This is a genomic window from Leifsonia sp. 10N434 (assembly GCF_056394405.1).
This window is the reverse complement of sequence record NZ_JBFTHV010000001.1, coordinates 565,052-619,982: the sequence shown is the minus strand read 5'-3', so window position 1 is coordinate 619,982 and position 54,931 is coordinate 565,052. Positions and strand designations below refer to the sequence as shown.

Sequence of the window (54,931 nt, the reverse complement as noted above, 5' to 3'; positions counted from 1 at the left end):
AGGCGGTGCGCCTCCGCCGCACGCTCGAGCGGCATGATCGCGTGGACGACGGGGTGGAGTTCGCGGCGCGCGGTCGCCTCGAACAGTTGGGTGCGAGCGGACGATCGCGTGGACGGGGCGATGGAGGCGAGGCTGAAGGTGGCGACGGATCGTGACTCCTGGAAGCTCTGTAGGAGGCGCATCCCGAAGTCCGCGGGCGGGAAGCCCGCCACAGCGCCGACGAGCACCATGCGGCCATTGGGTGCGAGCCGGTCGATGAAGGTCGGCACGGCGTCGCCTCCGACGATGTCCACGATCACGTCGAACCGCCGGACGATACCGCCGCTGCCGTTGCCGGATCGGTCGAGCACGTCGGTGGCTCCGAGTGCCGCGAGCCGCCGCCCGCGCTCCGCGGATGACGTGGTCACGGCGACCACGGACGCTCCTCCGCGTGCGGCGAGCTCCACCGCGGCAATGCCGATACTGCCCGCCGCGCCGCGGATCAGGACCGACTCGCCGGAAGCGAAGGGTGCTCGGGCAAGGGCGAACCTGGCGACGGTGGCGGCGCTGCCGATCGTCACGGCGTCCACCGGCGACAGGCCGGCGGAGAGCGGGGTCACGTCGACCGCCTCCGCGACGACGAGCTCACCGTAACCGCCCGCCGTGCCCGTGAACGCCCAGACGTGCTGACCGATCCATGAGGGAGCAACGCCGGCACCCACGCCGATGATCGTGCCGGCGACCTCGCTGCCAGGGATCATCCCACGCGGGTAGCCGGAGCCGAGCGTTCCCCGCCGGATGACCGCGTCGACGCCGCCTACCCCGATCGCCTCCGTCTCGATCAGCACCTGCCCGGCGCCAGGTTCTGGTGCGGGGAGATCAACCACCGCCATCCCGCCCGGGTCGCCGAATTCCTGGATCGCAATCGCACGCACGTGTTCTCCTTCTCGCTGCGGTATTCTCTTCACGGTAGTGGACGCCCCCGTCCGCTTGGCCGAAGTGAGAACGACAAGAGGGTGCATGACTCAGATGCTCCGCGCAGATGCGCAGGACAACCGGGACCGCATCCTCACGACAGCGCGCACGCTCTTCTCGGAACGCGGCCTCGACGTCGGGATGCGCGAGGTCGCCCGCCGCGCTGAGGTCGGCCCCGCCACGTTGTACCGTCGGTTCCCGACGAAACAGGCACTGATCGACGAGGCATTCGACATCGAGCTGGCAGCGTGCCGCACGATCGTCGAAGAAGGCTGCGCCGATCCCGATCCGTGGCACGGCTTCACCACGGTCATCGAGCGCCTGACCGCCCTCAACGTCCGCAACCACGGCTTCGTCGACGCCTTCCTCTCCGTCGGCCCCGGCGCAGCTGTGTTCGCCCAGCATCGACGCGAACTGCTTGGGATGCTGGGCGGCCTCGCCGCGAGGGCGAAGAGGCGAGGACGACTGCGGCCCGACTTCACGATCGACGACCTGGTGCTCCTACTGCTCGCCGGCCGCGGGCTGGCATCCGTGTCCGCGCCTAGCCGGGATGCGGCAGCGCGTCGGTTCGCCACGCTCGCCGTCGACGCCTTGCGGGCAGAACGCGACGCGACCCCCTGAGGATGAGCCTGCTGGCGGGCTTGCGGGTCGGCTGCCGGCTGAGTCGACCGGCAGCCGACGGGTTCACACCCCGACCGAGCGACGCTTGTTGTACACGTCGAACGCGACGGCCGCGAGCAGTACGAGCCCCTTGATGAGCAGCTGATAGTCGCTGTCGACGCCCAGGATGGACATACCGTTGTTCAGCACGCCGATGATCAGGCCACCGATGATCGCGCCTGGCACCGTGCCGATGCCGCCGGTGACCGCGGCGCCACCGATGAACACCGCCGAGATCGCGTCGAGCTCGAACCCTGTTCCTGCGCTCGGACTCGCCAGATTGAGGCCCGCAGTGAACACCAGGCCGGCGATCGCCGAGATCACCCCCATGTTCACGAAGAGCAGGAAGGTCACCCGCTTCGTCTTGACGCCGGAGAGCTGCGCGGCCGCCAAGTTGCCACCTATCGCGTAGATGTGCCGTCCGAATACCGACCGGTTCATGATCGCCGTATAGCCGACGACCAGCGCGCCCAGGATGATCAGCACGATCGGCGTGCCGTTGTAGCTCGCGAGCAGGAGCGTGACGATCATCACGAGCAGCACAAGGAAGACGACCTTGAGGAGGAACCACCAGATCGGTTCGTCCTCGAGATCGTATTTGCGGCGCACCAGGCGTTGACGGACGGCCCCGGCAACGATCGCGATGGATGCCAGGAGGCCGATGATCAGTGTGAGCGGTTCGTAGCCCGACGTGCCGAACGTGGGGAGGAAGCCTGAGCCGATCGCGCGGAACTCTTTCGGGAAGAAGGAGATCTGCTGGTTGCCGAGAGCGATCTGGGCCGCGCCGCGGAAGACGAGCATGCCCGCCAGCGTCACGATGAAGGCCGGGATTCCGAAGTAGGCGATCCAATATCCCTGCCAGGCGCCGACCAGAGCCCCGAGCACGAGGCAGAGCACGACGGCGAGCGGCCACGGAAGGTGCCAGGTCGAGATCATGACGCCGGCCATGGCGCCGATGAATGCGACGACGCTACCGACGGAGAGGTCGATGTGCCCCGCGATGATCACCATCACCATGCCGACCGCCAGAATCAGGATGTAGCTGTTCTGGACGATGAGGTTGGAGACGTTGATCGGCGCGAGCGTGATGCCGTTGGTCGTGATCTGGAAGAACAGCACGATCACGATCAGTGCGATGAACAGGCCGATCTGGCGGAGCTGGCTGGTCAGGTAGTTGAGGGCGGTGGTGAGCGCTTTCATGCTGTGGTCTTCTCGCGTTCCTGGGTCATGAGTTGCATGAGGTATTCGGCGGTTGCCTTCTCGCGGGGGACATCCGCCGTGATGCGCCCCTCGCTCAGGGTGTAGATGCGGTCGCAGATCCCGAGGAGTTCCGGCAGTTCGGACGAGATGACGATGATCCCCTTGCCCGCATCGGCGAGCCGGTCGATGATCGTGTAGATCTCGTACTTGGCGCCGACGTCGATGCCGCGGGTGGGCTCGTCGAGGATGAGCACGTCGGGGTCGGCGTACATCCATTTGGACAGCACGACCTTCTGCTGGTTGCCGCCGGAGAGCTTGCCGGTCAGCGTGGAGACGCTCGGCGTCTTGATGTTCATGCTCTTGCGGTAGCCCTCGGCGACGGTGCGCTCTTTGAGTTCGTTGACGAACTTGAGCCAATCGACGAGCTTGTCGAGGGCGGCGATCGAGATGTTCCGCTGGATGTTGTCGATCAGATTGAGTCCGTAGCGCTTGCGGTCTTCGGTGGAGTAGGCGATGCCGTTCGCGATCGCCTTCGAGACGGTGCTCACCGAGATCGGTTCGCCGCGTTTGTAGACCTGGCCGCTGATGTTGACGCCGTAGCTGCGCCCGAAGACGCTCATCGCGAGTTCTGTGCGCCCGGCGCCCATCAGCCCGGCGATCCCCACGATCTCCCCGGCGTGCACCGTGAGATTCGCTCCGTCGACGACCTTGCGCGTGCGGTCGAGCGGGTGGTGCACGGTCCAGTCCTCGATACGCAGGAGTTCCTCGCCGATGTGCGGCACGTGATCCGGGAAGCGGCTCGCGACATCCCGGCCGACCATCCCCTTGATGATCCGGTTCTCACTGGTGTCGTCGCCGCGCATCTCGAGCGTCTCGATCGTCTTGCCGTCGCGGATGATCGTCACCCGGTCGGCGATCGCTTTGATCTCGTTGAGCTTGTGGCTGATGATGATCGACGTGATCCCGTGCTCCTGGAGCTGGCGGATCAGCTCGAGGAGATGCGCCGAGTCGTCGTCGTTGAGGGCGGCGGTCGGCTCATCCAGGATGAGGATGCGCACTTCTTTCGAGAGCGCTTTCGCGATCTCGACGAGTTGCTGCTTGCCGACGCCGATGTCTTTGATCTTCGTGATCGGGTTGTCGCGCAGCCCGACCCGTCGCAACAGTTTGCCGGCCTCGAGGTTCGTCTCGTTCCAGTCGATGAACCCGCCGTGCTGCCGCTCATTGCCGAGGTAGATGTTCTCGGCGATCGAGAGGTAGGGCGACAGCGCGAGCTCCTGGTGGATGATCACGATGCCGGCTGATTCAGAGTCATTGATCGACTTGAACTCGACGGGTTCGCCGTTGAGGAGGATCTCGCCGTCGAACGTGCCGTGCGGGTACACCCCGGACAGGACCTTCATGAGCGTCGACTTGCCTGCGCCGTTCTCGCCGCAGATGGCATGCACGGAACCCTCTTCGATCGAGATCGAGACATCTTGCAGGGCCTTGACGCCGGGGAAGGTCTTCGAGATGTTTCGCATCTCGAGAATCGTGGTGGACATGGTCTCCCTTGCTTCGTCGCGTGCGGGTGGGCGTGGCCGATGACCACGCCCACCCGTCTGATGCCCGGCGGGGCTACTTCAGGTCGGATTCCTTGTAGTAGCCGCTGTCGATCAGCACCTTCTGGTAGTTGTCCTTGGTGACGACGACCGGCTGGAAGAGGTAGCTCGGCACGATCTTGGTCTTGTTGTCGTAGCTCTTCGTGTCGTTCACCTCGGGCTTCGTGCCGGTGAGGATGTCGTTGGCCATCTTGGCGGCCTCATTGGCGAGCTGGCGGGTGTCCTTGTAGATCGTCGAGTACTGCGTGCCGGCGATGATCTGCTTCACGCTGGCGACCTCGGCGTCCTGGCCGGTGATGATCGGGAGCTTCTTCCCGCCCGACCCGTAGCCTGCGCCCTCGAGTGCGCTCAGGATGCCGTCGGAGAGTCCGTCGTACGGTGAGAGCACGCCCTGCACGGCTGCTCCGCCGGAGTACGACTTGGCGACCAGGTCCTGCATGCGCGCCTTGGCGGTCGCCGGGTCCCAACGCAGGATGGCCACCTGGTTGAACGCGGTCTGCCCGCTTTTCACCACGAGAGTGCCGTCGGCGATGTACGGCTTCAGCGTGTCCATCGCCCCGTTGAAGAAGAACGTCGCGTTGTTGTCGTCGGGGCTACCGGCGAAGACCTCGATGTTGAACGGACCCTTGGCTCCGGTCTTGTTGCCGGAAGCGTCGAGAACGCCGAGACCGGTCAACAGGGAGTTGGCCTGGTAGACGCCGACTTTGTAGTTGTCGAACGACACGTAGTAGTCGACATTCTTGTCGCCCGTCAGCAAGCGGTCGTACGAGATGACCTTGATGCCCGCCTTCGCTGCCGCGTCGAGCTGGTCGGTCAGAGAACCGCCGTCGATGGAGGCGACGATGAGGACCTTCGCGCCCTTGGTGATCATCGTGTTGACCTGCTGCACCTGCGTGGGGATGTCGTTGTTCGCGTACTCCAGATCGACTTTGTAGCCGTTCTTCTCGAGGTCGCTCTTGACGGCGTTGCCGTCGGCGATCCAGCGCTCGGACACCTTGGTCGGCATCGCGACGCCGACCAGCGCGCCCTTGTTGTCCGTGCTTCCTTCGCCGGATCCCGTCGCCGGGCGACCGCCGGAACATGCAGCGAGCATGATGGCCACGCTGATAGCAGCGGCCCCGATCGCGATTCTCTTGAACTTCACTGTGATTCCCTTCCAGAGAGGTAGTGGGCCGCGCGCAGATCGCGCGCGGATTCCAGTGATCGGGAAACGGTCCTTCGCGGTGCGGGCAGTACCTCGGCGGCGTCGTGGAGCGAATCGCTTCCTTGCAACTCGTGGTCCATCGTGTGTGCGACTCCCTCGTCGTCCGCTAGGTTTGTCCCAAATCTGTGACCGGTCCCAGAACGGTAAGACGTTATGCCCCATCTCACCCACGCGTCAAGCAGCACGCCGCAAGTCGTCTCCGACGGGCGCCCATCGGCTGTGGGCCGCGCGCCATCCGTCGGCTCTAAGATCAGCACATCACCGCGAGTGCCGGCGTCGCCGCCGCACCGCCCGGAACCGGAGCAGGTATGACGGACAAGGTCGAAGACGGGTCCTCCCGCCCGCTGTCGATCCGCGACATCGCCCGGCTCGCCGGCGTCTCGCGCCAGACGGTCTCCCGCGTGCTCAACGGGGAGCGATACATCAAGCCGTCGACCGAGGCGCAGGTGCGCAAGGTCATCGACGAGCTCGCGTGGCGCCCCAACAGCGCCGCGCGCGCTCTGGCCACGTCCCGGTTCAAGACGATCGGGGTCGTCGTCACGGCGCGATCCCACTATGGGCCCTTCAGTGCTGCGGCGGCCGTCGACCAAGCGGCACGAGCGCGTGGGTACGCGATCGTGTCGGCGACACTCGCCCGTGAAGACGAGGCGAGTCTCGCCGCGGCGCTGGACACGTTTCTTGCGCACGGCGTCGACGGAGTGGTGATGATCGCTCCGCAGCAGCGGGCTCACGAGGCGCTGCAGCGTGTCTCGATCCGGGTGCCGTTCATCAGCCTCCAATGGCGGGATGCGCCCGGTGAGCGGGTCGTCGCGTTCGACCAGCGGGAAGGAGCGAGGCTCGCCACCCGACATCTCCTCGAGCTCGGCCATTCGCGCATCCTGCACCTAGCGGGTCCCCAGGACTGGAACGAGGCGGAGGAGCGGATGCACGGATTCCTCGAGGAGATGTCGTCATGGGACATCGCCCCTCCGCCGCCCGCGCTCGGGGACTGGACGTCCGATCTCGGCTACGACGTCGGGCTCAAGCTCCTTCGTCCGCGCGACTTCACCGCGGTGTTCGCCTCCAATGATCAGATGGCTCTCGGCATCATGCACGCCGCGGCGGATCTCGGGCTCTCGGTCCCCGGCGACATCAGCGTCGTCGGCTTCGACGACATCCCCGAGGCGAAGCATTTCTCGCCCCCGTTGACGACGGTGCGTCAGGACTTCAGCCTGCTCGGCATCGGTGCGATCGACCTGCTCATCGCCGAGATCGAAGGCTCGACCCCGCCCGAGCCGGCCCACTTTCCGGTGCCGGAATTGATCGTGCGCACGAGCACCGCTGCGCTCATGCCTTGATAACCCGCGCGAGCTTGCGCGCAGAATTCCGTGGGCTGACGCGCCGCGACGCCCCCGTCTGAGCCTGAGCCCTGATCCACCGCCACGACTGCAAGCGTCCGGGCTGGCGGCAGCCCGTCAGCGAGGGCTAGATACGGCCCTGCGTAGCGTGCGAGTACATGCGCCGGACCGCTAACGGAACACTGCTCTGGCCGAGACCGCGACCGCTATGTCCGCCTCCATCAGCAGCAGGTGCAGCGCGACGGTCCAGTCCTCCCGGTCCGCCCCGCCGATGGACTCATCCCCGGGGCACCGTGCCTGGTAGCCGTTGCCCCATTCCCTGACGATACCCGCGTACCGGCCGTTCACGGTGACCGACCACCTGGCGTGACCCAGGTACCCGAGCGCGACCTCGACGTGGCCATCGAGCACGGCCACTTCGAGGCCCACATCCCCACGAGGCAGACGGGCGTTCATTGTCTGATGAGTGAACCGCCGGCCCGACGCCGCGACAGCGCATCGACGGTCGCGGCGAGAATGAGGACGCCGCCCGTGACCAAGAAGTTCACGCCGCCGGGGAGGTTGAGCAGGCCGAGACCGTTCGTGATGACGGCGATCACCAGGGCGCCGATCGCGGCGTGGATGAGCCGTCCGCGTCCGCCGAAGAGGCTGACGCCGCCGACCACCGCGGCCGCGATACCGCTGAGTACGATGTCGCGGCCGAACGCCGCATCCACCGACCCGACCTTGCTCGCACTGAACACGCCGGAGACGACGGCGAGGGTGGAGCACACCGCGAAGGCGGCCCACTTGATCGCGATCACCTTCACGCCCGCACGGCGGGCGGCCTCCGCGTTGCCACCGATCGCGTATATGTAGCGGCCGAACCGGGTTCGATCGAGCACGAACGTGCCGAGCCAGAGGATCGCGAGAGTGATCGGAACCACGATGGGCACGCCGGACACGGCGAGGAAGCCCGTGCCGCGGTCCTGATTGAGGAGGGCCACGACAACTCCGCCGGCGACGGCGATCGCTATGAGACGAGCCCACACCAGGGCGATCGTGCGATTCGGCACACCCGCTCGCGTGCGTCGACGGCGATCGAAGTAGGACGTGCCCGCGGAGACCAGAAGCATGATGGCCAGCATCACCCACCCGCCCCAGGTGGGGAGGTTGCTGTTCTGGATCGCCAGGATCTCGGCCTGCTGGATGCGATAGAGGCCGCCATTGCCGATGATGATGAGCTGCACCCCTTGAAAGCCGAGGAACAGACCGAGGGTCACCACGAACGAGGGGATCCCGACGCGGGCGACGAAGAACCCGATGAACAGGCCGATGATGACGCCGGCGACGAGGGCGACGATGAGCGCCACGATCCAGTTCATGGCGAGGCCACCTGGGTCGGAGAGCACGACGAACAGAGACATCGCTACGCCCGAGGTGACACCGGCGGAGAGGTCGATCTCTCCGAGCAGGATCACGAACACCAAGGCCATCGCCAGCATCACGAGCGTTGCCGCCTGGGTCAGGAGGTTCGCGAAGTTGCGCTCCGTCAGGAAGTACGGGCTGAGCAGAGTGAACAGGATGCTCAGCACAATGAACCCGGCGATGGCGGGGAGCGCGCCCATGTCGCCATTGCGGAGTCGCTGCAGGTAGGCAGTCACCTGATCGCGGAGGTTGCCCTCCTGGCCGCTTCCGATGAGGTCGGGCGGCGACGTCTCCGGCGCGGGGGTCACTGATTCTTCGAGTGCGCTCATCTCTCTGCTCCCGTGTAGGTCTTGCTGCCGGTGATGTATCCGACGACATCGTCGCTGGTCGTCTTGGATCTCTCGACGGAGGCCACCATCTGGCCGAGGTAGAGAACGTTGATGTGGTCGGCGACTTGGAAGACGTCGACCAGATTGTGGCTGATCATCAAGACGCCGACGCCGCGTTCGGCAAGTCGTTTGACGAGCGAGAGCACCTGTTCGGTCTGTGCGACACCGAGTGCGGCCGTCGGCTCGTCGAGGATGACGACTCTGGCGGATTTGAGCACGGAACGCGCGATGGCGACCGTCTGTCGTTGCCCGCCGGAGAGCGACGACACCTTCTGCCGCACCGACTTGACCGTCCGCACGGACAGCGAGCGCAGGGTCTCGGATGCCTCGCGTTCCATCCGGCCCTCGTCGAAGGTGCCGGCGGCGAGTTCCTCGCGGCCGAGGAACATGTTCTGGACGATATCCAGGTTGTCGCAGAGCGCGAGGTCCTGGTATACGACTTCGATGCCCAGCCGTGCGGCCTCGCGAGGGTTGTGCAATGCGACGAGCTCGCCGTCGACCCTCACCTCGCCCTCATCGTAGGGTTGCACCCCGGCGAGGCCCTTGATCAGCGTCGACTTTCCGGCGCCGTTGTCGCCGACGAGTGCCGTGACCTTTCCGGGATAGATGCTGAGCGAGACGCCCTTGAGGACGCTCACTGGACCGAAGCTCTTCTTGACGTCGGTCAGTTCGATGATGGGCGAGTTCATGCCTGATTCCTTGATCTCGGACGCCCCAATCGCTCAGGCGTCGCGGTCCTCGTGAGGGAGAGACGTCCGCGGGGTCGCCCGGGCCGTCCACGAGAAGACTCCGCGTCGCATCCTCTGGGACGACGCGGAGCCTTCTCGTCTGGCTATCTGTCTACTTGACGCCGTACTTGGCGCACGCTGCGGCGACCTCAGCCGTGCAGATGTCGGATGCCTTCGCGTCGCCGGCGGTGACGACCGTCTCGACCTTCTCCGGGGTGATCAGGATCGGGGTGGTGGCGATGAACGGCTTTCCGTACAGCTGGGTATCCGTTGACGGCTTGTTGCCCTTCAGCAACTGGATCGCCAGTTTGGATGCCGCGTCGGCCTCGAGCTTGAACGGCTTGTAGACCGTGGCGGTCTGCTTGCCGAGAAGCACGTTCTGCAGTCCGGCGGTCGAGGCGTCCTGTCCGGAGACGGGAACCTTCAGTCCGTTCTTGTCGAGAACCGTGATGATGCCAGCTGCGTTGGTGTCGTTGGCAGCCCAGACGGCGTCGACCTTGCCGCCGAGCGAGGTCAGGGCCTGCTCGAAGTTGGTCGCCGACTTCTGGCCGTCCCAGACACCGGTCGGCTCAGCGGCCGGCTTGATTCCAGCGGCGCTCATCACTTCGACGGCACCATCGTGGAAGAGCTTGGCATTGCCGTCGGTCGGGTCTCCACCCATGTACACGACCTTCGCTGTCGCGGGGTCCTTGCCTGCGGCCTTGAGACCGTCGACGACGGACTGGCCTTCCAGTGCGCCGACCTTCTTGTTGTCGAAGGACACGTAGTAGTCGGCGAGCATCGACGGGTTGGCCGCGGTGCCTGTGGTGATCGGACGGTCGTATGCGATGACCGGGATGCCCTGCTTCTGGGCCTTCTCGGTCACGGCGACGGCCGCACCGTTGTAGTCGACCAGGATCATGACGCCACAGCCCTTGGTGAGCTGCTGGTCGGCGATCGTGGCGTACTTGTTCGGGTCGCCTTGCGCGTTCTGGATGTCGGCGGTGAAGCCGGCATCGGTGAACGCCTTGTCGAGGGCGGGGCGGTCGCCGTTCTCCCATCGTGGGGATGATGACGAGTCGGGAAGGATGACGCACGCCCGGGTGGCCGTGGCGGCGCCTGTGCTGGTACCGGAGCCGCCGCTGCCTGATCCGGAACAAGCGCTGAGCAGCAGCGCGGACGCTGCAACAACCAGTGTGACGGGGATCAATGAAGACTTCTTCATGTCTCTCCCTTTCTCATGCGAGGAGGGCACTCTCCTGGGTGGCCAGGCTCGACGGTGAGCGATGGCTCCTAAAGTGTGTGCCTATTCGGTGTGTGTGGCAACATATTCCGGTAACAGTTCGGTAAACACGCAATGCCTAGGCAAACACTCGGATGGGAGCGGTTTCACGCTCGGCACGGCACGTGCATGTCCGACGCGTATGTGCTGCTAACGCGAGCGACGACCCAGGATCGCGGCCCTCCGCGCCTACTGTCTGGCCATCGTGATGCGGAAGCGTTCCTCCGGGTCGATGTAGTGGTCGTTGTCGTCGTCACCGATGTCGATCTGGACCCAGTTGATCTTGCCGGTGAATCTGCTGGTCTGCGGCGTGTAGTCGGCTGCGACCGCCGTGCCGGATTCGTAGCCGACGTCTGTGGTCTCGTCGGCTGAGAAGATCATCGCCTGCGTGGCCTCGACTCGTCCGCTGCCGATGGCGTCGCCGTCGCAGTAGATGGTCACGTCTCCGCCCTTACCCAGACCGCCGCCGTCGTAGGCGAATTCTGTCCGAATCTGATGCGTCCCTGCGGGTACCGGCTGTGCGCCTTCGATGACGAACTCCTGGATGCCGAGCACGTTGTAGGCGAACTTGGGTATCCCTTGCTTCACATAGAAGCTCCATCCGCCGAAGCGGCCGCCCTGGGCGACGATCACACCATCGACTCCGGACTCCGGCACGACGATTTCGGCGGTGATCGAGAACGACTTGTTCTTGATGTTGATGACGCTGTTCTCGGAGAGCCGGCCCATGCCCGCGAATAGGAGTTGGGTGTTGCCGTGAACTAGAGTCGGCCGACCTGCGGTGTCGGGGGAGAAGCGCTCAGCACCACGATCGTCGAGGGGCAGCACGTTGTACTTCGTCGCTTCGATGAGCCAGAGTCGTTGGTACGTGGCGAGCAGCTCGGGATGCTCTGCGACAAGGTTGTGGGCCTGGCTGAAGTCGTTGCTGCCGTCGTAGAGTTCCCAGTTGTCGTCGTCGAATGCCGGGATCTTCTCACCCGTCATGATCCAGGGAGTGCGGTGTTTGGTGACGGCGCTCCAACCCTTGTAGTACAGGCCACGGTTGCCGAACATCTCGAAGTACTGGAGGTCATGGCGTTCGGGCGCGGCGGGTTCGTCGAAGGTGTAGAGCATGCTGGTGCCCTCCATCGGGGACTGCTGCACACCGTTGACGACGGTCGGCTCGGGTAGACCGGCTGCCTCGAGGACGGTCGGCGCGACATCGATCACGTGAGCGAACTGGGAGCGCTGGCCGCCCTTCTCCTCGATGCCGTTCGGCCAATGCACGATCGTGCCGTTGCGCGTGCCGCCCCAGTGCGAAGCGACCTGCTTCGTCCACTGAAACGGGGTGTCCATCGCCCAGGCCCACCCGACGGCGTAGTGGTTGTACGAAGTGGGGCCGCCGAACTCGTCCATCTTGGATGCCATGAACTCGGGCGTCTCGAGGCCGGCCATCCCGTTGAAATTCGCCATTTCGTTGAAGGCGCCGTTGAGGGTTCCTTCAGCGGAGGCCCCGTTGTCGCCGATGATGTAGTAGATCAACGTGTCGTCGAGGATGCCGAGGTCTTCGATGGCGTCGAGCACCCGGCCGACGTGGAAGTCGGTGTGCTCCATGAACCCGGCGTACACCTCCATCTCACGTTCGAGCACCGGTTTGAGCGCGGCGGGCATGTCGTCCCAGGCCGGGATCTCGGCGTGGCGGGCCGTGAGTTCAGCATCCGCCGGAATCACGCCCAGCTCCTTCTGGCGCGCGAACGTCCGCTCGCGCTGGGCGTCCCACCCGTCCGAGAATTGGCCCTTGTATTTGTCGGCCCACTCCTTCGGGACGTGGTGCGGTGCGTGCGTCGCACCGGGCGCGAAGTAGACGAAGAACGGCTTATCCGGCATCAGGGCCTTCTGGCTCCGGATCCAGCTGATCGCGTGATCGGCGAGATCCTCGGTGAGGTGATACCCCTCCTCCGGTGTCGCAGGCGGCTCCACCGCGGTCGTCCCGTCGTAGAGAGCGGGATCCCACTGGTTGCTCTCCCCGCCGATGAAGCCGTAGAAGGTCTCGAACCCGCCCCCACCCGACGGCCACGCGTCGAACGGACCCATCGGGGAGGACTGCCACACCGGCACCTCGTGACACTTGCCGAACTGCGCCGTCGAATACCCGTTCAACTTCAAAGTCATCGCCAGCGGGGCTTTGGTGTTCGGCCGCACCGAGCTGTTGCCGGGCGCCGACGTCGCGGTCTCGGTGACGCTCCCCATCCCGACGGAGTGATGATTGCGGCCGGTGAGCAGCGCCTGCCGCGTCGGCGCACAGAGTGCCGTCGTGTGAAACCGGTTGTACTTCAGACCGCCCGCCGCGAGCCTTTCAGCGTTCGGGGTCGCACACGGACCGCCGAACGCGCTCGTCGCCCCGAACCCGGCGTCGTCGATCAGGACGATCAGCACATTCGGTGCGCCTTCAGGCGGCATCAGAGGCTCGATGGGTGGATACGCCGTGTCGGGATCCCTGGCGTCATAGGTGGTCAAACCGGGTGCCGGGCGGTCAGGAATCGGCAGCAGTGCGCGAGCGTGGCGATCGGGTTTCATGAGCTTCCTCCAGCTGGAACGGCAGCGGCGACGTGATGCGAAGGTATGGGAGACGGAACGGAAGTCACATCACCCGTCGGGGATGATGTCCCGATCGCACGCCCAAGAACCAGACGCTCGTCTACGAAGACGAGCGCCTGGCGGGGTTGTGACACGGCGCCACGTCGGATCTCCTCAAACCGTTGCGGTCGGGTCGTGGGGGGGAGCACACTAGGACCCGCGACCGCCGGTTTCGACCGTTACGCAGGCTCGAGCCGATTGCGTGAACACGCTCGACGGGACGGGATTCCCGTCTGGACGGACCAGAGGGGGCCGTTGTCGTGGATCTGGTAGACCTGGCTCGACTGCAGTTCGCGTCGACGAGCATCTACCACTTCTTCTTCGTTCCGGTGACGATCGGGCTCGCGTTCCTCGTGGCGCTCCTCCACACCGCGTGGTTCCGCTCCCACGATCCGCGGCACAAGGGCCTCACGAAATTCTTCGGCACTCTCCTGTTGATCAACGTCGCGATCGGCGTGGTGACCGGGCTCGTGCAGGAGTTCCAATTCGGGATGAACTGGTCGAAGTACTCGGTGTTCGTCGGCGATGTCTTCGGTGCTCCTCTGGCGATGGAGGGGCTCGCTGCATTCTTCCTGGAGTCGACGTTCCTCGGCCTCTGGGTGTTCGGCTGGAACGTGCTGTCACGGGGCGTGCACCTGCTCTCGGTCTGGCTGGTGGCGGCGGGCGCCGTGCTGTCGGCGGCGTTCATCATGGCCGCCAACTCGTGGATGCAGCATCCGGTGGGGTACGCCACCGATTCGGCGACCGGGCGCCCCGTCCTCAATTCGATCGGCGACCTCTTCACCAACCCCGTGTTCGTCTGGGGATACCTCCATGTGATCCTCGCCTCGCTCGTGACCGGGGCGATGGTGATGCTCGCGGTGTCGGCGTGGCAGCTGCGCAGAGGGCGGAGGCTCTTCAAGACATCCGCGGTGCTGTCGCTCGTGGTCCTGCTGCCGGCCTCCGCTCTGGCCCTCGGCGTCGGGAGCCACCTCGGCGTGATCGAGACCGGCTATCAGCCGATGAAGATCGCTGCCGCGGAAGCGCAATGGACGACGTGCCAGCCCTGCTCGTTCTCGCTGTTCCAGATCGGCGGGGGAAACAACGACGAGACGCCGACGAAGATCATCGAAGTCCCGCACCTTCTCTCGATACTGGCGACCGGCACCTGGGACGGCAAAGTCGTCGGGCTCAATGAACTGCAGCAACAATCGGTCGAGCAATACGGAGCCGGCAATTACGTGCCGAATGTGTTCGTGCAGTACTGGGGGATGCGCGTCATGGCGTATCTCGGAACGCTCGTGTTCCTCTTCGCTCTGTGGGGCGCGTGGCTGGCATTGCGGCGCAAACTTCCCACGTCCCGAGCGTTCCTGTTCATCGCGACGTGGGCTGTGCCCGTGCCGTTCATCATCAACACGGCCGGCTGGTTCCTCACCGAGAACGGGCGTCAACCGTGGATCGTGCAGGGCCTGATGAAGACCTCTGACGGGGCCAGCACGACGGTCTCCGCCACGGAGCTGATCATCAGCCTCGTGGCCTTCTTCCTGGTCTACATCGTGCTCGCCATCCTCGATCTGGTGCTGATGCTGCGCTTCGGCCGGCGCGATCTGGAAGAGATCGATGAGAGCTCCGACGACGACGCCCGCACCGACACCCCTGTCCTGACCTACTGACCGATAGAGCCGAGGAGGAGCGCGCGCCGTGAATCTTGCCGATCTGTGGTTCATCATCATCGCCGTGTTCTGGACCGGGTTCTTCGTGCTCGAGGGCTTCGACTTCGGCGTCGGCGCCATCCACTCCGTCATCGGCCGCTCCGACACCGAACGGCGCGTCGCCATCAACACCGTCGGTCCGTTCTGGGACGGCAACGAAGTGTGGCTGGTCGTGGGAGCTGCGGCCATCTTCGCGGCCTTTCCGGCCTGGTACGCCACCTGGATCTCGGCGTCGTACCTGGCCATCGTGCTTCTGCTCGTGGCCCTGATCGTGCGCGGGATCTCGTTCGAATGGCGCGGCCGGGGTCGAGGCGACGGCTGGCGCTGGGGCTGGAGTCTGTGCCTCACTCTCGGCAGCATCGTCGCGCCGACCGTGCTGGGGATCGCGCTCGGCGACCTGGTGGCCGGTCTCCCGATCGACAGCGATGGCAACTTCACCGGCGACTTCGCGAGTCTGTTCACGGGTCTCGGCGTCTGGACCGGTCTCACCATGCTGGCGCTCTGCCTTCTGCAGGGCTCCACCTTCCTCGCATTGCGCACGACCGACGCGGTGCGGGGGCGCGCCCGTCGGTTCGGTCACGTGATCGGTTTCGTCGACCTGGCCATGGTCGCGGTCTTCGGATTGTGGATGGCTCTGGTCGCGCATCCGGGGCCGGGCGGCTACGCGGTGCTCGCCGTGGCGCTGCTCGCGGTGCTGGCTTCGCTCATCGCCCAGTTCCGCGCACGGGACGTACTCGCGTTCTCGGCGAGCTCGATCGCGATCGCGGCCGTGGTCGCCTCCCTGTTCGTCAGCCTCTACCCGAATGTGCTCGTGTCGAGCACGAGCGCTTCGAACAGCCTGACCGTCGCGGGAAGCGCATCAGGGGACTACGCATTGAGCGTGATGAGCATCGTCGCGCTGGTCTGCTTCCCCATCGTCCTGCTGTACCAGGCGTACTCGTACGTCGTGTTCCGCCGCCGCGTCGCCGGACCACCACCGACGGCCGAACCGTCAACCACAGAGTCTGCAGCGGCTGCCGCGGACTGATCAAAGTATGGAGACAGCGATGACAAGCTCAACCGCGCCGACGACATCCTCAGCCCAGGACCAGTGGTCGGCCGTCGCCGACGTGCTGGTGATCTTCGGGATAACCGGCGACCTCGCCCGGGTGATGACCTTCCGTTCCCTGTATCGACTCGAACGCCGCGGGCTCCTCGACTGCCCGATCGTCGGCGTGGCCGTCGACGACTGGACGCTTGAACAATTGGTGCAGCGCGCGCGGGACTCGATCGCCGCCACCGGCGAACAACTCGACGAGGATGTGTTCCAACGCTTCGCCGGACGGTTGGCCTATGTGCAGGGCGACTTCGGCGACGCGGCGACGTACGAGAGGGTCGGTGCGGCGATCAGCGGAGCCAAGCATCCGGTGTTCTACCTCGAGATTCCCCCGTTCCTGTTCGGCAGAGTCGCACAGGGACTCTCGGAGGCCGGCCTCACCGCTGCCGGGCGCGTCGTGGTGGAGAAGCCGTTCGGTCACGACCTCGAGTCCGCGAAGGAACTGGCATCCGAACTGCACAAATACCTCGATGAAGCGCAGCTGTACCGGATCGATCACTACCTCGGGAAGATGGGCTACGAGGAGATCCTCTACCTCCGGTTCGCCAACACCGTGCTGGAGCCGTTGTGGAATCGCAGCTACGTGGAGTGCGTGGAGATCACGATGGCCGAGGATTTCGGCGTCGAAGACCGTGGCCACTTCTACGACCCGGTCGGTGCTCTGCGGGATGTGGTCGTCAACCACCTGATGCAGGTGGTGGCCGCGGCTGCGATGGAGCCGCCGTCCGGCGACGATCCTGACGCACTCCGCGACGCGGTGGTCACGCTGTTCCGGGCCGTGAAGGCAGCCGATCCCGCGCACTACGTGAGGGGTCAGTACGACGGCTATCAACGGATCAAGGGAGTCGCCGAGGGGTCGACGACCGAGACCTACGCGGCTCTGCGGCTCGAGATCGACAACTGGCGGTGGGCGGGCGTGCCGTTCTACATCCGCACCGGAAAGAAGCTCCCTGTCACGCAGACGGAACTGCGCGTCGTCTTCCGTGCGCCGCCTCCCGTGCACCTCGGGCTGGGTGCCGGCGAGGATCGCAAGCCCGTCCGTGACGAATTCGTCGTCAAGCTGGATCCTTCTACCGGTGCTCGCCTCGTCGTGGATGCGCACCGCGCCGATGGCAAGGGGCCCCAGGCGATAACACTGGACGCGGAGTTCGCGGACGAGGGCGGTGAGGGAGCCACCCCCTACGAGGTGCTGTTGCACGCTGCCATCGTCGGAGACTCCGGCCGTTTCAAGCGCCAGGATGTGGTGGAGGAGAACTGGCGGATCATGCAGCCGCTGATCGACAACCCGCCGGCCGTGCATCCGTACGCGCCGGGAACCTGGGGACCCGCGATCGCGTCGACCCTCGTGGCGGATCACGGTGGCTGGCAGGGCCCGTGGATCGTGGAGTCCGAGGGAGACGCGAAATGAGCCTCACGTCGCCCTTCCCGCCCATTGCCGACTACGCGTTCCTGTCGAACTGTCACACCGGGGCGCTCGTCGCTCCGGACGGCTCGGTCGACTGGTTATGCGTACCCGCGTTCGACTCGCCGAGCGCATTCGGCAACCTGCTCGACAGGGGAGCCGGCTCATTCCGGTTCGGCCCGTACGGCATCAACGTGCCGACCCAGCGGTCCTACGTGCCAGGGACGAACGTGCTGACGACGACCTGGCACACGCCGGGTGGATGGCTGCTGGTGCACGACGCCCTGACGATGGGCCCGCGTACTGGTCCCGACCGCATCACGCCGCACACGAGACCGCCCGCTGACGACGATGCAGACCATATGTTGGTGCGATTGGTGGAGTGTCTCGAGGGCTCCGTCGAAGTCGAACTGAACTGCGAGCCGGCGTTCGACTACGGCCGCCAGCCCGCGGGCTGGTCGCTCGTCGACGACGACCTGCATGCGGCCGACGCCACGGGTGCTGGGCAGCAGTTCCGGCTGAGCACGAACATGGCCATCGGTTTGGAGGGCAGTTCTGCCCGCGCGCGGCATACCCTCGCGGCGGGCCAGAAGGCGTACTGCGCGCTGTCCTGGGCCGAGGAGTTCGCGTCCCCGCGCGACGTGGACGATGCCGCAGACCGGATCGAACGCACCGTGCTGTTCTGGCGCCGCTGGCTGGCCCGAGCGCGCATCCCCGACCACCCTCTTCGACACCCACTTGAGCGGTCCGCCCTGACGATCAAGGGCCTCACCTACATGCCGACCGGTGCAACGGTCGCCGCACTGACGACCTCGCTTCCCGAGACGCCGGGCGGCGAGCGGAACTGGGATTACCGGTACACCTGGATGCGGGACACCACCTTCACCCTGCAGGCGCTGCACTTCCTCAATCTGGACTGGGAAGCCGATGAGTTCATGCAGTTCGTGGCCGATCTGGAACCGAACGAGGACGGCGGCCTGCAGATCATGTACGGCATCGATGGCCGTCGCGACCTGACCGAGTCGACCAGGGATGACCTATCCGGGTACGAGGGCGCTCGACCGGTCAGGATCGGGAATGGAGCCTTCAACCAGAGACAGAACGATGTCTACGGTGCGGTTCTCGACTCGCTCCTCCTGCACACGCGACGCAACCAGCACCTGCCCCGGCGACTCTGGCCGCTTGTGAAAGCGCAAGCCGAGTCCGCGCTGGCCTCATGGCGAGAACCCGACCAGGGCATCTGGGAAGCACGCGGAGCGCCGCAACACTACGTGTCGTCGAAACTGATGGGGTGGGTGGCGTTGGATCGTGCCGCGAAGCTCGCCGAGATCAGGGGAGACCTCGAGCTCGAAAAGTCCTGGAGCGAGGCCGCGGACGAGATTCGCGCCGACATTCTCGAACACGGCGTGAGCGAACGCGGTGTGCTGCGTCAGCACTATGACACCGACGCGCTGGACGCTTCAACGCTGCTCGCAGCGATCTTCGGATTCCTGCCCGGTGATGACGAGCGGATGAGGAAGACCGTCGACGCCATCGCGACGGAGCTCACGGAGCATGGCTTCGTGCTGCGCTACGTCACGGGCGAGACCGACGACGGGCTGTCGGGCAAGGAGGGCACGTTCCTGATCTGCTCGTTCTGGCTCGTCTCGGCCTTCTCGATCGTCGGGGAAGGCGAACAGGCCGCCGACCTGCTCGAGCGCCTCTTGAGGATCGCGTCGCCGCTCGGCCTGTACGCCGAGGAGTTCGAGGTCGGCCGCTCTCGGCACCTGGGGAACTTCCCGCAGGCGTTCTCCCATTTGGCGCTCATCGAAGCGGGGGCCCGAATCATCCTCGCCGATCGACTCGCAGAGTTGTCGCTGTAATCCTGGAGGAGAGAAGTCATGGCTGATGAATACGACGTGATCATCGTTGGGTCGGGTGCCGGGGGAGGCACGCTCGCCCACCGGCTCGCGACCTCCGGCAAGCGGATACTGATCCTCGAACGCGGTGACTGGCTTCCCCGAGAACCCGAGAACTGGGATGCGACGGCCGTCTTCGTCGACAACCGCTACATCTCGAAGGACACCTGGTACGACCAACACGGGAAGGCATTCCAGCCTCAGGTGCACTACTTCGTGGGCGGCGCAACGAAGTTCTACGGGGCTGCTCTGTACCGGTTGCGTGAGGCAGATTTCGGTGAGCTGAAGCACCACGGGGGCATCTCGCCGGCATGGCCGATCAGCTACACCGACCTCGCGCCCTACTACGAGCAAGCCGAAGACCTCTATCAGGTGCACGGCATCCGTGGTGAGGATCCCACCGACCCGCCCGGCGGACCATACCCGTACCCGCCGGTGTCTCACGAGCCGCGCATCCAGGAGTTGTTCGACGACCTGAGCCGGGTGGGGTTGCATCCCTTCCACTCCCCGAACGGTGTCATGCTCGACGAGGCGAATCCCGCGTTCAGCCCCTGCATCCGCTCGGCGACCTGCGACGGGTTCCCCTGTCTCTTGCATGCGAAATCGGACGCCGAGGTGATCGCCGTTCGTCCCGCGATCACGCACGACAACGTCACCCTGGTGCGCAATGCGGAGGTCCGACGGCTCGAGACCGACGCATCCGGCCGCGCCGTGACCTCCATCGTCGCGGATGTCGACGGTGAAGAACAGCGGTTCACCGGTTCGATCGTCGTGGTCTCCGCTGGTGCCGCGAATTCCGCGAAGCTTCTGCTCGCCAGCGCGAACGACCGTCACCCGAGCGGGCTCGCCAATGGGTCCGATCAGGTCGGCCGCAACTACGTCTTCCACAACAGCCGGGCATTCCTGGCGATCTCGATGGAGAAGAACGACACCCGATTCCAGAAGACACTCGGACTCAACGACTGGTATCTCGGCGACGACGACTTCGAGTTCCCCATGGGCAACGTGCAGATGGTCGGCAAATCATCGCCGCCGATGTACCGGGGCGAGAAGCACATCGCGAAGCTCGCGCCAGAGTTCACCCTGCAGGAGATGGCCGAGCACGCGGTCGATTTCTGGCTCTCGGCAGAAGATCTGCCGGTTCCCGACAACAGGGTCACGCTGAACAAAGACGGCGATGTTGTGCTGAGTTACACCCAGAACAACCGGGAGCCGCTCGAGCAGCTCTATCGCCGGGTGAAGGGTCACCTCAGCCATCTGGGCATGCACCCGCATCACTTGATTCCACGCGACGCCTACATGAAGAACGACATCCCCGTCGCCGGCTGTGCGCACCAAGCCGGGACGGTGCGCTTCGGCCGCGATCCGTCGACATCGGTGCTGGACTCCGACTGCAAAGCGCACGAGGTGGACAACCTCTATGTCGTCGACACCAGCTTCTTTCCCAGCATCGGAGCGGTGAACCCGGCCCTCACCGCGATGGCGAACGCTCTCCGTGTGGGCGATCACCTGCTCGACCGGCTGCGCTGATCATCGGCGGGTAGCCACTATCCGACGATCACGCCGAGCACTTCGTTCAGTGCCTCGGTCGAGCTCGGGTGGGTATAGATCGCGTTCTTCAGAGTCGTCGCGGTGACGCGCTGGCGCATGGCGAGAGCGACCGTGTTGATGATCTCCTGCGCGTCGATGCTGAGGATCGCTGCGCCCAGGATGAGGTCGGTGTCGGCGTCGAGGATGAATTTCATCACTCCGCGGGTCTCCTCCACCGTGTACGCGCGGGGCATCGCGACGATGTCCGCCACATTCTCGCGTGCCACCCGGATGTTCAGTCCCTGTTCGCGCGCCTCGCGCTCGGTCAGCCCGACGGTGGCCAGCGGCGGGGTGATGAACAGGGTTCTCGGGACCGCGACGCGGTCGCTGGTAGCACGCGTACCGTCTCCCAGCAACTGGTCGATGACGATACGGGCGTCGTCGAGGGAGACATAGGTGAACTGCGGTCCGCCGTTCACATCGCCGAGGGCGAAGATGTGCGGCCGGCTCGTCCTCAGGTGCTCGTCGACGATCACGGCGCCGCGTGCGGTGGTTTCGACCCCCGCGGCCGGGAGGTCCAGCGAGTCCGTGGCGGGCCGGCGGCCCGTCGCAGCGAGGAACGCGTCCGCCTCGACCGTGTGGCTCTCGCCGTCCTTCACGTACGTGATGACCGCGTTCGACGCGGTGTCGGTGATTCCCGTGACGGTGGCACCGGTGATGATCCGGATGCCGTCGCCAGCGAGAATGCCGGTGGCGACCTCGGCGACGTCCGTGTCTTCCTTCGCCAGGAGCCGGTCCGCCTCCTCCAGAACGGTGACCTGCGCGCCGAACTGCCGATAGATCGACGCGAACTCCAGGCCCAGGTATCCGCCTCCGATGATCGCAAGGTGGCGGGGGAGCCGCTCCGCGTGGATCAGATCCGTGCTGCTCACCTGGAAGGCGCTCGCGCCGGCACCCTCGATGTCGGGCACGATCGGCTCCGAGCCGGTGTTGATCAGAATCGTCGGGGCGGCGACCGTGATGCGGTCGTCCCCTTCGCCGATCGAGACGGTGTGCTCGTCGACGAACCGCGCGGCACCCGTGATGACGGTGGCGGTGTCCTTGCCGTCCAAGGAGGCGAAGTTCCCGGCCCGGAACGCGCTCGTCAGAGCGCGGACGCCCTCGATCGAGTTGGCGAAGAACTGCTGGGCCTCGTCCTCCAGCCGCTTGGAGTTGGAGTAGTGCACGAGCATCTTCGTCGGCACGCAGCCGACGTTCGGGCAGGTGCCGCCGTACATCTGATCGGACTGCTCGACGAGGATGACGCGCTTGCCGGCGTCGGTGAGTGCGTGCGCTGCTGTCTTGCCGCCCTTGCCGAAACCGATCACGAGGACGTCGGCGGTGAGTGCTGTTGTTGTGTCCATGCCTTGAGTCTGTATCGCTCGGTGTGATACGAATAGTCCGTTTCGTCGCAACAAATAGCCCGAAAGTCTCACATGGACGACATCAGCCGGTTGCTGAGGATGGCGCGCCTCGACGCCACCCTCGACAAGCGCTGCCTGTTGGCAGCCTCCACCCGGATGGAAGTCGACAGCATGGGGGAACGCGAGGTGCCGTTCCACGTGCTGCTGGAGGGGGAATGCCGGCTCGAGGTGGAGGGCACGCTGATCACGATGCGCGCCGGAGACGTGGTGGTGATCCCCGCCGGCAGCAGTCATCGCGTCGTCACCGAGGGCGCCGGCGTGCTGCGGCCGACTACGGAGCGCCAGGGTCGGACTTTCGCGCTGACGAGCAGCGAGGGCGGCGGGCATCCGGTGATCGACCTGTTCTGCGGTCACTACACGGTCGGCGCCGGAGCCGGGGCCATCCTCTTCGGTTCCCTTCCGACCCCGACCCATGTGTCGCTGTTTCGTTCCGAGGGCGGACGGGACCTGCTGACCGGCCTCAGCTCGCTGATGCGATCGGAAGCCTCCCACGACGGCGCCGGATCTGCCGCGATCATGTCCGCCTTCTGCACGGTGCTGATGGCGCTCGTGCTGCGCACGCCGGCCAGCAGCGGGGCGAACTCGCTCCTCTGGACCGCCGTCAGCGAACCGAGGATGAGCGAGATCGTGCGCCTCGTGCTCGACGATCCGGGCGGGGACTGGTCGATCGACCGGTTGAGGCGGCGATCGTCAATGTCGCGCGCGACATTCATCCGGCACTTTCAGGCGGCCACTGGCATGACCTTCGGCCGCTTTCTAGCCCGTGCGCGCCTCATGACGGCGGCGGATCAGCTGGTGGGGACGGATCTATCCGTCGCCGCGATCGCCGCCGCCGTGGGATTTCGTTCGGAGTCGGCTTTCGCCCGCGCCTTCCGCGCAGAGCTCGGTGACACCCCTGCCCGGTTTCGCCGGTCTCAGGCGGAGTGAGAAGAACGAGCGGCCATACAGCCGGCTAGCCCTCGCCGGGGCGGTAGCTTCCGAAGGTCCACTCACGCCCTCCCGGGTCGAGCACCCGCGCACGCCGTGCGCCCCACGCGGTTTCCTCCGGGGCGAACACGCCCTGGCCTCCCCGGGCTACGGCAGTGGCATAGAGCTCGTCGACCTCCATCGGTTCGACAACCAGGTAGGCTCCGACGCCAGTTGAGGCCCCCAGCAGCGGGGGACGGGTGTATTGCTCATCGTCGACTGCCAACATCACTGCTGCGTCGCCGCGGCGCATTTCGCAATGGACGACTCGACCGCCCTCGTCATTCCGGACGATGATGCGAAAGCCGAGAATCTGAAGCCAATCGATGACCGGGGCTGGTTCCGGGTAGCTCAGATAGATCGCGAGATCAGCCATGAACTCAGAATAGGAGCGATCTGCTAGCCAGGCTAGGGGCCTCGCACAGGCCGAGTTCGTGCCGCAGGAGGCGCCGGTCGCGTTCGCCTCGGCCGTACAGGAACTCATCGACGGGAGCTGACCCGTTCATCAGCCAGCCACGCCTTTTTGCCACGGCGATTGAGGGTTGTGAAAAGCAGCAGGCCCATACCGAGCGCCAGTAAGAGTGAGGCACACGCGATCGCTGGGATCTGGTTCGTTCCGGAGTCGGCCAGTTCTGCACCGGTATCCGCAGGTGAGGGGGGACCAGCAGGAGTCGGAGAGGCGCTCTGCCGGAACGTTGTCGAGACCGGGCTCGGTGAGAGAAGGCCTACGAGTGAATAATCGGCCGGATCGATGGTGTACGCACCGCCAGTAGTGGAAGTGACGTCTACTGCGAGGGTGCAGGCAATGTCCGCTGCGCGCAGGTCACCACCTGCTCGTATCGTCGTCCGGGCTGTCGACACGGTCGCGTTTGCGCAGTCTGTCGTGGCGCGCGGTTCCGGGGCGAGAATCAAGCCTTCGGGCAAACTCAGGTCGAGACTCCAGCCTGGCTTGGCGCCGCTGGTCAGCGCAGGCGCGCCCGCCAGATGGGTGTTGGTGACAGACAGAGTGAGCCTGACCGGTTGGCCGGCGGGGTAGGCGAGTCCGTCGGGTGACGCGGCGATGCTTGCCCTCAGCTGCGGGGTGGTATCGATGATGGCGACGTTGTCGAATGCGTTGTCGTCCCCTCCGCCACCACCGAGATTGTTGACGACGGAGACGCTCACGGTCGACGCTTTCGCCAACAGTGTGCCCAGACCGACGAATGTGCCGACGTTGTCGCCTTGGATCTGGTGGACAGGAAGTGTGCACGCGGATATCGGGCCCGGGAAGACCGAAACCGGTGGGGAGACTGCGTCGCTGAGCAGAATCGAGATGTCCACGGGGTTGGTTGCCCAGCAGTTCGCCTGCGCGACGTCAATCGACGCGGTGTAGTAATGGCCGGCGGTAGCCGCCGCAGTGGTCGATGCCATCACTCCGGGAGGGGAGTCGCCTTGGGTGTACGCGGTCACTGCATGGTTGGCGTCCGGGTCGGTGCCCGGCAGGGCAGGGTACGGGTAATCCTGATCGGCGCGCCACAATCCGAGGGTCTCCGCCAGTTGCTTGGATTGATTCCAGCCGGCCTGCAAGCAGTCGGCGGCTTGGGATGCCACCGGCACCGTGCCTGGATCGTTTCCGCTGATGATCAGTCCATTGCAGAAGCGCCCGTTCCACGCCGAGTCGGCAGAGTAGATCTGCCCGCCGCGGCCGACGTAGCCCGGAACGGGAGCATCGACGCCGTTGTCATACTCAGAGATCGTCTGCACAAAGTTCGCCGATGCAGGCGGCACGTCATTTTCAAAGCCCTCGTAGAGGAGGAGCGTCGGCGCAGCCATGGGGGCGGATGGTGCCCCCTCGGCGGGCTTCGTCGCCGAGACGAGCGCGAAGCAGCATGCGCTCGCGACTACTACCGAGGTGACCACGGCGCGCACAGATCGAACGTGAGTCGAATTCGACACACTGCGACGCTACCCCTGGCGAGGGAGGAAATGCAGGATGAATCCCGGTTACACGGGCCACCCCACTCGGGTGCTCGCTCCAGGGCAACGGGTCACAAAACCCTCGCCCGATCGGTCTTAGTTGTAGCGGCGCTGAGAGCAGGCCGGATGGAGGCGATCGAAATGTCCGAGATCACACGAGGGGCGACGGCGACGGGACGGATGCTCGGTCCTGCGATCGCTCGCTGCGGCTGGTCCGTCTGGGAGTGGCTCGCGCGTCCGCTTCACTATCGAGCTGTCCACCACTTGCATGTGGCCGCCGAGACGCACGACAGAGACAGGCTGCGCACTCTCGTGGCGCCGACTGTCTCAGTCGTTGTCGACTCCGGCCACGGCGGCCCCTCGGGCATTCGTGTCGTTCAGGGCTTCGAGGACGCCTCGGTCGTGCTCGAGCACGGGTTCGCGCGGACGGCGGATGTCCTCGTCGACGAACGATCGGTGAACAATCAGGCCGGACTGATCATCACTCGTGCCGGAGCGCCGATCGCGTCGGTGGTCGTGGACTTCACGGGCCGACTCATCACCCTGATCTGGGTTCGCCTCGAACCGGCTGGGCTCCGGCACTGGAACACCGTCTAAGGTCTGCGTTCGGAGGCCACGGGCGTGAGCACGATTCGGCCGACCGCCTCGCGGCTCTCCAATCGGCGGTGAGCTTCGGCGGCTTGTTCCAGCGGAAGGCTTTCGACCGGCACGATCACCGCGCCTGCGCGCACGAGGTCGATGGCCCGCGCGGCCAAAGATCGCACCCGTTGCGGACGGGCCTCCAGAAGCGCGGCGATGTTCAACCCGACCACCCCCGTGTTGCTGAGCCAGAGATCGTTGGTGCCGACGAGCACTTGTTCGGCATCCGACGCGTTGCCGACGGCGACCAAGCGCCCGAGGGGCTGCAACAGACCGAGGGCCGCGACCCTCGAGGCGCCACCGACCGGGTCCACGATCACGTCGAACCGTGCCGCCGTGTGGGGCAACTCGTCGGTGAGCAGAACGTCGTCGTATCCCAGGGCGAGCGCCCGCTCGACACTGCCGGCCCGGCTGACGGCGCCGGTCACCCTGCCGGCGCCGAGCGCCTTCGCAACCGACGGGAACACGCTTGCAAGGCCGCCCGTGGCACCGAGGACCAGGACCTCGTCCTCCGCCCGGAGTCGCGCCGCGTCGTCGAGAGCCGCAAGTGCCGTGACGACGTTGGGGATGCCGGCCACGGCGGTGTTCGGCGCTATCGGCCCTGAATCGTCATCGAGCGGGAGGACCACGCTCGCCGGCACGACGACGATCTCGGCGTAGCCGGAGGTGCCCGGACGGCTGAGGGTGACCACTGGCTGCCCTGGCGTCAGCCCTTCCACATCGTCGCCCACCTCGAGTATCCGGCCGGCGACCTCGATGCCGGGGATGAATGGAACGGAGACCAGCCCGCCCAGCCCGTCGCGGCGGAACAGGACGTCGATGAGACCCACTGCCGCGGCCTGCACCGCGATGCTCACCTGGTCGCCGCCCGGCGTCGGCGCCGTCACGTCTGTGAGGCGCAGTGCTTCTGGTCCGCCGTACTGCTCGACAACGATCGCGCGCATCCGGATAAGTCCCCTTCTCTCATGATCGGCACTCCACTATCGCATCCGCCGTCGCCGCCAGCCCAGAATTCACTCGAACAAATGTTCGAATGTTAATGGTTCAATAGGACCATCCCCGACCCCTTTGGAGGCCCTCATGAGCATGACGCACGCGACCGACATCGTCTCTGTCTGGACCGACAACGGACGCCCCACCCGGATCGTCTGGCGTGGCACCCGCTACGTCGTCACCGATCAGCCGACACCGCTGCTGCGGGACACCTGGCACGACGCCCTGACGCACCCGGCCGGCCGGATCTTCGGCTGGCGATTCCAGGGCTGCTCGGTCGCCGACGGAGACGTGCGGATGTTCGACGTCCGCCCGGCCGCCGACGGCGGTTGGGAACTGCTACGCACCTACGTGTGAATTCGGGGATGGGAGCGCTATACGCCTCGCAGCGCTTCCGCCACCCGCGGGCAGCGATGGCCCGGCCTAGACGGCGGCGAAAAACGAGGTGACGGTGTCGAGCGCCCCGGGGGCGAGCCGATAATACGCCCAGGTCCCGCGCTTGCTGCGGGTCAGAAAGCCGGCGTCGGTCAGAATCTTCAAATGGTGCGACACGGTCGGCTGCGACAGTGCCAGTGGTTCGGTGAGGTCGCACACACACGCCTCCCCATCCGCATGCGCGGCGATCATCGACAGCAGCCGCAACCGTGCCGGGTCGGCGAGCGCCTTCAAGGCGCGGGACAACGAGATCGCATTCTCCTCGCTGATCACCTCCCCGGTGATCGGCGCACAGCAGGCCTGCAGATCGCGCAAGGGGAGGAGCTCGATGGTCGACATGCATCGATTCTCATCGATACATTGACAAACGTCAATGTATTCGTTCACCCTGGGTTCATCGACAACCGTCGATGAAGAAGGGAGAATCATCATGGGATGTTGCGACGACTGCCAGACGCTGCCCGACGGTTCGTGCGCGCCTGACTGCTGCTGACACGTCACGGGCCGTCGCCCTTCCCGGGTGGCGGCCCACCCCAACGAATTCACGGAGACACCTATGACCGACATCACGCCGACCGTCCTCTTCGTCTGCGTCCACAACGCAGGCCGTTCCCAGATCGCCGCCGGTTACCTGCGCGAACTCGGCGGCGACCGCGTCCGAGTCCTCTCCGGCGGATCCGAACCGGGCACAGCATTGAACCCGGTCGCGGTTGCGGCGATGGCCGAAGAGGGAATCGACATCTCCGAGCAGGTCCCTTCGATTCTGGAGACCGAGCAGGTCCGCGAGTCGGACGTCGTGATCACCATGGGCTGCGGCGACGCCTGCCCGATCTTCCCCGGCAAACGCTACGAGGACTGGGAACTCGAGGACCCCGCGGGCAAGGACATCGACACCGTCCGTCGCATCCGCGACGACATCCGGAGCCGCGTCGACGGACTGATCGCCTCCCTGTCGATCTGAGGTCAGGCCCGTCCGCGCCAGGGGTCGTATTCGGCGAGGAGGGGGCCCTGTGCGGGTCGGTCGCCCTCGGGCACGTGCTGGAGGTTGACCCGGACGCGGTACCAGAGCGAGCTCGCGCCGCGCATCCCGTCCACGAGCTCGTCGGCGGGATGCAGCTGACCGGCGGCGACCGGGTTCTGCGCCCGCCACTGTTCCAGCGCTGCGAGCGCCTCGGGCTTCGTCTTCGTGCGTGCGATTTCGATGAGGGGCATCTGCGAGACGCGGCGGCCTCCGCCGTCGGCGGTCCGCGGCGGCTTCTCCGACGGCCCGAGTCGTTCGGCGAGAGCGAGCAGGGCGTCCAGCGAACCGACCGCGTCGTCGATGCCGGCGTGCGGATCGCCGCGCTCGGCGAACCGCTGCAGCACGGTCGGCACGGTGAACTCCTCGGGGCGCCGCGAGCGCACCTCGTCCCAGTCGAGCGGCGTCGAGACCCGGGCATCCGGCAGCGGCCGGATGGAGTAGGCGGACGCCACGGTACGGTCCTTGGCGTTCTGGTTGAAGTCGACGAAGACGCTCTCGCCGCGCTCCTCCTTCCACCAGCGCGCCGTGGCCAGCCCGGGCGCGCGGTTCTCGACCTCCCTGGCGAGCGTTTCAGCGGCGAGGCGCACGTCGGCGAACCCCCAGTTCGGTGCGATGCGAACGAGGATGTGGAGACCGCGTGAGCCGCTCGTCTTCGGCCAGCCGACGAGACCGTGATCCTCGAGGACCTCACGTGCCGTGAACGCGACGTCGACGATCTGCGACCAGTCGACGCCGGGCATCGGGTCGAGGTCCACCCGCAGTTCGTCGGGATGGTCGAGATCATCGGCGCGCACGGCGTGCGGGTTGAGGTCGAGGCAGCCGAGGTTCGACACCCAGACGAGTCCGGCGGCGTTCCGGAGGACTGCCTCTTCGGCCGAGGTACCGCGCGCGTAGTGGAGCGTCGCCGTCTCGATGTAGCCGGGGTGATCATCCGGGACGCGCTTCTGGAAGAACGGCTCCTGCGCGATGCCTTTGACGAAGCGCTTGAGCACCATCGGGCGCCCGCCCGCGCCGCGGAGGGCGCCGTCGGCGACGGCGACGTAATAGCGCGCCAGGTCGAGCTTGGTCAGGCCGGGCTCAGCGAAGACGACCTTGTCGGGATGCGAGACGCGCACCTTCTCACCGGCGACCTCTAGGAACGTCTCGGATCTCGACGACGGGCTCATGCCACCACGGTAACCGCGCCAGCCACCGCCGACCAGGGCCGGACTGCTGACCTCGACCCGCCGGTTTCACGCCAGCGGGCACGAAAGGGACTCGGTCTTCGGCACCAGTTCTCCGAGGCGATCGACTACCCCGGCTACGGGTCATACGTGCCCTGACCGCTCGTAGGGTGATCGGCTAGGGTCGCCCCTATGGCTATGCACGTCGACGAGCTCCACATCGAGGATGCGCTTGTCCAGCAGTTGATCGTCGAGCAGTTCCCGACGTGGCGGCACGAGCCGATCCGCCGCGTAGCGAGCACCGGAACCGTCAACGCGATCTACCGGATCGGGTCTGAGTTCACCGCACGGTTCCCGCTCCGAGACATCGACCCGGCGGACGTTGCGGCCGACATCGCCCGGGAAGCCGATGCGATGCGGGAGCTGGCTGCATGCTGCCCGTTCCCGACGCCCGTCCACGTCGCGATGGGTGAACCCGGCCACGGCTATCCGCTGCCGTGGTCCGTGCAGACGTGGCTGACCGGGGACGTTGCGACACCCGATGGTTTGGCCGGGTCCACGCGATTCGCACGAGATCTCGCTGCCCTGCTGAAAGCGTTCCGTGGCGCGGATACCAGAGGGCGCGGGTTCATGAGTACGGGGCGCGGCGGTCGGTTGCAGGATTCCGACGAATGGATGGACGTCTGTTTTCGCGAGAGCGAAGGTCTGCTCCCGGTCGAGCGGCTCCGTGCCCTCTGGAACGGGTTCCGCTCCCTTCCGCCGGCCGCCGAAGTCGTCATGAGCCATCGCGACCTCATCCCGGCCAATGTCTTGGTCGATGGTGAGCGACTCGCCGGGGTCCTCGACGGCGGCGATTTCGCGCCGGCCGACCCGGCGCTCGACCTCGTCGCCGCCTGGCACATGCTCGACGCCGATGCCCGTGCGACCTTTCGGTCCGAGCTGGGATGCGACGACGTCGAGTGGCAGCGTGGTGCGGCCTGGGCGTTCCAGCAGGCGATGGGCCTCCCGTGGTACTACCGGGAATCGAACCCCGAAATGAGCGCTCTCGGCCGCAGCACACTGACCCGGATACTCACCGACCCCGACGTAGCCGGCTGAGCACCGAGTACAAAGAGACCAGCGAGGGCGGCCTCGCCCTGGTGGTGTCCCCTGATCGGGTTACGCAACGGTCAGCCAGTGGTCGATCGCGGTTCACTCGTGCGTCGTTTTCTCGACGATGCGGTCGGAGACTGTCGAAGCATGGACTCTCGTGCAGACAGTGTGACATCTGGCCCCCGTGAAGCGGGCCTCTCGCGGCGCTCTCTTCTCGCTGCGATCGGAGCCGGTGCTGGTGTGGCGCTTCTTCCGATGGTCTTCTCCGAGGTGTCTGCACAGGCGGCTACCACTGCTGGGACGCAGACCAAGGCGATCACGGGGCACCTCGTTCCTGGTTCTCCGGACTTTGTCTACCTGCCGGTGGTCGTCCCGGCGGGTATAGCTCAGATCTCGGTTTCGTACACATACTCGAAGCCCGCCGTCCCGGCAGGAACACCCGGAAACGCGTGCGACATCGGCATATTCGACGCGCGCGGTATCGATGTCGGCGGCGAAGGGTTTCGCGGTTGGTCCGGCGGATTCCGCACAGAGTTCTCCATCAGCCGCTCGGACGCGACACCCGGTTATCTGCCCGGCGACGTGATGCCCGGCACGTGGCACGTGGTGCTCGGCCCTTACCAGGTCGCACCTCAGGGCATGGACTACCAGGTCCAGGTCACCCTGGTCTCTGGCGCGCGCGGCGCTGCATTCAAGCCGTCCTACCCCGCCACGACTGCCTCGGGGCGCGGCCGCGCTTGGTACCGCGGCGACTGTCACCTGCACACGGTGTACTCCGACGGACGTAATACGCCTGACCAGGTCGCAGCCGGCGCCCGCGCCCGCGGACTCGACTTCATGGTCTCCACTGATCACAACACGACCTCATCGCATGGTGTCTGGGGTCCGCTCGCGGGGCCGGATCTCTTGATCATCACCGGCGAAGAGGTCACGACTAGAAACGGTCACTGGCTCGCACTTGGAACTCGACCTGGTGACTTCATCGATTGGCGCTACCGGGCGCGGGACGGCGTGTTCCCGAAGTTCCAGGAACGGGTTGAAGCCGACGGGGGCCTCAATGTGTCGGCACATATGTACTGCCCGTGGATTGCGAGCGAGTGGAAGTACGGCTGGGACGGTCTCGACGGCACCGAGGTTTGGACCGGTCCCTGGGGCTGGGACGATGACGCTGCGGTCTCGACCTGGGACAACCTGCTCGCGGAGTCCGCACGCACAGGCAAGAAGTGGTTGCCCGCGTTTGGGAACAGCGACGCGCACAACCCGACCGATGTGATCGGGCTGCCTCACAATGTCGTGCTGGCGGACGATCTCTCCCGGACTGCGATCCTGGCGGGGCTGAAAGCCGGGCGGTCATGGCTCGCGGAGTCAGCCGATGTCGATCTGACCTTCGTCGCCGCGACGTCACGCGGTGTCGTGGCCGGCATCGGCGAGACGTTGCGGGCCGCGCGCGACGAAGACATCACTGTCACCGTCGACGTTTCCGGTGTGCCCAATGGCACGGTTCGCCTCTTCACCGACGAGGGTCAAATGCTTCAGTCGACCCTGCCCGCGTCCGGCGCCGCAACCATCACTTGGCTCACGCGACCGGAGATCGCCGCCTATGTGCGGGCTGAAGTCCGCCACCCCATGGCCGACGGATCAGCCGGTGCAACATCCATGGGGCCAAAGCTCAATTTCGGGTCGATGGCAGCGATGACCAACCCGATCTGGCTGCACACAACGAGTTCCCGTGGCGGCCACCCCGGCCCGAAATGACCACCTGAACAAGCTTGAATCGCACACCGAGGACGGCGTGGTCGTGCCTCAGGCAGTGAGCTGAACCGCTAGCTCGGAGAGTCGGTCCTCGAGCGACTCCTCGTGCGCCGTGATCGTGACAACGGCGTCGCCGTGCACAACGACGAACTGGCCGTATCGTCCCTCGAGTCGCCAGGCCTCGTCCGGTCCCGCCCAGGTCGCCAATCCGTATCGGTCCATCGGTGACGGGCGCCCCGTTGCAACCCAGGAGGTGTGCATGGCGTCCACCCAGCCCGGTGATACGAGAACGTCGCCCTTCCAGCTCCCGCGATCGATGAGTACATCGCCGATGCGCGCCAGTTCGTCGGTGCGAAGTTCAAGGCCGGTGCCGCCGATGATGAAGCCGAGCGGGCAACGATGCCACTGCGGGTTGTCGATCTCCAACGGCTCGAACAGGCGTGGCATCAGCCAGTCGCGAACATCACCCACCCGCTCGGCCAGCATCCGCATCGCCACATACGTGCTCACGTCGGAGTACTGGAACCGACGACCGGCAGAGGGACGGCGCAGCATTTCCGCCGCCAAGTCGGGCCACGGGATCGGCTCGTGGCCGAACCACAGGAAGTCGATTCCGCTGGTCATTGTGAGCAGTTGTCTGAGGGTGACGTCACCGACTCTCTCCCCGAGAGCGAAGTCCCCGAAAACATCGATGACGCGCAGGTCCAGGTCGAGCAGGCCCTCATCGATGGCCATGCCAGTGGCCAACGCGCACACACCCTTGGACACCGAGTACAGGTTTTCGCGATCATCGCTGCGCCAACGGTGCGACGCCGTCTCCCGGCCCAACCGGATGTGGACACCGTAAACGCCCAGCCCCTCCGAATCGACCGCCGCCGTGAACTGCGCCAACACCGCTTCAGCAGAGGTCGCCCCCATAAACGTTCATCCACTTCTTCTTCGTTGCACGGAAATCACGGCCCATTGGTCCGCGAAAAGATCCCGCCGGCCATCGCACTCGATCCGCATGATGCCAGGCAACCTGCGGCCATGACCGGAGCACTCCAGGCGAGTCACGGTTTGCCATCGACCCAGAGGATAAGAGACCCGTTCAGCGCAGGCTGTCTCGTCGCCCTCATCGTCGCCCTCGAGCTCTGGGCCTACATCGCTCTCAAGAAGAGGCACTGGTTCTAGAGCATCCGGCGTCCTGGAACCGTGGGAGCTACTGTATTCCGTGAGGATGAAACGTTTCCACTCGAGGGGGATCGATGTCGACGATCAAGGATGTCGCCGAGCGCGCCGGAGTCGCATTGGGCACGGCATCGCGCGTTCTGAGCGGAAGCGCCCAGACCTCTCCCGAGTCCCGGGCGGCCGTCCTCGCCGCGGCGGCGGAGCTCAACTATGTCAGGAACGGGACGGCGCGGGCGCTGCGCCGGTCCCGCACAGAAGTGCTCGGGCTGCTGGTGTCGGACATCCGCAACCCCTTCTTCTCCGAACTCGCCCACGCCGCGGAGAGCGAGGCGATGCGGCGGGGATACGCGGTGCTGCTGGCGAACGCCAACGAGGACGCGGCCCAGGCAGACGAATACTTGCGCATCTTCGCCACGCAGCGCATCGACGGGCTGCTGCTCTCTCCGCAGGGGCCGATCTCCCCGCAGCTCGAGTCGCTGGTGGCATCGAGGCTGCCCGTGGTTCTGCTCAATCGGAGCCTCGACGGTCTCGACGCTCCTCTCTTCTCCACCGACAATGCGCAGGGAGTCGCCCTGGTTCTCGATTGGCTGCAGGGTCGCGGTCACACGGAGGTCGCGTTCATCGGCGGTCCGACCGCTTTCTCCACGGCCGCGGAGCGCCGGGTGGCCTATCTCGCAGGCCGCGAATCGCACGGCATCAGCATGGATGACCGGCTGATCGATGAGGGCGATTTCCTCGCCGACGGTGCCGAGGCCGCGATGCTCCGCGTTCTCGATCGGGGAAAACGGCCGACGGCAGTATTCGGTGTGAACGAACCGACGACTCTGGGGGCGGTGCGCGGTCTGCGACGCCGTCTCGGTGCCGTCGAAGCCGCGCGCGTCGAAGTCATCTCCTTCGATGACGTGGACTGGTTCGAGCTCGCGACCCCTCCGATCAGCGCTGTGCGGATCGGAGCCGCGGAGATCGGGCGGCTCGGGGTAGCCGGGCTCATCGACCTCATCGAGGGCCGCCCGGTGAGCTCGCGGCGTGTGGCCACCAGCCTCGTGGACCGCGCGCTCTCCTGAGTCGCGCGCTCGACTTGCAGATCGGGAGCGACTGATGCATCATTGACGTCGACGCCGTGGAATCGTTTCCATGGAAACGTTTCACGAGGAGGTGCACATGGCTCGCGCAGAAGGATCGGCTGTCTTCGTCTTCGGCAGCATCAATGCCGATACGTGCTACCGGGTTCCGAGTCTGCCGCTTCCGGGGCAGACCGTTCTCGCTGCCGGTGCCCACGCGTCGCCCGGAGGCAAGGGCGCCAACCAGGCCATCGCCTCTTCGTCTGCGGGCGCACCGACCATCATGATCGGCGCAGTCGGCGACGACACCGAAGGGGCGGCCATGATCCGGGCCCTGGGCGACCACGGCGTCGGTGTCGACGGCATCGTCGCACGGCCGGATGTGCTGACCGGCCGGGCGCTCGTGCTCGTCGACGACGAAGGCGAGAACTCGATCGTGGTGCTGCCGGGCGCCAATGCCTTGCTCGACGACACCATCGCCGTCGCGGAACTCGCGACCATCGGCGCAGGAGACGTACTCGTCTTGCAGAACGAGGTGAGCGCTGCCGCCAACCGCGCCGCTGCCGACATTGCTCGCAAAGCCGGTGCGGTGGTCGTCTGGAATGCCGCACCCGCACCCGTCGCTTCCCAGGACCTCGTCCACGACATCGACCTGCTCGTCGTCAACGAGAACGAACTCGCTCAGCTCGCGGCACTCCTCGGTGTCGAACAACCTCGAAGCGACGGAGCGGACGACACCGCGCGCCTGCTCTCAAAGACGGTCGATGCGATCCGCCACAACGGAGACAGGGCGATCGATGCCGTGTGCACGCTCGGCGCCGACGGGGCCGTCTACGTCTCGGCCGAGGGCTCCGGCCGCGTCCGCGCTCCGCGAGTCGACGCGGTCGACACCACGGCCGCCGGTGACACGCTCGTCGGCTATCTCGCCGCGCATCTAAGGCTGCCACTGGGCGAGCGACTCGAACTCGCCGGAGCCGCAGGGGCACTGGCCGTCACCCGCGAGGGTGCATCTTCGTCCATCCCCGCCCTGCGCGACGTCGAGCGGATGCTCGCAGCCACCCCTGAAAGGACTTCCGCATGAGAGTAGCCGTTGGAGCCGATCACGCAGGCTTCCCCCTCAAACAGCGCGTCATCGACGCCATCGAGAGGCTCGGCCACACCGCGATCGATTGCGGCACAGACAGCACGGCTCCGGTCGACTTCCCCGACATCACCCAGGCGACCTGCGCCCGCGTGCTCGACGGGAGCGCGGAGCGTGCCGTGCTGGTCTGCGGAACGGGAGCCGGCGCCATCATGGCCGCCAACAAGATCCCCGGCATCCGCTGCGGTCTCGCCAACGAGTCGTACTCAGCGCATCAGGCCGTCGAGCACGATGACGCGAATGTCATCGCTCTCGGGGCCTGGCTCGCGCCGTCCGCATTCATCGACGACATCGTGGCCGAGTTCCTTGCGGCCACGTTCGACGACGATGTGGACACCCGCCGCCGCGTGGCGAAGCTGAACGCTCTCGACCAGCTCGTGCCCGAGACCTCCATCGCTGCAGACCACTAACCCCTGACCCCTACCCCTCCCCAATCGATCAAAGGAGATCCATCAGTGACGAACACCACCACGATCCGGCAGACATCTGCCTTGGGATCGAAAGACCGGAACAAGACGGCGATCGCAGCCGCCCTGGGCACGAGCGTCGAGAACTACGACTTCATCGCCTACGGCACCGCATCGGCCCTGTACTTCAGTGCGGTCTTCTTCCCGGAGAGCGATCGCTTCGTCGGCACCATGCTCTCGTTCGCGACCCTTGCCGTCGGCTTCCTGATGCGCCCGCTCGGCGGCGCGATCGGCGGCTATCTGGCCGACAAGTTCGGCCGCAAGCCCGTTCTCGTTGGTGCGATGCTCGTGATGGGCGGCGCCACCTTCCTCATCGGCTTGCTCCCCACGTATGCCACCGTCGGCGTGCTCGCCCCGATCCTGCTCGTGATCATCCGAATGATCCAGGGCCTCGCGTTCGGTGCCGAGTGGGGCGGCGCCATCACCATGACGTATGAGCACGCCCCGTGGAACCGGCGCGGTATGTATGCGGCCATCCCGCAGTCGGGCAACCCGCTCGGCATCGCCCTGGCCAGCGCCATGTTCCTCATCTGCGCCAACCTCGAGGGCGACTGGCGCTGGCGCATCCCGTTCCTTCTGAGCGCTGTTCTCGTGATCGTCGCCCTCATCGTGCGCTCCCGCCTGTCGGAATCGCCCGAGTTCGAGGAGGCGAAGGCCGAAGGCAAGATCGAGAAGAACCCGTTCCTCACCACCATCCGGCGCGACTGGAAGAGCGTCCTCCGCGTCATCGCGCTGCGCATCGTCGAGTCGTTCGCCTACTACTCCACGGCTACGTACTTTCTCAACTACCTCACCGAGCGATTCCCGGACATCCGGCCCACGGCACTCGGAGCCCTCACCGCTGCGAGCATCGTGGCGATCGTGATGACCTTCCTGGCGGGCTCGCTCACCGACCGGGTCGGGCGTCGCCCGATCTACATCGTCGCCTGCATCGTTGCGATTCTCTTCGCGTTCCCGATGTATCTGCTCACCAACGAAGGCACGCCTGCGCTCGTGATCGCGGTGTTCATCTTCGGCATCGGTTTCATCCACGCTTCGCTCACGGGCACCCAGGGTTCGTTGCTGACCGAGCAGTTCGGTACCTCCACCCGCACCTCGGGCGCCTCTCTCGGCTACCAGATCGCCGCGGCACTGGGCGGCTTCGCGCCTCTGCTCGCAGCCGCTCTCGTGGGCTGGCTCGGTTGGCCCGGCGCATCGCTGCTCTACATGTCGGCGGCCATCATCGGACTGATCGGCATCCTCGTCACCCGCGAGACCTACGGCCGGGCCGAGCGTGCTCGTATCAACGCCATTGTGGCCGAGGAGCGTTCGCGGGTCTCCTGAGGCACTCAGCTCGAGCGCCATCGCCTTTCCGCTGATCGGCGATGGCGCTCGACCACTGCGAGAGTGCCGGCCAGCACGATTCCGATCACGCCGAAAACGACGGCGACGATCGGCGGCGCGAGAACGCCGAGCGACGTGCCCATTGCGGCCGCCGACACGCCGGTGCCCACAGCTGTCCCGAGGTTGAACAGGGAGGTGGCCATCGCGCTGGCGAGGGTGGGTGCGCGATGCCCGTAGCGCACGGCGAGCGAGACAAGCACGGGGTTGGCGGAGAGCCCAGCGAAGCCGAGGATCGTGAACAGCAGCACGGTCAGCAGGGCCACGGATGAGCCGAGCACCAGCCCGATCGTCACCACCGCGGTGATCGCCCCCGTCACCACCGGCGTGCTGTAGGGGTGGGCATCGCCCGCACGCCCCCCGAGGAGCGAGCCGGCGAACGCCCCGATCCCGAAGAGCAGGAGCACGAACGGGATCCAGACGGCGGGAACGCCGGCTCGCTCGATCAGGGGCGCGATGTAGCTGTACGTCGACAGCACACCGCCGGTGACGGTGGCGCAGATGGCGAGCACCAGCCACAGGCGTGGTGACCGGAGTCCGGCGAGCTCGGCGCGGATCGACGGTGCCGCCTGGTCGGGTCGATCGGCGGCAATCGTGCGCGCGACGGTGGCGGCGGCCACCACGGCCAGAGCGGCGAGGGCCCAGAACGGCCCCCGCCAGCCCAGCAGCTGGCCGGCCCACGCGCCCAGGGGTACGCCGAGCACGTTGGCGAGCATCCCGCCGCCCAGCACGATTCCCAAGGCCCGGGATGCGGAACCCGGGCCGGCCAAGCGCGTTGCGACGACAGCGGCGACCGCCCAGAACGCACCCGTCGCGAGGGCTGTCACGAAGCGCGCGACGAGCAGTACCTCGAAGCTCGGGGTGATGGCCGCCACGATGTGACCCACGGCGAACACCGCGAGGGCGAGCACGAGCGTCAGCCGCCGGGGGAGGTGGAGGGTGAGCAACGCCATCGCCGGCGCGCCGACGATCATCCCGATCGCGAAGACGGTGATCGCCGTGCCGGCGGTCGCCGCGGACACGTGGAAGTCCGCTCCGAACTCCGGGAGGAGGCCGGCGATGACGAACTCGGTCGTGCCCATCAGGAACGTCCCGGCGGCGAGCACGTAGATGGCGCCGGGAAGTCGCCCACGGCGACGGCCGAGGGTCTGAACGGGCGCGGGGTGGGTCGTGTGCTCAGTCAACGGTGAGCAGCACCTTGATCGCGCGGCGTTCGTCCATCGCCCGGTAGCCCTCCGCTGCATCCGCGAGCGGCAGGGTGAGATCGAAGACCTTCCCGGGGTCGATCTCCCGGTTCCAGATGAGCTGGATGAGGTCGGGGAGGAAGCGGCGGACAGGCGCCGGTCCGCCGTGCAGGTGGACACCGGAGAAGAAGAGCTCCTGGCCGGGGAGCTCCACGTCGTGGGAGACGCCGACGTAGCCGACGTGTCCGCCGGGTCTGGTGGATCGGATGGCCTGCATCATCGACTCCTGCGTTCCGACCGCTTCGATCACCGAGTGCGCGCCGAGACCGTCGGTGAGCTCCTTGATCCTGGTCACGCCGTCGTCGCCGCGTTCTTCGACGATGTCGGTGGCGCCGAACTCGCGGGCGAGCGCCTGCCGGTCGGCGTGACGGCTCATCGCGATGATCCGCTCGGCTCCGAGCTGCTTGGCGGCGAGCACGCCGAGAAGTCCGACCGCGCCGTCGCCGACGACCGCCACGGTCTTGCCGGGGCCGACCTCGGCGGCGACGGCGGCGAACCAGCCGGTGCCGAGCACGTCTGAGGCCGCGAGCAGAGAGGGGATGAGGTCGGCATCCGGCTGTCCCGGCGTGGCGACGAGCGTCCCGTCGGCAAGCGGGATGCGCGCGAACTCCGCCTGGGCGCCGGTCGGGGCTCCCGGCTCGCCGTGCACACAACGCGACTGGTATCCGGCCCGGCAGATCTCGCAGGTGTTGTCGGAGGCGAAGAAGGAGCCGACGACGAAGTCACCGACCCGGACGTTCTTCACGTCGTCCCCGATCGCCGTCACCACCCCGGCGTACTCGTGGCCCATCGGGGTGGCGTCCACGTCGTCTGCTCCCCGCCACGGCCACAGGTCGGATCCGCAGATGCAGGTGGCGGCCAGCCGGATGATCGCGTCGGTCGGCTCGACGATGGTCGGGGTCTCGCGTTCCTCGACCCGGACGTCGCCGGGGCCGTACATGACTACTCCACGCATGGTGCTCCTTGTCTTGAATGTCGTCTCACCAGTCAATGCGATCGCCGCACGGTGAGGGAGTCTCTGCCGAGGGGTGTACTCGGAGGGAACCCCACCCCGACGGATGCGGACGTAGCCTGGTCGCATGGACAACCGGTCAGAGGTGCGCGAGTTCCTCACGTCCCGGCGGGCGAAGGTCACCCCCGAAGCGGCCGGCCTGTCGTCCGGCGGCAACCGTCGCGTCGCGGGGCTGCGCCGATCCGAGGTGGCGATGCTCGCCGGCGTCTCCGTCGAGTACTACGCGAAGCTGGAGCGCGGCGCGATTGCCGGGGCTTCCTCGTCGGTGCTCGAGGCGATCTCCCGTGCGCTCCAGCTTGACGACACCGAACGGGCGCACCTGTTCGACCTCGCGCGGGCGGCCGACGGCATCCCGCTCTCCGGACGGCCCCGCCGCCGCGCGATCAAGTCGGCGGCGGCACGACCCAGTCTCGCGTGGGCACTGAACGCGATCACCGAGGGCATCGCCTTTGTGCGCGACCCCCAGCAGAACCTCCTCGCCACGAATGCGCTCGGAAAGGCGTTCTACTCGCCGCTGATCGGCGACGGCGGCCGCACTCCGAACCTCGCACGTTTCCAATTCCTCGACCCGGCGTCGCGCGAGTTCTATCCCGACTGGGACGTCTTCGCCGAGATGTGTGTCGCCATCATGCGTGCCGAGGCCGGTCGCGACCCGCACGACAAGGGATTGCAGGATCTAGTGGGGGAGCTCTCCACTCGAAGCGACGTGTTCCGGCAGCTCTGGGGCGCGCACGATGTGCGTACGCACGGGGCGGGAACGAAACGTTTCGTGCATCCGGTGGTCGGGGAGGTCACCCTCGCCTACGAGGAACTCGCCGTGACCGCCGAGCCCGGCCTGGTGCTGATGGTCTACACCGCCGAGCCCGGATCCCCGTCGGCAGAGCGCCTCCGGTTGCTCGCCAGCTGGGCCGCATCCGCCGCGAACGAAACGGCCGGAACCGCGGCGGCCGGCGCAGCGACGTCCGACTAGCCTGCGTCCGTCCCGGCGGAGACGAGCCGAACGCTGCGCCGCTGCACCGATCCGCTCAGCCGGGAGAGGTCGTCGTTGTCGACATGGCCGACCATCACCAGTCCCGTCCGTGGCGCGGTCGCGCCATCAGTGAAGAAGATGACGATGCTCCGTTCCGCCGCCCAATAGGCCACGTCGCCGGCACGATAGTGCGAGATGCTCTCCGATCCCGCGACGTTGAGCGGGGCGGCGAGGCGCGCGACCTCCGCCGTCCCCATCCGGTTCTCGAAGGTCGCCTCCCGAGGTAGCTGTCGCGAGAAGTGCGGTCCAGCGGCTGTGTCAGTCGTTTGCACCGCGACGGAAACGGTACTGGAATCGGGTGAGCAGGCAGCCGCGCCCGCCGTGAGCAGGAGCGCCGCGAGGACGGTGGTGAGGATGCGGAGTTTCATGAGTACTAGAGAACGGTCCTTCGCGTGGGCGGGGGAGTCCCTGTTCTGACGTGCCCTCTCAGGGCATCCCAGCTGTCGACGTCGCGACTTACTCTGAGGGCATGGATCACCGTGAGGAAATCCGCGAGTTCCTGATGTCGCGGCGCGGCCGGGTGGACCCCGAACGGGTCGGCCTGCCCGTGGGGAATGATCGCCGTGTGCCCGGCCTGCGACGTGGGGAGGCCGCGGCTCTGGCCGGAGTGAGCGTCGAGTACTACGCCCGACTCGAGCGGGGAGCCATCGCCGGCGCATCCGACGCGGTCCTGGACGGGCTCGCTCGTGCCCTCATGATGGACGATGCCGAGCGCGAGCATCTCTATCGGCTCGCCGAGCGATCCACTGGGACGGAAACGCCGCGTCGCGTCTCGGCGCCCAAGGCGTGGCAGCCGTCTCCGAGCATCCGATTATTCTTGGACTCGATGGACTCCGCGGCTGCGTTGATCGGCAATGGTCGCACCGACCTACTCGCCTGGAATCACCTCGGCGCGGCGCTGATGGACGAGATGATCGGGACTGCAACCACCTCGCCGCCCAACTTCGCGCGCTTCATCTTCCTCGAACCCGTCGCTCGCCGGTTCTACCCCGACTGGGAGAGCGTGGCCGGGATCAATGTCGCCCAACTGCGCACTGAGGCCGGCCGCGACCCGCACGACAAGCAGTTGCGCGACCTTGTCGGCGAACTCTCCACGCGAAGCGACCACTTCCGACGTCTGTGGGCGCGGCACGACGTCTGGCATCACCAGAGCGGCACCAAGCGGTACCACCACCACGTCGTGGGCGACCTGCAACTCCACTTCAACGGCTTGGACCTCGTCGGCGAGCCAGGCGTGCAACTCACCGTACTGACACCTGAGCCGGGCACGGCCGATCACGAAGCGCTGCAATTGCTCGGCCACTGGAGAGCGACCCGTGCTCCTGTAGTCGCAGCGACCTCCGACTAAAGGGCTGCGCTCCCGTCGGGTCCGTTCTCGGTTCGGTCGGCCGCCTCTTGGCGGAGGGCGGCGTTCTCGCCTTCGAGGGCGAGCACCTTGCCGATGCCGGCCAGGTTGACCCCGTCGTCCTGCAGTTCGGAGACCCGCCGCATCCGCTCGATATCGTCGGCGCTGTACCGGCGGGTTCCCCCATCGGTGCGGGCGGGAGTCAGGAGCCCTTTGCGCTCGTACAGGCGCAGGGTCGCCGCGGGCAGCCCGAGGAGCTCGGCCGCGACGGCCATGCTGTAGACCGGCCGGCTCTCGGGGTTCTCGCTCATAGAAAAATTGTGCGGGTTCCACTTGCAGAGTGTCAAGAATCGTTGTAGAAAATATGCAGCAAGTGATGAAGATAACTTGCAGCGGCAGGACAGGGTCCGGATGCGCGCAGCATTCCTGATCCGACCCCGTCGCGTACCCACGATCGAAAGGAGAATCTCATTATGTCGATGTCATTTGATCCTTTCAGCCAGCTGGATCGGATCGCTCAGAGCATCTTCGACACCAGCCGGCAGCCGCGGATCATGCCGGTGGACCTGTTCCGGGAGGGACATCAGTACGTGCTGAACGCCGACCTGCCCGGAGTGGATCCGGGCTCCGTCGACGTGGACGTGGACGGTCATCTGCTGACCATCCGTGCCCAGCGTTCCGTGGGCAACCGGGAGAACGGGCGCTGGCTGGCGCAGGAGCGTCCGTTCGGTTCGTACATGCGGCAGTTCTCGATCGGCGACGACGTGGACCCGGAAGGCATCAGTGCGAGCTACGACAACGGAGTGCTCAGCGTCGTGATTCCGATCGCCGAGCGGGCGAAGCCCCGCAAGATCTCGATCGGGTCGGCGAGCGAGACCAGGCAGCAGGCCGTCGCGGCCTGATCCGCCATCCGGCACCTCTCGGATGTGCATGTCGGACCGCGTGAGGCGGGCGACCTGAATGCTTTCCCGAGAGACCGCGGGGTCGCCGGCGAGGCCGACCGGCGACCCCCGCCCACCGTCCTTCAGGATCGATTCGGTACGAGCGGATTTCGAGTACGAGGGGAGAGGAGAAGATGGGAAAGCTGGTTTACGGATCACGCGAGATCGACATCGATGACCGGCTCCTGACGCATCTCCAGGTCGTTGCGATCAACAGGCTGAAGCGTGAGCAGCCGTTCGCGCTCTCCTGGCGCGACGCGCGCGACCAGGGCGGAGGGCGCACCACCGTGTGGGTGCACCCGTCGATCCCCTTGATGTTCCATTTCGACGGTTCGAGGGTGCCGTCGATCAACCGGGAGTGGCTGGCGGAGCTCAATGCGTCAGCCGAAGGTCCGATGGGGATGATCGTCACGGCGGAACCGTCCCCCAACGGCGTGGACGACGAAGAAGACAGGGTCCCGATGGAAGGTGCGAAGCGATAGTGAGAAGAATCCATTACGCGGGCGGGACGCTCGTGACCGGTGACGCGATCGCGGATGTCGTGCTGCGTTACGCGGAAGCCCTTGCGAAACAGTCGGCTGCAGAAGAGATGAGAGTGCCCTGCCTTTCCCCGTCCGGTGTGCGGGACGAAGCGCTCCTGCTCGTCGGTCCGGCCAGCCAGCTCATGGCTACCAAGGAAGACGGGACCGACGACCTCCACGATGAAGAATTCGTCCAACGATACGAAGCGGCCATCCGCGCGCTCGGGCCGCGCGCAGCCCTCCCGCTGGGGCCGGACTCCGGCTTCATCGAAGGAGACTTGAGCATCCACTTCGACTAGCTCATCGGCTCACGCCCGTTGCTGGCCAGGCTCAGGAGGCGCGGAAGTACTCCGCCGCGCGGTCGTTGAAGAGCGACGCGATCACGGTGATCGAGACGACGATGCTGACGACGGAGGCCAACAGGAAGGATGGCGCCCTGATCGACAGTGCGATCGCCGCCAGGATGGAGGCGGACTGGAAGATCGTCGCGACGATCCGGGCCCCGTTGCTTCCGCGGAACAGGCCGCTCGACACGATCAGGATCACCACCCCCAGGATCATGACGGCGACGGCCATGACGATGACGAGGGCTGCGTTTCCGAACCGCGCGACCAGGTCGGCGTTGCCGAGCTGGAAGAGCAGCAGCACGCCCGTCACCACATTGACCGTGCCTGAGAGCCAGGTCAGCACTGCGGCCACCGTCACGCTCCGGGGGCGGAGATCCTTTGCCGTGGTCATGGGATCACGATGAAGCCAGGGTGTGCGCCTTGATCGTCTCGAACTCCGCGGGGGTGATGGCGCCGGAATCGAGCAGCGTCTTCGCCTTGGCGATCTCTTCGGCGGGCGAGTTGGTCGACGCCACCGTGCGGATGTAGGAGTCGGTGTCGCTCTGCGCCCTCTGGATGTCCTCCATCTTGCGTCTCGTCATGCTCGGCCCGCGCGCGATCAGGTAGACGAGAGCCGTGATGAACGGGACGAACACCAGGAAGATGATCCACACTGCCTTCAGCCAGCCGTTCAACGTGTGGTCGCGGAAGATGTCGGCGATGATCGAGAAGAGCACCATCAGGTAGGCGATCCACACGAATATCCAGAACGAATAAACGATGAAATCCCAGAAGTTCATGACCTGACCTCCTCCTTGACCTGGCCGCCGTGTGCGGTGACCGCGTAGATGACGAGAACGTCGATGGCGATGAGGATCGCCGACCACCAGGGCTGGGCCGGGATCAGGAACAGCTGGCCGATCGCGCTCAGCACGGCCAGGATCACGGCGATGATGCGCGCCCACGTCTGGCCGGCGAACAGACCGCCCGCGGTGAGCACGGCGAGGACGCCGATGATCATGTTCCACCACCCCCAGCCGGAGATGTCGAGGATGAAGAGGGACCCGTTCGCGACCACGTAGTACGGGTCGGGGGCGAACACGGCGACGATGCCCTGGAGCACGCTGAAGAGCCCGGCGATGAGCACCATGAGGGCGGCGAAACGGCCCCATCCGGTGTTCACCGTGCGGTCGACGGTGGTCATGACTGTTTCTCCTTCGGTTCGGTGTCGCTGGTGGGCTGCGTGACGGGTACGGCGTTCTGCTCGAAGACCGCCGTGATATCGATGGAGTGCGTCACCGGCGCGGTGACCGCCGCCGGGTCGATGTGTGACATGAATCTCTCCGTTCACCCGCAGCTCCGAGGGAGCTGATGCTGCTGAAAGTAGCTGCGGAGGCGAAACGGCGGCATCATCCTGCTGGAATGAGATCGGCGCCGAACCTGACGCCCCGGATCGTTCGCAAGCCCGGTAACCGTCAACGGGACGGGGTGGGCGACGGGCTCGCGGTGGGGTTCGGCGCCTTCGCCGCACTCAACGCCTTCTCGAACGCGTTGACCGTCGCGGCGTCGACCTTCCCCTTCGGTTCCACGCCCAGCTTCGACTGGAATGCCATCACTGCGTCGGTCAAAGCGGGCGTCCACACACCGTCGACGGGTCCGTCCCAGAACCCGGCGAGCTTCAGCGTCTGCTGCACAGCTGCCGTCGTCGCGGCGCTCTGCTGAGCGGCCGCGCCCCCGAGCGCCTGGAGCTTCGCCTCGAGGGCTGCGGCCGTGGCCTTGTCGACTGCTCCCGTCACGGGCAGGCCGCTCGCCTTCTGCAGGTCTTCGACCGCAGCGACGGTCTGCGGCCCGTACACGCCGTCCACCGCGCCGCCGTAGTATCCCGCCGCCGCGAGATCCTGCTGGAGCGCGGTCACGTACGAACTCACGCTCGCCTGGGCCTGCTCGTCGGTCAGGCATCCCGCCTCGGCGAACAGTCGCAGCCAGGCGAACTCCAGTGCGACGGCAGCACTGTTGAACTGTTCGGAGGCGTCCGCGAGCGCCGTCTTGTCGGTGATCGTCTCCTGCGCTGCGGCGAACTCGGAGTCGGCCTGCTTGACGCGATCCACCGTGGCGGCGGGAACCAGCGGGGTGGATGTCGGCGCGGGAGTGGCAGGGGAGGGGGAGGCCGAGCTCGACGGTCCCGCCTTCGCCCGGTCGAGGGCCGCGCGCGCCTCGGCGAGCTCCTTTTCGGCGGTCTCGAGCTCCTGCTGCGCCGTGACCGCTGCCTCGGCGCTGTCGAACGCGTCCGCACGCGGTTTAGCGAGATCCTCGCCGGCATCCGTGACGTCGCCGACCGTGGGCGCGATGGCGTTCAGCACATCGCCGTACCGGTCGAGCGCGACGATGTAGGTCTTGCTCGACGTGCAGAACGTGTCGGATGCGGCCGCCTGCGCGGTCGTGGCATCCTTGACGGCCTTCTCCTTGGCGGACACTTGCGCCTGCGCACGGTCGACGGGGCTCGCATCCGAGCATCCCGCAAGCACGACGACGGCGGACACAGCCGCGGCCGCCGCCGCCGCTACACGGAGCCTCTGCACCCCTACCCCTTATCCCGGTTTCGCGCGCTACTCGCTGGCGTCTTGGACTTCGTTCTCCAGCTTCTCGTCGTCGACGGCGATCTCCTTCTTCGTCACCTTCGTCGCGTGCGTCAGCAGCTTCTCGACTTCGTCGACCTCGCCGGGGGCCGCGACGATCACGATTCCTGCGCTGCCGGCGTCGAGGGTCTCGCTGATCGTCTTCAGATCTTCCGCGGACGACCTGTTCGAGATGTGGCCCGCGATCGCGCCGATGCCGGCGCCGGCGCCGCCCGCGACCAGGAGGGCGCCGCCCAGGGCGACCGCAGGGAAGAGCGCGACCACGAGTCCGCCCGCAAGGCCGATGGCGAGGCCTTTCCTGCCGCCGTGATGCTTGGCTCCGTCGTCGCGCTTCGGGATGGAGACTTTCCCTTCCTTGTCGCGGACGACCACCGCGGCGTCGAAGGCTGCGTGCTTTCCCTCATCCTTGAAGTGCGCATGTATCCGGTCGAAATCGGCCACCGCGTCGTCTTCGCTCGCATACTGTGCAGCAATCGCTACGTACGGCTCATCAGCCATGTCACAGCTCCTGTCCTCATCCGCCGACCGCTCGGCCGGCCACGATCCGTCGCCGCATGGGGATGCGGCACCCACGCACAGCTTCGAGCCATCACCTCCTGGCGGACATCACCCGGACGGGATGATCCAACGGGCCGCACAAGGAGTCCGCCAAGAGGCGGCCTATCCCCTCGGCCGTGAGCGGACTAGCATGTGGTCCCATCGGAAGCCCGCCTTCCGGGACGGGAGCCGGCCGTGACCGCATCCACCCCCGAGATGTCCCACGCGACCGCCCGTCGCCTCATCGCGCCGCTGGCGCTGGCGCAGTTCATCTGCAGCTTCGCCGGCTCCAACATGAACGTGATGATCAACGACATGTCGCGCGATCTGGATACGACGGTCCAGGGCATCCAGATCAGCATCACTCTCTTCTTGCTGACGATGGCGGCGCTCATGATCCCCGCCGGCAAGCTCACCGACAAGCTCGGGCGCAAACGCTGCTTCGTGCTCGGCCTCGCCATCTACGGCGTCGGTGCGCTGGTCAGCGCCGCGGCGCCCGGACTGTGGGCGCTGATCATCGGCAACAGCCTGTTGGAGGGTGTCGGCACGGCCCTGCTGATTCCGCCGGTCTACATCCTCACCACGATCTACCTGTCGGACATCGCGACGCGAGCATGGGCCTTCGGCATCATCAGCGGCCTCGGCGGCATCGGCGCTGCGGCCGGTCCGCTCATCGGCGGCCTGATCACCACCGCGATCAGCTGGCGCGCCGCCTTCCTCTTCCAGGCACTCATCATCGTGATCATCCTCCTGCTCAGCCGACGCCTCACCGACCCGATCCCGCCGCAGCCTGACCGCCCGTTCGACACGGTGGGTGCCGTGCTCTCGGCATTGGGGCTCTTCGTGCTGGTGCTCGGCATCCTCGCCGCGGACAACAGCGTTCCGCTGATGGTCACCCTGGTCATCGCCGGGATCGTGATTCTCGTGCTCTTCTTCTGGTGGATCCGGCGGCGGGAGCGCACCGGCAAGGAGGCGCTGCTCTCGACATCGCTCTTCCACAACCGGATGTCGAACATCGCGCTCGTGACCCAGAACCTGCAGTGGGTGCTGCTGATGGGCACGTCCTTCACCGTGTCCGCCTACCTGCAGGTCGTCCGCGGCCACAACGCGATCCAGACCGGTGTGATCTTCACCGCGGCGACCGTCGGGCTGCTGCTCACCTCGCTGTTGGCCGGACGCCTGGCGAAGCGGTTCTCCCAGCGCAGCCTGATCATCACCGGGTTCGTTCTCTGCGTTCCCGGGGTCGCGCTGCTGATCTGGTTGGTCGCGGGAGGTTCCAACTCGTGGTCCTTCGTTCCCGGACTCTTCCTGATCGGCGCCGGGCTCGGCCTCATGCTCACCCCGTCGGTCAACGTCGTGCAGTCGGCGTTCCCCGAGAAGGAGCAGGGTGAGATCTCCGGCCTCTCGCGCAGCGTCTCCAACCTCGGCTCCACCCTCGGCACGGCGATCGCCGGAACGATCCTCGTCGCCAACATCGACGCGGGCGGCACGGCGTACGGTATCGCGATGGCGGTGCTGGGGATCCTCGGGATCGGTGGCCTCATCGCCGCACTGCTCCTGCCGAGGACCAAGGTCCCCGCTCCCCGGTAGGTTCATGGCGTACACGCATTTCTCCGGCTGACCCCCGTCTCCTCCTAGAAAGGCACTAACGCATGCGCATCCACCCTCGTCTCTGGATGGGTTTCGTGATCTGGATCGGCTACGTCTTCGTGGTGTTCCTGGTCACGAAACTGATGGGAGTCCCATACACCAGGATCGGCGCCACGGCGGAGGAGACCTGGAAGGGCGCGGTGGTCGACCTCGCCGTCGCGGCCGTGCTGCTCGTGATCACGACCTCGGCGCTGGGGTGGTGGCGGCCGGCGCTCTTCGAGCGGAAGCGCTCGCACCACAAATGGCCGATCTTCGTGCCGATCGTCATGGCCGTGCTGGCATTGGTGAACATCTTCAGCACCGATTGGTCCGAGTTCGATGCGTCGTTCATCTTCGCGCTCGTCTCGCTCGGCATCCTGGTCGGGTTCAACGAGGAGATCATGGCGCGCGGTCTCGTGCTCACCGCGTTCCGGTCGCGGCTGCACGAAGGCTGGGCGTGGTTTCTCTCGAGCGTCCTCTTCGGCCTGATGCACCTCGTCAACGCCGCCCTCGGGTCGCCGCTGAGCAGCACCCTGCCCCAGGTGGTCCTCGCGTTCGCATCCGGAACCGCGTTCTACATCGTGCGCCGGGTGACCGGGTCGCTGATCTGGGCGATGCTGCTGCACGGACTGTGGGACGTCTCGGTGTTCTCGGTCGGTCACGCCCCTCTCGGTGTGCCGTACGCCAGCTTCCTGGCACCCGTGGTCGGTGTGCTCGCACTCATCGTCGTGTTCTGGGTGATCAAGGGCACCGACGAGAAGACCCCGGATGCCCCTGCTGTCGAAGCAGCGCCGGTCGCCGAGGAGCGCACGCTGTAATCCCGCCGGGCGACGTGACCGGGCGACGTGACCTATAGACGCGAGGTGCTGTTTTACGGAATCGTCAGGTGAGACGGGACTCTTCCCGAAAGGAGATCGCATGAAGCAGAACGATCCGACTCCGAGCGTCGCAGCGGCCAATGAGGCGCTGACGAGCACCCTTCCGTTCGCCGACACGGCCGACTTCGACGCCGTGGAGCGTGGCTTCCTCGGCACCCTGGACGACCCAGCGATCCGCAACGAGGGGGGCGACGTCGTCTGGGATGCGTCCACCTACGACTTCGTCGACGGGGATGCGCCGGCGTCGGTGAACCCGAGCCTGTGGCGTCAGTCGAAGCTGGTCGCCAAGCACGGCCTCTTCGAGGTCGTCGAGGGCATCTACCAGGCCCGCGGGCTCGACCTCTCGGTGATGTCGTTCATCGAAGGCGACTCCGGGGTGATCGTGGTCGACCCGCTCATCTCGAAGGAGACGGCGGCGGCAGCGCTCGCGCTCTACCGCACGCATCGGGGCGATCGCCCGATCGTCGCCGTGATCTTCTCGCACAGTCACATCGATCACTTCGGCGGTGTGCTCGGCATCGTCGGCCAGGACGAAGTCAACGCGGGCACGGTGCAGATCGTCGCGCCGGAAGGCTTCCTCGAGCACGCGATTTCCGAGAACGTCTACGCCGGAACCGCGATGTCCCGTCGCTCGGGCTACATGTACGGGGCGGCGCTCTCCCGCGGGCCGCAGGGCCAGGTCGGCGCGGGCCTCGGCCAGACGACGTCGACCGGCCAGCCGGGGATCATGGTCCCGACGCTCGAGGTCACCACCACCGGAGAGAAGCACACCTTCGACGGGGTGGAGTTCGAGTTCCAGATGGCGCCGGGAACCGAGGCACCGTCGGAGATGCACTTCCACATCCCGCGCTATCGCGCGCTGTGCATGGCAGAGAACGCCACGCACAACCTGCACAACCTATTGACGCTGCGGGGGGCGGTCGTGCGCGACCCGCACGTCTGGTCGCAGTACCTCACCGAGGCGATCGAGCGCTACGGCGACAACACCGACGTGATCTTCGCCTCCCACCACTGGCCGACCTGGGGGAACGACGAGGTCAGGAGCTTCCTCGGTGTGCAGCGCGACCTCTACGGCTATCTGCATGACCAGACCCTCCGGATGCTCAACCAGGGTCTCAACGGCGCGGAGATCGCCGAGGTCATCGAGCTGCCGCCGGCGCTGGAGGGGAACTGGAGCACGCACGGCTACTACGGCTCTGTCTCGCACAACGTCAAGGCGATCTACCAGCGGTACATGGGCTGGTTCGACGGCAACCCCGCGCGCCTCTGGCCGCACCCGCCGAAGCCGCTCGCCGAACGGTACGTCGCCGCGATCGGTGGTGTCGACCGCGTGGTCGAACTGGCGCAGCAGGCGTACGACGAGGGCGACTACCGCTGGGCGGCGACTCTGCTCGACCATGCGGTCTTCGCGGATGCGGAGAACGCGGCCGCGAAGTCGCTGTACGCCGACACCCTCGAGCAGTTGGGCTACGGGTCGGAGAACGGCACCTGGCGCAACTTCTTCCTCTCCGGAGCGACGGAACTGCGCGAGGGGAACTTCGGTACACCGATCTCCACCAACGCACCCGCGATCATGGGCGAGCTGTCGCCGGAGCAGATCTTCGATGCCATCGCCATCACGGTCGACGGGCCGAAGGCGTGGGACCTCGACCTGTCGCTCGACGTGACGCTCAGCGATCTCGGCCGCAGCTTCCACTTGACCCTGCGCAATGGCGTGTTCATCTACGTCGAGCGCGAACCGAAGGGGGATGCGCAGCTGCACCTGACCCTGACCAAACCGCGCTTCCTCGCCCTCGCCGGCGGCGACACAACGTCCGACGGCCTCACGGTCGACGGCGACACCGGCGTGCTCACGCAGCTGACGAGCGTGCTCGACCCGGGAGACCCCGGGTTCAACATCGTCGTCCCCTGATCGGGATGATCTCCGGATGACCGATCGTCCGCCGCAGCGTGCGGCAGCACTCGCGCAGCCGACGCGGGTGCTGCTCACGCTCGCGGCGGCAGGGGTCGCCGCCTGGGCGATCTCCGCCGGCCGCGGATTGCTGGCCCCGTTGCTGCTCGGCGCGATCCTGGTGATCGTCGCGCATCCGGCCAGGCGCCCGCTCGATCGGCGCGGCGTTCCCCGGTGGCTCGGCACCACGGTCGTGATCGCGATCGCCTACGCCGTGCTGATCGGCCTGGCGGTGATCGTCGGGCTCGCGCTCGTGCAGTTCGGGCACGTGCTCACCGACTACGCCGACGAGCTGGAGCAGAGCTCGGACCAGGTGGCCGCGTTCTTCGGCGGTCTCGGCCTCGACGGATCGGCACTGCGGCCGGATGCCCTGCTGCCGCTGCTCGTGAATGCAGGCAAGTCCCTGCTGGGCCTCGGCACCGCGATCTTCTTCGTGCTGGCCTATGTGATCTACCTCGCGGTGGACGCGGCGCGGTTCCGCGACATCCCGGCGGAGGTGGCGGCGAGCCACGCCATGCGCATCCGCACGTTCCGGGACTTCGCCGACGGCACGAGCCGCTACTACCTGGTGAACTCGATCTTCGGTCTGATCGTCGCGGTGGTCGACGGCCTCGCGCTGTGGGCGCTGGGCATCCCGGCCCCGTTCGCCTGGGCGGTTCTCGCCTTCGTGACGAACTACATCCCGAACATCGGCTTCGTCATCGGCCTGATCCCGCCCGTGGTGCTCGCGATCGTCACCGGCGGCTGGGGGCTCGGTCTGCTGGTGGTCGCGATCTACTGCGCAGTGAACGTCGTGCTGCAAGTGCTCGTGCAGCCCCGGTTTGTGAGCAAGACCGTTCGGCTCAGCATCACCCTGACGTTTTTCTCGGTCGTGCTCTGGACGGTGCTGCTCGGCCCGATCGGGGCGATCCTGGCGGTTCCGCTCAGCCTGCTGCTGCGGTTCCTCCTGCTCGGCGCCGCACCGGATGCGCGCCTGGCGAGATGGCTCACCGGTGACGACGACCACCTCGTCCAGCCAGAGAGCCCGGACTGACCGGTCTGCGCTCTGTGGGCGCTGACTGTCGATTCGGGTCGTACTCGTTCGACGTGGAGGCATGAGTCAGAACGAGCGTTCCATGCGGGGGTCGGCCGATTTCGCCATCCCGCAGTCAGCTGCGCCGCGCACGCGACGCACGGTTCGAGACCTGTTGCGCCTCGCCGGCATTCATCCTCGGCGGAGCGTGACGGGGAAGGCGGCGCCTTCCGCGGACTTCCAGCGCCTCTTCGACGAGGCGCAGTGCGACCTGATGCGGGCCGGGTTCTGGCCTCACTGATCCGTCACGGGCGGCCGCTCGGTCGCGGTGGTTCACATCTCCAGGGTGTGACCCGCGTGCGATGGCTGGCCGACGGCGGCGCTCAGCACCGCGGCGGCCCGCTCGCGCCGACGCCGGGCCCGGTCGACGCCGAACAGGTAGACCGCGTCGAGCACGCCGAGCGTGTTGGAGACCAGCAGCACCGCGAACCATGGCTTGCTGTCGTTCTTCGCCGCACGCCAGAGCGACGCGCCCTTCCAGGCGAGCGTCCATACGACCGCTGCCGCGATCGCGGCCTGAGTGGCCGGGCTGGGCAGGTGGTCGTGGTGGTGGATGTGTTCAGTCGACTTCGAGTGCAGCATCATGGTGGATCCAATCGGACGACCCGGCACGTCGTGCCTGACGAAGGGGAATCTCGTTGCGTCCAGCAAAGCCCGTGTGCGCGTACGGGGCAAGAGGCGGAGCCCCTTCGATAGCATCCGACCGTGACTTTCGAGACGGTGAGAGCGGCCTACGGCTCCCGGGCAACGGAGTACATCGAGGCCGTCGGGCGGATCGAGCATGTGCCGGATGCCGACCGGGAGGCCATTCTCCGGTGGGCGACGGGTGTTCGCGGTCGCGTGCTGGATGTGGGCTCCGGGCCCGGTCAATGGACCGACTATCTCCGGCGGCATGGCGTTGCCATCGAGGGCGTGGAGCCCGTGCCGGAGTTCCTTTCGGCGGCTCGGCGGGACTACCCGGACTCGCGTTTTCACGAGGGCCGGGCCGAGAGCCTGCCCGTCGCCGACGGAAGCCTCGGGGGAGTGCTGGCCTGGTACTCGCTGATCCACACGGATCCGGCCGCCCTGCACACTCTCCTGGAGGAGTTCGCCCGGGTCATCGCTCCGGGTGGGTCCCTGTTCGTCGGCTTCTTCACCGGCGCCGCGCTGCAACCGTTCGACCACGCCGTGACGACGGCCTACTACTGGCCCGTCGAGTTGCTCTCGGAGCGGATCGAATCAGCGGGGTTCATGGTACGGGAGGTCCGCGCGCGTTTGGACCCCACCTCCACCCCGGAGCCGGGCAAGCGGCCGGAGGCGATCATCGTCGCCACGCGAGAGGACTGACGCGTCCGCCGACCGCCGGTGAGTGCACGCACGGCGCCAGCCGAGCCGAGGAAGACGACAGCGAGGGCGACCCAGCCGAGCATCCCGTGGTCGAGGGCGGTGACGGTGACGACCAGGGGCGCCAGCATGCTGCCGAGGGCGAAGCCCATCCCGAAGACACCCTGATACGCCCCGGGGCGCGCGCGATCGGCGAGCTCGAAGCTGAGGCTCCAGGTGCCGGCCGATGACAGGATCTCGGCGAATGTGTGGAGGAGCACCGCCACGAGGAGCACGGCCACCGCTGCAGGCGCGACCACGCCGGAGGCTCCGCTGTACGCGAAGCAGGCCGCGGCCATCAGGATTCCGGCGAGGCCGGTCATGTTCCCGGCACGCCGGATGTTCTCGGAACCTCTCGACAGCGGGATCTGGAACAGGATCACTCCGGCCGTGTTCACGATGAGAGCGATCGAGACGATCACGTGGGGCGCCTGGGTGTGTGCGACGACCCAGATCGGGAGGCCGACCTCGGCGACGCCGAACTGCATGGCGAAGATGCCGGCGAGCAGCGTGAGGGAGAGGTAGCGCGGGTCTCGGAACGGTGAGCGGCCCACCGGGAGGGGAGTGCGCGCATCCGTCGGCGTGTTCGACGGATCGGCCCCGCGCGTCGACACATCGACTGACCGCGGCAGAGCGAGCAGCGTCGCGGCGCCTGCCAGGGTCGCGCAGCCCGCGAGCACGAAGGTGACCCGGTAGCCGGCGGTCGTGCCGACGAGCACCGGTATGCCGGCGGCCGCGGAGCCGAGAGCGATGCCGGCGTTCGAGACCGCGCGCAGG

The 54,931-nt window shown here is 66.5% G+C and carries 55 protein-coding genes and 1 pseudogene (2 of these 56 cut by a window edge); 28 read left to right on the top strand and 28 right to left on the bottom strand.

Translation table 11 applies throughout. From position 1 onward, the window contains the following. Nucleotides 1-914, bottom strand: partial view of a zinc-binding dehydrogenase gene (locus tag AC1DB1_RS02975; RefSeq protein WP_271176801.1) — the 5' portion only. It extends 46 nt beyond the left edge of the window; only the first 914 of its 960 coding nucleotides appear in the window; its start codon is at nt 912-914; the stop codon falls past the left edge of the window. A gap of 85 nt (nt 915-999) precedes the next feature. On the opposite strand from AC1DB1_RS02975, the gene AC1DB1_RS02970 reads away from it, so the two are divergent. Then, a complete protein-coding gene (locus AC1DB1_RS02970; protein ID WP_477199733.1) occupies nt 1,000-1,575 on the top strand; it encodes a TetR/AcrR family transcriptional regulator in 576 nt (191 codons plus the stop codon). Between the two features lie 63 nt (nt 1,576-1,638). Here the strand turns inward: AC1DB1_RS02970 and mmsB are convergent, their stop codons facing one another. The 3 genes from mmsB to chvE form a co-directional block, all read right to left on the bottom strand. Then, nucleotides 1,639-2,814, bottom strand: coding sequence for a multiple monosaccharide ABC transporter permease (gene mmsB / locus AC1DB1_RS02965; RefSeq protein ID WP_271176803.1), 1,176 nt, complete (start codon nt 2,812-2,814; stop codon nt 1,639-1,641). After that, nucleotides 2,811-4,355, bottom strand: a complete 1,545-nt coding sequence (gene mmsA / locus AC1DB1_RS02960; RefSeq protein WP_477199732.1) for a multiple monosaccharide ABC transporter ATP-binding protein — start codon at nt 4,353-4,355, stop codon at nt 2,811-2,813. The genes mmsB and mmsA overlap by 4 nt, the downstream gene beginning before the upstream one ends. A gap of 73 nt (nt 4,356-4,428) precedes the next feature. After that, nucleotides 4,429-5,556 (bottom strand): multiple monosaccharide ABC transporter substrate-binding protein, encoded by a 1,128-nt coding sequence (gene chvE / locus AC1DB1_RS02955; RefSeq protein WP_309297482.1) that lies wholly within the window; start codon nt 5,554-5,556, stop codon nt 4,429-4,431. Nucleotides 5,557-5,924: 368 nt separating this feature from the next. Here chvE and AC1DB1_RS02950 point away from each other — a divergent pair, with 368 nt between their 5' ends. After that, nucleotides 5,925-6,953, top strand: coding sequence for a LacI family DNA-binding transcriptional regulator (locus tag AC1DB1_RS02950; protein WP_477199731.1), 1,029 nt, complete (start codon nt 5,925-5,927; stop codon nt 6,951-6,953). Nucleotides 6,954-7,124: 171 nt separating this feature from the next. On the opposite strand, the gene AC1DB1_RS02945 is transcribed toward AC1DB1_RS02950, so the two are convergent. From AC1DB1_RS02945 to AC1DB1_RS02925, 5 genes are all read right to left on the bottom strand, one after another. Continuing rightward, the gene (locus AC1DB1_RS02945) at nt 7,125-7,409 is read right to left on the bottom strand and encodes a hypothetical protein (RefSeq protein WP_477199730.1); all 285 of its coding nucleotides are present in this window, start codon (nt 7,407-7,409) and stop codon (nt 7,125-7,127) included. Then, the gene (locus tag AC1DB1_RS02940; RefSeq protein ID WP_271176807.1) at nt 7,406-8,689 is read right to left on the bottom strand and encodes a sugar ABC transporter permease; all 1,284 of its coding nucleotides are present in this window, start codon (nt 8,687-8,689) and stop codon (nt 7,406-7,408) included. Before AC1DB1_RS02940 ends, AC1DB1_RS02945 begins: the two co-directional genes overlap by 4 nt. Beyond that, nucleotides 8,686-9,438: an ATP-binding cassette domain-containing protein gene (locus tag AC1DB1_RS02935; RefSeq protein ID WP_271176808.1), complete on the bottom strand. Its 753-nt coding sequence runs from the start codon at nt 9,436-9,438 to the stop codon at nt 8,686-8,688. The genes AC1DB1_RS02940 and AC1DB1_RS02935 overlap by 4 nt, the downstream gene beginning before the upstream one ends. A 151-nt stretch (nt 9,439-9,589) precedes the next feature. Next, nucleotides 9,590-10,681: a sugar ABC transporter substrate-binding protein gene (locus AC1DB1_RS02930; RefSeq protein WP_271176809.1), complete on the bottom strand. Its 1,092-nt coding sequence runs from the start codon at nt 10,679-10,681 to the stop codon at nt 9,590-9,592. Between the two features lie 246 nt (nt 10,682-10,927). Next, nucleotides 10,928-13,294: an arylsulfatase gene (locus tag AC1DB1_RS02925; protein WP_477199729.1), complete on the bottom strand. Its 2,367-nt coding sequence runs from the start codon at nt 13,292-13,294 to the stop codon at nt 10,928-10,930. A 320-nt stretch (nt 13,295-13,614) separates the two neighbouring features. On the opposite strand from AC1DB1_RS02925, the gene AC1DB1_RS02920 reads away from it, so the two are divergent. Genes AC1DB1_RS02920 through AC1DB1_RS02900 form a run of 5 tightly spaced genes read left to right on the top strand, consistent with a single transcriptional unit; the run spans nt 13,615 to nt 20,971 of the window. Beyond that, complete coding sequence (locus AC1DB1_RS02920) at nt 13,615-15,006, top strand: cytochrome ubiquinol oxidase subunit I (protein WP_477199728.1); 1,392 nt, start codon at nt 13,615-13,617, stop codon at nt 15,004-15,006. A 28-nt stretch (nt 15,007-15,034) separates the two neighbouring features. After that, nucleotides 15,035-16,072, top strand: coding sequence for a cytochrome d ubiquinol oxidase subunit II (cydB, locus tag AC1DB1_RS02915; protein WP_477199727.1), 1,038 nt, complete (start codon nt 15,035-15,037; stop codon nt 16,070-16,072). A gap of 19 nt (nt 16,073-16,091) precedes the next feature. Beyond that, nucleotides 16,092-17,549: a glucose-6-phosphate dehydrogenase gene (zwf, locus tag AC1DB1_RS02910; RefSeq protein ID WP_271176813.1), complete on the top strand. Its 1,458-nt coding sequence runs from the start codon at nt 16,092-16,094 to the stop codon at nt 17,547-17,549. Then, nucleotides 17,546-19,405, top strand: a complete 1,860-nt coding sequence (locus AC1DB1_RS02905; protein ID WP_477199726.1) for a glycoside hydrolase family 15 protein — start codon at nt 17,546-17,548, stop codon at nt 19,403-19,405. The genes zwf and AC1DB1_RS02905 overlap by 4 nt, the downstream gene beginning before the upstream one ends. Nucleotides 19,406-19,423: 18 nt before the next feature. Next, the gene (locus AC1DB1_RS02900; RefSeq protein WP_271176815.1) at nt 19,424-20,971 is read left to right on the top strand and encodes a GMC oxidoreductase; all 1,548 of its coding nucleotides are present in this window, start codon (nt 19,424-19,426) and stop codon (nt 20,969-20,971) included. 17 nt (nt 20,972-20,988) lie between these two features. Here AC1DB1_RS02900 and AC1DB1_RS02895 read toward each other — a convergent pair whose 3' ends face one another. Then, nucleotides 20,989-22,374: a dihydrolipoyl dehydrogenase family protein gene (locus tag AC1DB1_RS02895; protein ID WP_477199725.1), complete on the bottom strand. Its 1,386-nt coding sequence runs from the start codon at nt 22,372-22,374 to the stop codon at nt 20,989-20,991. A 72-nt stretch (nt 22,375-22,446) separates the two neighbouring features. On the opposite strand from AC1DB1_RS02895, the gene AC1DB1_RS02890 reads away from it, so the two are divergent. Beyond that, complete coding sequence (locus tag AC1DB1_RS02890; protein WP_477199724.1) at nt 22,447-23,361, top strand: cupin domain-containing protein; 915 nt, start codon at nt 22,447-22,449, stop codon at nt 23,359-23,361. Nucleotides 23,362-23,386: 25 nt separating this feature from the next. Here AC1DB1_RS02890 and AC1DB1_RS02885 read toward each other — a convergent pair whose 3' ends face one another. After that, nucleotides 23,387-23,776, bottom strand: a complete 390-nt coding sequence (locus AC1DB1_RS02885) for a VOC family protein (RefSeq protein ID WP_477199723.1) — start codon at nt 23,774-23,776, stop codon at nt 23,387-23,389. Between the two features lie 104 nt (nt 23,777-23,880). Next, on the bottom strand, nt 23,881-25,212 hold the full coding sequence (locus AC1DB1_RS02880; protein WP_477199722.1) for a DUF7933 domain-containing protein: 1,332 nt from the start codon (nt 25,210-25,212) through the stop codon (nt 23,881-23,883). Between the two features lie 285 nt (nt 25,213-25,497). On the opposite strand from AC1DB1_RS02880, the gene AC1DB1_RS02875 reads away from it, so the two are divergent. Next, nucleotides 25,498-25,953 carry a hypothetical protein gene (locus AC1DB1_RS02875; RefSeq protein WP_477199721.1) on the top strand — a complete coding sequence of 152 codons (456 nt, stop codon included), beginning with the start codon at nt 25,498-25,500 and terminating at the stop codon, nt 25,951-25,953. On the opposite strand, the gene AC1DB1_RS02870 is transcribed toward AC1DB1_RS02875, so the two are convergent. After that, nucleotides 25,950-26,939 carry a quinone oxidoreductase family protein gene (locus tag AC1DB1_RS02870; RefSeq protein WP_477199720.1) on the bottom strand — a complete coding sequence of 330 codons (990 nt, stop codon included), beginning with the start codon at nt 26,937-26,939 and terminating at the stop codon, nt 25,950-25,952. The genes AC1DB1_RS02875 and AC1DB1_RS02870 overlap by 4 nt on opposite strands. Before the next feature lie 136 nt (nt 26,940-27,075). Here AC1DB1_RS02870 and AC1DB1_RS02865 point away from each other — a divergent pair, with 136 nt between their 5' ends. Continuing rightward, on the top strand, nt 27,076-27,345 hold the full coding sequence (locus tag AC1DB1_RS02865) for a hypothetical protein (RefSeq protein ID WP_271176822.1): 270 nt from the start codon (nt 27,076-27,078) through the stop codon (nt 27,343-27,345). 66 nt (nt 27,346-27,411) lie between these two features. Here the strand turns inward: AC1DB1_RS02865 and AC1DB1_RS02860 are convergent, their stop codons facing one another. Continuing rightward, on the bottom strand, nt 27,412-27,762 hold the full coding sequence (locus AC1DB1_RS02860; RefSeq protein WP_271176823.1) for an ArsR/SmtB family transcription factor: 351 nt from the start codon (nt 27,760-27,762) through the stop codon (nt 27,412-27,414). Nucleotides 27,763-27,979: 217 nt separating this feature from the next. On the opposite strand from AC1DB1_RS02860, the gene AC1DB1_RS02855 reads away from it, so the two are divergent. Further along, nucleotides 27,980-28,384, top strand: coding sequence for an arsenate reductase ArsC (locus AC1DB1_RS02855; RefSeq protein WP_477199719.1), 405 nt, complete (start codon nt 27,980-27,982; stop codon nt 28,382-28,384). A gap of 2 nt (nt 28,385-28,386) precedes the next feature. On the opposite strand, the gene AC1DB1_RS02850 is transcribed toward AC1DB1_RS02855, so the two are convergent. Continuing rightward, nucleotides 28,387-29,610 (bottom strand): DNA polymerase domain-containing protein, encoded by a 1,224-nt coding sequence (locus tag AC1DB1_RS02850; RefSeq protein WP_477199718.1) that lies wholly within the window; start codon nt 29,608-29,610, stop codon nt 28,387-28,389. 195 nt (nt 29,611-29,805) lie between these two features. Between AC1DB1_RS02850 and AC1DB1_RS02845 the strand changes: the two genes are divergently transcribed. Continuing rightward, the gene (locus tag AC1DB1_RS02845) at nt 29,806-30,705 is read left to right on the top strand and encodes an aminoglycoside phosphotransferase family protein (RefSeq protein WP_477199717.1); all 900 of its coding nucleotides are present in this window, start codon (nt 29,806-29,808) and stop codon (nt 30,703-30,705) included. 234 nt (nt 30,706-30,939) lie between these two features. Next, on the top strand, nt 30,940-32,454 hold the full coding sequence (locus AC1DB1_RS02840) for a CehA/McbA family metallohydrolase (protein WP_477199716.1): 1,515 nt from the start codon (nt 30,940-30,942) through the stop codon (nt 32,452-32,454). Between the two features lie 48 nt (nt 32,455-32,502). On the opposite strand, the gene AC1DB1_RS02835 is transcribed toward AC1DB1_RS02840, so the two are convergent. Further along, nucleotides 32,503-33,369: a serine hydrolase domain-containing protein gene (locus AC1DB1_RS02835; protein WP_477199715.1), complete on the bottom strand. Its 867-nt coding sequence runs from the start codon at nt 33,367-33,369 to the stop codon at nt 32,503-32,505. Nucleotides 33,370-33,480: 111 nt separating this feature from the next. On the opposite strand from AC1DB1_RS02835, the gene AC1DB1_RS02830 reads away from it, so the two are divergent. From AC1DB1_RS02830 to AC1DB1_RS02810, 5 genes are all read left to right on the top strand, one after another. Beyond that, entirely contained in the window at nt 33,481-33,624 is a 144-nt protein-coding gene (locus AC1DB1_RS02830) for a hypothetical protein (protein ID WP_477199714.1), read from the top strand. 74 nt (nt 33,625-33,698) lie between these two features. Then, nucleotides 33,699-34,685, top strand: a complete 987-nt coding sequence (locus tag AC1DB1_RS02825; RefSeq protein WP_477199713.1) for a LacI family DNA-binding transcriptional regulator — start codon at nt 33,699-33,701, stop codon at nt 34,683-34,685. Nucleotides 34,686-34,782: 97 nt separating this feature from the next. Further along, on the top strand, nt 34,783-35,763 hold the full coding sequence (locus tag AC1DB1_RS02820) for a ribokinase (RefSeq protein WP_477199712.1): 981 nt from the start codon (nt 34,783-34,785) through the stop codon (nt 35,761-35,763). Next, nucleotides 35,760-36,233: an RpiB/LacA/LacB family sugar-phosphate isomerase gene (locus tag AC1DB1_RS02815; protein WP_477199711.1), complete on the top strand. Its 474-nt coding sequence runs from the start codon at nt 35,760-35,762 to the stop codon at nt 36,231-36,233. The genes AC1DB1_RS02820 and AC1DB1_RS02815 overlap by 4 nt, the downstream gene beginning before the upstream one ends. A gap of 45 nt (nt 36,234-36,278) precedes the next feature. Then, complete coding sequence (locus AC1DB1_RS02810; protein ID WP_477199710.1) at nt 36,279-37,613, top strand: MFS transporter; 1,335 nt, start codon at nt 36,279-36,281, stop codon at nt 37,611-37,613. A gap of 5 nt (nt 37,614-37,618) precedes the next feature. On the opposite strand, the gene AC1DB1_RS02805 is transcribed toward AC1DB1_RS02810, so the two are convergent. Together AC1DB1_RS02805 and AC1DB1_RS02800 are read right to left on the bottom strand one after the other, a co-directional pair. Further along, nucleotides 37,619-38,854, bottom strand: coding sequence for an MFS transporter (locus AC1DB1_RS02805; protein ID WP_477199709.1), 1,236 nt, complete (start codon nt 38,852-38,854; stop codon nt 37,619-37,621). Continuing rightward, nucleotides 38,847-39,869 carry a zinc-dependent alcohol dehydrogenase family protein gene (locus AC1DB1_RS02800; RefSeq protein ID WP_271176837.1) on the bottom strand — a complete coding sequence of 341 codons (1,023 nt, stop codon included), beginning with the start codon at nt 39,867-39,869 and terminating at the stop codon, nt 38,847-38,849. Before AC1DB1_RS02800 ends, AC1DB1_RS02805 begins: the two co-directional genes overlap by 8 nt. 124 nt (nt 39,870-39,993) lie before the next feature. Between AC1DB1_RS02800 and AC1DB1_RS02795 the strand changes: the two genes are divergently transcribed. Next, nucleotides 39,994-40,896, top strand: coding sequence for a helix-turn-helix transcriptional regulator (locus tag AC1DB1_RS02795; protein ID WP_477199708.1), 903 nt, complete (start codon nt 39,994-39,996; stop codon nt 40,894-40,896). Here AC1DB1_RS02795 and AC1DB1_RS02790 read toward each other — a convergent pair. Beyond that, complete coding sequence (locus tag AC1DB1_RS02790) at nt 40,893-41,324, bottom strand: cyclophilin-like fold protein (RefSeq protein ID WP_477199707.1); 432 nt, start codon at nt 41,322-41,324, stop codon at nt 40,893-40,895. The genes AC1DB1_RS02795 and AC1DB1_RS02790 overlap by 4 nt on opposite strands. 50 nt (nt 41,325-41,374) lie before the next feature. On the opposite strand from AC1DB1_RS02790, the gene AC1DB1_RS02785 reads away from it, so the two are divergent. Continuing rightward, the gene (locus AC1DB1_RS02785; protein ID WP_477199706.1) at nt 41,375-42,304 is read left to right on the top strand and encodes a helix-turn-helix transcriptional regulator; all 930 of its coding nucleotides are present in this window, start codon (nt 41,375-41,377) and stop codon (nt 42,302-42,304) included. On the opposite strand, the gene AC1DB1_RS02780 is transcribed toward AC1DB1_RS02785, so the two are convergent. Beyond that, nucleotides 42,301-42,612 carry a MerR family transcriptional regulator gene (locus tag AC1DB1_RS02780; RefSeq protein ID WP_477199705.1) on the bottom strand — a complete coding sequence of 104 codons (312 nt, stop codon included), beginning with the start codon at nt 42,610-42,612 and terminating at the stop codon, nt 42,301-42,303. The two genes, AC1DB1_RS02785 and AC1DB1_RS02780, sit on opposite strands and share 4 nt — an antisense overlap. A 162-nt stretch (nt 42,613-42,774) precedes the next feature. Between AC1DB1_RS02780 and AC1DB1_RS02775 the strand changes: the two genes are divergently transcribed. The 3 genes from AC1DB1_RS02775 (at nt 42,775) to AC1DB1_RS02765 (ending at nt 44,062) form a co-directional block, all read left to right on the top strand. Beyond that, nucleotides 42,775-43,203, top strand: a complete 429-nt coding sequence (locus AC1DB1_RS02775; RefSeq protein ID WP_373877128.1) for an Hsp20/alpha crystallin family protein — start codon at nt 42,775-42,777, stop codon at nt 43,201-43,203. A gap of 173 nt (nt 43,204-43,376) precedes the next feature. Beyond that, nucleotides 43,377-43,724 carry a DUF7882 family protein gene (locus AC1DB1_RS02770; RefSeq protein ID WP_271176841.1) on the top strand — a complete coding sequence of 116 codons (348 nt, stop codon included), beginning with the start codon at nt 43,377-43,379 and terminating at the stop codon, nt 43,722-43,724. After that, nucleotides 43,724-44,062, top strand: coding sequence for a hypothetical protein (locus AC1DB1_RS02765; protein ID WP_477199704.1), 339 nt, complete (start codon nt 43,724-43,726; stop codon nt 44,060-44,062). The genes AC1DB1_RS02770 and AC1DB1_RS02765 overlap by 1 nt, the downstream gene beginning before the upstream one ends. Nucleotides 44,063-44,093: 31 nt before the next feature. Here AC1DB1_RS02765 and AC1DB1_RS02760 read toward each other — a convergent pair whose 3' ends face one another. The 6 genes from AC1DB1_RS02760 to AC1DB1_RS02735 all read right to left on the bottom strand — a co-directional run bounded on the left by AC1DB1_RS02760 (nt 44,094) and on the right by AC1DB1_RS02735 (nt 47,223). Next, nucleotides 44,094-44,501: a DUF7144 family membrane protein gene (locus AC1DB1_RS02760; protein WP_477199703.1), complete on the bottom strand. Its 408-nt coding sequence runs from the start codon at nt 44,499-44,501 to the stop codon at nt 44,094-44,096. A gap of 4 nt (nt 44,502-44,505) precedes the next feature. Further along, nucleotides 44,506-44,889 (bottom strand): SHOCT domain-containing protein, encoded by a 384-nt coding sequence (locus AC1DB1_RS02755; protein WP_477199702.1) that lies wholly within the window; start codon nt 44,887-44,889, stop codon nt 44,506-44,508. Next, nucleotides 44,886-45,293, bottom strand: a complete 408-nt coding sequence (locus AC1DB1_RS02750; RefSeq protein WP_477199701.1) for a DUF7144 family membrane protein — start codon at nt 45,291-45,293, stop codon at nt 44,886-44,888. The genes AC1DB1_RS02755 and AC1DB1_RS02750 overlap by 4 nt, the downstream gene beginning before the upstream one ends. After that, nucleotides 45,290-45,424, bottom strand: a complete 135-nt coding sequence (locus AC1DB1_RS02745) for a hypothetical protein (RefSeq protein ID WP_477199700.1) — start codon at nt 45,422-45,424, stop codon at nt 45,290-45,292. Before AC1DB1_RS02745 ends, AC1DB1_RS02750 begins: the two co-directional genes overlap by 4 nt. Before the next feature lie 140 nt (nt 45,425-45,564). After that, nucleotides 45,565-46,668, bottom strand: a complete 1,104-nt coding sequence (locus AC1DB1_RS02740) for a peptidoglycan-binding protein (RefSeq protein ID WP_477199699.1) — start codon at nt 46,666-46,668, stop codon at nt 45,565-45,567. Between the two features lie 27 nt (nt 46,669-46,695). After that, complete coding sequence (locus AC1DB1_RS02735) at nt 46,696-47,223, bottom strand: DUF1269 domain-containing protein (RefSeq protein ID WP_271176848.1); 528 nt, start codon at nt 47,221-47,223, stop codon at nt 46,696-46,698. 234 nt (nt 47,224-47,457) lie between these two features. Here AC1DB1_RS02735 and AC1DB1_RS02730 point away from each other — a divergent pair, with 234 nt between their 5' ends. The 4 genes from AC1DB1_RS02730 (at nt 47,458) to AC1DB1_RS02715 (ending at nt 52,753) form a co-directional block, all read left to right on the top strand. Then, nucleotides 47,458-48,852 carry an MFS transporter gene (locus tag AC1DB1_RS02730; protein WP_477199698.1) on the top strand — a complete coding sequence of 465 codons (1,395 nt, stop codon included), beginning with the start codon at nt 47,458-47,460 and terminating at the stop codon, nt 48,850-48,852. Between the two features lie 62 nt (nt 48,853-48,914). Next, nucleotides 48,915-49,709, top strand: a complete 795-nt coding sequence (locus AC1DB1_RS02725) for a lysostaphin resistance A-like protein (RefSeq protein WP_477199697.1) — start codon at nt 48,915-48,917, stop codon at nt 49,707-49,709. 100 nt (nt 49,710-49,809) lie between these two features. Beyond that, entirely contained in the window at nt 49,810-51,681 is a 1,872-nt protein-coding gene (locus tag AC1DB1_RS02720) for an alkyl/aryl-sulfatase (protein ID WP_477199696.1), read from the top strand. Nucleotides 51,682-51,697: 16 nt separating this feature from the next. Further along, entirely contained in the window at nt 51,698-52,753 is a 1,056-nt protein-coding gene (locus AC1DB1_RS02715) for an AI-2E family transporter (RefSeq protein WP_477199695.1), read from the top strand. Between the two features lie 312 nt (nt 52,754-53,065). Here the strand turns inward: AC1DB1_RS02715 and AC1DB1_RS02710 are convergent, their stop codons facing one another. Next, nucleotides 53,066-53,377 (bottom strand): DUF5652 family protein, encoded by a 312-nt coding sequence (locus tag AC1DB1_RS02710; protein WP_477199694.1) that lies wholly within the window; start codon nt 53,375-53,377, stop codon nt 53,066-53,068. A gap of 120 nt (nt 53,378-53,497) precedes the next feature. Here AC1DB1_RS02710 and AC1DB1_RS02705 point away from each other — a divergent pair. Further along, a pseudogene (locus AC1DB1_RS02705) lies at nt 53,498-53,914 on the top strand (class I SAM-dependent methyltransferase); the annotation flags it as partial. A gap of 59 nt (nt 53,915-53,973) precedes the next feature. On the opposite strand, the gene AC1DB1_RS02700 reads toward AC1DB1_RS02705, so the two are convergent. Next, a protein-coding gene (locus AC1DB1_RS02700; RefSeq protein WP_477199693.1) for an MFS transporter crosses the window boundary here: on the bottom strand, nt 53,974-54,931 show its 3' portion. The gene runs 440 nt beyond the window's last position; 958 of the gene's 1,398 nt are visible here — the last part of the coding sequence; the start codon falls outside the window, past its right edge; its stop codon occupies nt 53,974-53,976.

What these genes read in the sequence shown, in the direction of transcription:
- AC1DB1_RS02935 (WP_271176808.1), bottom strand. Translation starts at nt 9,438, where the DNA reads ATGAACTCGCCCATCATCGAACTGACCGACGTCAAGAAGAGCTTCGGT.
- AC1DB1_RS02815 (WP_477199711.1), top strand. Translation starts at nt 35,760, where the DNA reads ATGAGAGTAGCCGTTGGAGCCGATCACGCAGGCTTCCCCCTCAAACAG.
- AC1DB1_RS02715 (WP_477199695.1), top strand. Translation starts at nt 51,698, where the DNA reads ATGACCGATCGTCCGCCGCAGCGTGCGGCAGCACTCGCGCAGCCGACG.
- AC1DB1_RS02755 (WP_477199702.1), bottom strand. Translation starts at nt 44,889, where the DNA reads ATGAACTTCTGGGATTTCATCGTTTATTCGTTCTGGATATTCGTGTGG.
- AC1DB1_RS02870 (WP_477199720.1), bottom strand. Translation starts at nt 26,939, where the DNA reads ATGCGCGCGATCGTTGTCGAGCAGTACGGCGGACCAGAAGCACTGCGC.
- mmsB (WP_271176803.1), bottom strand. Translation starts at nt 2,814, where the DNA reads ATGAAAGCGCTCACCACCGCCCTCAACTACCTGACCAGCCAGCTCCGC.
- AC1DB1_RS02850 (WP_477199718.1), bottom strand. Translation starts at nt 29,610, where the DNA reads ATGAGCCCGTCGTCGAGATCCGAGACGTTCCTAGAGGTCGCCGGTGAG.
- AC1DB1_RS02865 (WP_271176822.1), top strand. Translation starts at nt 27,076, where the DNA reads ATGAGCATGACGCACGCGACCGACATCGTCTCTGTCTGGACCGACAAC.
- AC1DB1_RS02845 (WP_477199717.1), top strand. Translation starts at nt 29,806, where the DNA reads ATGCACGTCGACGAGCTCCACATCGAGGATGCGCTTGTCCAGCAGTTG.
- AC1DB1_RS02885 (WP_477199723.1), bottom strand. Translation starts at nt 23,776, where the DNA reads ATGGCTGATCTCGCGATCTATCTGAGCTACCCGGAACCAGCCCCGGTC.
- AC1DB1_RS02835 (WP_477199715.1), bottom strand. Translation starts at nt 33,369, where the DNA reads ATGGGGGCGACCTCTGCTGAAGCGGTGTTGGCGCAGTTCACGGCGGCG.
- zwf (WP_271176813.1), top strand. Translation starts at nt 16,092, where the DNA reads ATGACAAGCTCAACCGCGCCGACGACATCCTCAGCCCAGGACCAGTGG.
- AC1DB1_RS02905 (WP_477199726.1), top strand. Translation starts at nt 17,546, where the DNA reads ATGAGCCTCACGTCGCCCTTCCCGCCCATTGCCGACTACGCGTTCCTG.
- AC1DB1_RS02745 (WP_477199700.1), bottom strand. Translation starts at nt 45,424, where the DNA reads ATGTCACACATCGACCCGGCGGCGGTCACCGCGCCGGTGACGCACTCC.
- AC1DB1_RS02725 (WP_477199697.1), top strand. Translation starts at nt 48,915, where the DNA reads ATGCGCATCCACCCTCGTCTCTGGATGGGTTTCGTGATCTGGATCGGC.
- AC1DB1_RS02820 (WP_477199712.1), top strand. Translation starts at nt 34,783, where the DNA reads ATGGCTCGCGCAGAAGGATCGGCTGTCTTCGTCTTCGGCAGCATCAAT.
- AC1DB1_RS02970 (WP_477199733.1), top strand. Translation starts at nt 1,000, where the DNA reads ATGACTCAGATGCTCCGCGCAGATGCGCAGGACAACCGGGACCGCATC.
- AC1DB1_RS02750 (WP_477199701.1), bottom strand. Translation starts at nt 45,293, where the DNA reads ATGACCACCGTCGACCGCACGGTGAACACCGGATGGGGCCGTTTCGCC.
- AC1DB1_RS02855 (WP_477199719.1), top strand. Translation starts at nt 27,980, where the DNA reads ATGACCGACATCACGCCGACCGTCCTCTTCGTCTGCGTCCACAACGCA.
- AC1DB1_RS02710 (WP_477199694.1), bottom strand. Translation starts at nt 53,377, where the DNA reads ATGATGCTGCACTCGAAGTCGACTGAACACATCCACCACCACGACCAC.
- AC1DB1_RS02770 (WP_271176841.1), top strand. Translation starts at nt 43,377, where the DNA reads ATGGGAAAGCTGGTTTACGGATCACGCGAGATCGACATCGATGACCGG.
- AC1DB1_RS02945 (WP_477199730.1), bottom strand. Translation starts at nt 7,409, where the DNA reads ATGAACGCCCGTCTGCCTCGTGGGGATGTGGGCCTCGAAGTGGCCGTG.
- AC1DB1_RS02780 (WP_477199705.1), bottom strand. Translation starts at nt 42,612, where the DNA reads ATGAGCGAGAACCCCGAGAGCCGGCCGGTCTACAGCATGGCCGTCGCG.
- AC1DB1_RS02830 (WP_477199714.1), top strand. Translation starts at nt 33,481, where the DNA reads ATGACCGGAGCACTCCAGGCGAGTCACGGTTTGCCATCGACCCAGAGG.
- AC1DB1_RS02860 (WP_271176823.1), bottom strand. Translation starts at nt 27,762, where the DNA reads ATGTCGACCATCGAGCTCCTCCCCTTGCGCGATCTGCAGGCCTGCTGT.
- AC1DB1_RS02735 (WP_271176848.1), bottom strand. Translation starts at nt 47,223, where the DNA reads ATGGCTGATGAGCCGTACGTAGCGATTGCTGCACAGTATGCGAGCGAA.
- AC1DB1_RS02900 (WP_271176815.1), top strand. Translation starts at nt 19,424, where the DNA reads ATGGCTGATGAATACGACGTGATCATCGTTGGGTCGGGTGCCGGGGGA.
- AC1DB1_RS02890 (WP_477199724.1), top strand. Translation starts at nt 22,447, where the DNA reads ATGGACGACATCAGCCGGTTGCTGAGGATGGCGCGCCTCGACGCCACC.
- AC1DB1_RS02790 (WP_477199707.1), bottom strand. Translation starts at nt 41,324, where the DNA reads ATGAAACTCCGCATCCTCACCACCGTCCTCGCGGCGCTCCTGCTCACG.
- AC1DB1_RS02875 (WP_477199721.1), top strand. Translation starts at nt 25,498, where the DNA reads ATGTCCGAGATCACACGAGGGGCGACGGCGACGGGACGGATGCTCGGT.
- mmsA (WP_477199732.1), bottom strand. Translation starts at nt 4,355, where the DNA reads ATGTCCACCACGATTCTCGAGATGCGAAACATCTCGAAGACCTTCCCC.
- AC1DB1_RS02925 (WP_477199729.1), bottom strand. Translation starts at nt 13,294, where the DNA reads ATGAAACCCGATCGCCACGCTCGCGCACTGCTGCCGATTCCTGACCGC.
- AC1DB1_RS02720 (WP_477199696.1), top strand. Translation starts at nt 49,810, where the DNA reads ATGAAGCAGAACGATCCGACTCCGAGCGTCGCAGCGGCCAATGAGGCG.
- AC1DB1_RS02930 (WP_271176809.1), bottom strand. Translation starts at nt 10,681, where the DNA reads ATGAAGAAGTCTTCATTGATCCCCGTCACACTGGTTGTTGCAGCGTCC.
- AC1DB1_RS02880 (WP_477199722.1), bottom strand. Translation starts at nt 25,212, where the DNA reads ATGGCTGCGCCGACGCTCCTCCTCTACGAGGGCTTTGAAAATGACGTG.
- AC1DB1_RS02825 (WP_477199713.1), top strand. Translation starts at nt 33,699, where the DNA reads ATGTCGACGATCAAGGATGTCGCCGAGCGCGCCGGAGTCGCATTGGGC.
- AC1DB1_RS02950 (WP_477199731.1), top strand. Translation starts at nt 5,925, where the DNA reads ATGACGGACAAGGTCGAAGACGGGTCCTCCCGCCCGCTGTCGATCCGC.
- AC1DB1_RS02895 (WP_477199725.1), bottom strand. Translation starts at nt 22,374, where the DNA reads ATGGACACAACAACAGCACTCACCGCCGACGTCCTCGTGATCGGTTTC.
- AC1DB1_RS02940 (WP_271176807.1), bottom strand. Translation starts at nt 8,689, where the DNA reads ATGAGCGCACTCGAAGAATCAGTGACCCCCGCGCCGGAGACGTCGCCG.
- AC1DB1_RS02760 (WP_477199703.1), bottom strand. Translation starts at nt 44,501, where the DNA reads ATGACCACGGCAAAGGATCTCCGCCCCCGGAGCGTGACGGTGGCCGCA.
- AC1DB1_RS02795 (WP_477199708.1), top strand. Translation starts at nt 39,994, where the DNA reads ATGGACAACCGGTCAGAGGTGCGCGAGTTCCTCACGTCCCGGCGGGCG.
- AC1DB1_RS02775 (WP_373877128.1), top strand. Translation starts at nt 42,775, where the DNA reads ATGTCGATGTCATTTGATCCTTTCAGCCAGCTGGATCGGATCGCTCAG.
- AC1DB1_RS02800 (WP_271176837.1), bottom strand. Translation starts at nt 39,869, where the DNA reads ATGCGTGGAGTAGTCATGTACGGCCCCGGCGACGTCCGGGTCGAGGAA.